This window comes from Nocardiopsis sp. EMB25, assembly GCF_026797795.1.
In the GTDB taxonomy this organism is placed as follows: Bacteria; Actinomycetota; Actinomycetes; order Streptosporangiales; family Streptosporangiaceae; genus Nocardiopsis; species Nocardiopsis lucentensis.
Window position 1 is genome coordinate 4,936,495 of record NZ_JAMTDN010000001.1, and the last position, 57,671, is coordinate 4,994,165.

Annotated in this window: 50 protein-coding genes, 2 tRNA genes, 3 rRNA genes and 1 pseudogene (2 of these 56 only partly in view); 26 read left to right on the top strand and 30 right to left on the bottom strand. The window is 69.7% G+C overall.

Annotated elements, in window-relative coordinates:
- The 3 genes from KIK06_RS21750 to KIK06_RS21760 form a co-directional block, all read right to left on the bottom strand.
- Positions 1-501, bottom strand: the 5' portion of a protein-coding gene (locus KIK06_RS21750; RefSeq protein WP_026128109.1) for an ATP-binding protein. The gene continues 99 nt to the left of window position 1, outside the view; only the first 501 of its 600 coding nucleotides appear in the window; it begins with the start codon at positions 499-501; its stop codon lies off the left edge, out of view.
- Positions 502-626: 125 nt separating this feature from the next.
- Positions 627-2,675: a PAS domain-containing sensor histidine kinase gene (locus KIK06_RS21755; protein ID WP_268644895.1), complete on the bottom strand. Its 2,049-nt coding sequence runs from the start codon at positions 2,673-2,675 to the stop codon at positions 627-629.
- A gap of 76 nt (positions 2,676-2,751) precedes the next feature.
- Positions 2,752-3,084 carry a rhodanese-like domain-containing protein gene (locus tag KIK06_RS21760; protein ID WP_268644896.1) on the bottom strand — a complete coding sequence of 111 codons (333 nt, stop codon included), beginning with the start codon at positions 3,082-3,084 and terminating at the stop codon, positions 2,752-2,754.
- Positions 3,085-3,173: 89 nt separating this feature from the next.
- Here KIK06_RS21760 and KIK06_RS21765 point away from each other — a divergent pair, with 89 nt between their 5' ends.
- Positions 3,174-3,767 carry an SSI family serine proteinase inhibitor gene (locus KIK06_RS21765; protein WP_268644897.1) on the top strand — a complete coding sequence of 198 codons (594 nt, stop codon included), beginning with the start codon at positions 3,174-3,176 and terminating at the stop codon, positions 3,765-3,767.
- 77 nt (positions 3,768-3,844) lie between these two features.
- Here the strand turns inward: KIK06_RS21765 and KIK06_RS21770 are convergent, their stop codons facing one another.
- Positions 3,845-4,459 (bottom strand): TenA family protein, encoded by a 615-nt coding sequence (locus KIK06_RS21770; protein ID WP_268644898.1) that lies wholly within the window; start codon positions 4,457-4,459, stop codon positions 3,845-3,847.
- A 100-nt stretch (positions 4,460-4,559) separates the two neighbouring features.
- Positions 4,560-4,642 (bottom strand) — tRNA-Leu (locus KIK06_RS21775).
- 229 nt (positions 4,643-4,871) lie between these two features.
- On the opposite strand from KIK06_RS21775, the gene KIK06_RS21780 reads away from it, so the two are divergent.
- The 8 genes from KIK06_RS21780 to KIK06_RS21815 all read left to right on the top strand — a co-directional run bounded on the left by KIK06_RS21780 (position 4,872) and on the right by KIK06_RS21815 (position 14,595).
- Positions 4,872-5,639, top strand: a complete 768-nt coding sequence (locus KIK06_RS21780) for an FhaA domain-containing protein (RefSeq protein WP_442789787.1) — start codon at positions 4,872-4,874, stop codon at positions 5,637-5,639.
- Positions 5,640-5,936: 297 nt separating this feature from the next.
- Positions 5,937-6,449, top strand: a complete 513-nt coding sequence (locus KIK06_RS21785; RefSeq protein ID WP_169548904.1) for an FHA domain-containing protein FhaB/FipA — start codon at positions 5,937-5,939, stop codon at positions 6,447-6,449.
- A complete protein-coding gene (locus KIK06_RS21790) occupies positions 6,446-7,924 on the top strand; it encodes a Stp1/IreP family PP2C-type Ser/Thr phosphatase (protein WP_268644899.1) in 1,479 nt (492 codons plus the stop codon). The genes KIK06_RS21785 and KIK06_RS21790 overlap by 4 nt, the downstream gene beginning before the upstream one ends.
- Before the next feature lie 4 nt (positions 7,925-7,928).
- On the top strand, positions 7,929-9,335 hold the full coding sequence (locus KIK06_RS21795; protein WP_017601466.1) for an FtsW/RodA/SpoVE family cell cycle protein: 1,407 nt from the start codon (positions 7,929-7,931) through the stop codon (positions 9,333-9,335).
- Positions 9,332-10,798 carry a peptidoglycan D,D-transpeptidase FtsI family protein gene (locus tag KIK06_RS21800; RefSeq protein ID WP_268644900.1) on the top strand — a complete coding sequence of 489 codons (1,467 nt, stop codon included), beginning with the start codon at positions 9,332-9,334 and terminating at the stop codon, positions 10,796-10,798. Before KIK06_RS21795 ends, KIK06_RS21800 begins: the two co-directional genes overlap by 4 nt.
- Positions 10,795-12,261, top strand: a complete 1,467-nt coding sequence (locus tag KIK06_RS21805) for a serine/threonine-protein kinase (protein WP_268644901.1) — start codon at positions 10,795-10,797, stop codon at positions 12,259-12,261. The genes KIK06_RS21800 and KIK06_RS21805 overlap by 4 nt, the downstream gene beginning before the upstream one ends.
- Before the next feature lie 80 nt (positions 12,262-12,341).
- The gene (gene pknB, locus KIK06_RS21810) at positions 12,342-14,180 is read left to right on the top strand and encodes a Stk1 family PASTA domain-containing Ser/Thr kinase (RefSeq protein WP_268644902.1); all 1,839 of its coding nucleotides are present in this window, start codon (positions 12,342-12,344) and stop codon (positions 14,178-14,180) included.
- A gap of 160 nt (positions 14,181-14,340) precedes the next feature.
- A complete protein-coding gene (locus KIK06_RS21815) occupies positions 14,341-14,595 on the top strand; it encodes a cell division protein CrgA (RefSeq protein WP_017601462.1) in 255 nt (84 codons plus the stop codon).
- Between the two features lie 170 nt (positions 14,596-14,765).
- On the opposite strand, the gene KIK06_RS21820 is transcribed toward KIK06_RS21815, so the two are convergent.
- Together KIK06_RS21820 and KIK06_RS21825 are read right to left on the bottom strand one after the other, a co-directional pair.
- A complete protein-coding gene (locus KIK06_RS21820; RefSeq protein ID WP_193789794.1) occupies positions 14,766-15,650 on the bottom strand; it encodes a rhomboid family intramembrane serine protease in 885 nt (294 codons plus the stop codon).
- Positions 15,651-15,692: 42 nt separating this feature from the next.
- On the bottom strand, positions 15,693-16,217 hold the full coding sequence (locus KIK06_RS21825; protein ID WP_268644903.1) for a peptidylprolyl isomerase: 525 nt from the start codon (positions 16,215-16,217) through the stop codon (positions 15,693-15,695).
- A gap of 211 nt (positions 16,218-16,428) precedes the next feature.
- Here KIK06_RS21825 and KIK06_RS21830 point away from each other — a divergent pair, with 211 nt between their 5' ends.
- On the top strand, positions 16,429-16,971 hold the full coding sequence (locus KIK06_RS21830) for a hypothetical protein (protein ID WP_017601459.1): 543 nt from the start codon (positions 16,429-16,431) through the stop codon (positions 16,969-16,971).
- A gap of 38 nt (positions 16,972-17,009) precedes the next feature.
- Here the strand turns inward: KIK06_RS21830 and KIK06_RS21835 are convergent, their stop codons facing one another.
- The 5 genes from KIK06_RS21835 to KIK06_RS21855 all read right to left on the bottom strand — a co-directional run bounded on the left by KIK06_RS21835 (position 17,010) and on the right by KIK06_RS21855 (position 20,213).
- Entirely contained in the window at positions 17,010-17,621 is a 612-nt protein-coding gene (locus KIK06_RS21835; protein WP_327084659.1) for a DUF1707 and DUF4870 domain-containing protein, read from the bottom strand.
- Positions 17,622-17,789: 168 nt separating this feature from the next.
- Positions 17,790-18,104: a WhiB family transcriptional regulator gene (locus tag KIK06_RS21840; RefSeq protein WP_026128107.1), complete on the bottom strand. Its 315-nt coding sequence runs from the start codon at positions 18,102-18,104 to the stop codon at positions 17,790-17,792.
- Between the two features lie 819 nt (positions 18,105-18,923).
- Positions 18,924-18,996 (bottom strand) — tRNA-Ala (locus KIK06_RS21845).
- A gap of 149 nt (positions 18,997-19,145) precedes the next feature.
- Positions 19,146-19,268 carry a DLW-39 family protein gene (locus tag KIK06_RS21850; protein WP_014912962.1) on the bottom strand — a complete coding sequence of 41 codons (123 nt, stop codon included), beginning with the start codon at positions 19,266-19,268 and terminating at the stop codon, positions 19,146-19,148.
- A gap of 114 nt (positions 19,269-19,382) precedes the next feature.
- Complete coding sequence (locus KIK06_RS21855) at positions 19,383-20,213, bottom strand: helix-turn-helix domain-containing protein (protein WP_083924339.1); 831 nt, start codon at positions 20,211-20,213, stop codon at positions 19,383-19,385.
- A 163-nt stretch (positions 20,214-20,376) separates the two neighbouring features.
- Between KIK06_RS21855 and KIK06_RS21860 the strand changes: the two genes are divergently transcribed.
- A complete protein-coding gene (locus KIK06_RS21860) occupies positions 20,377-20,685 on the top strand; it encodes a hypothetical protein (protein WP_017601456.1) in 309 nt (102 codons plus the stop codon).
- A 470-nt stretch (positions 20,686-21,155) separates the two neighbouring features.
- On the opposite strand, the gene rrf is transcribed toward KIK06_RS21860, so the two are convergent.
- The 3 genes from rrf to KIK06_RS21875 all read right to left on the bottom strand — a co-directional run bounded on the left by rrf (position 21,156) and on the right by KIK06_RS21875 (position 26,318).
- Positions 21,156-21,271: ribosomal RNA gene (gene rrf, locus KIK06_RS21865) — 5S ribosomal RNA — on the bottom strand.
- Between the two features lie 100 nt (positions 21,272-21,371).
- Positions 21,372-24,460, bottom strand: a 23S ribosomal RNA gene (locus tag KIK06_RS21870).
- A gap of 325 nt (positions 24,461-24,785) precedes the next feature.
- Positions 24,786-26,318: ribosomal RNA gene (locus KIK06_RS21875) — 16S ribosomal RNA — on the bottom strand.
- The 16S, 23S and 5S rRNA genes sit together here, the layout of an rRNA operon.
- Before the next feature lie 911 nt (positions 26,319-27,229).
- Here KIK06_RS21875 and KIK06_RS21880 point away from each other — a divergent pair.
- From KIK06_RS21880 to KIK06_RS21890, 3 genes are all read left to right on the top strand, one after another.
- Positions 27,230-27,895 (top strand): DUF6230 family protein, encoded by a 666-nt coding sequence (locus KIK06_RS21880; RefSeq protein WP_017601580.1) that lies wholly within the window; start codon positions 27,230-27,232, stop codon positions 27,893-27,895.
- Positions 27,892-28,299 carry a DUF6114 domain-containing protein gene (locus tag KIK06_RS21885; RefSeq protein ID WP_268646116.1) on the top strand — a complete coding sequence of 136 codons (408 nt, stop codon included), beginning with the start codon at positions 27,892-27,894 and terminating at the stop codon, positions 28,297-28,299. Before KIK06_RS21880 ends, KIK06_RS21885 begins: the two co-directional genes overlap by 4 nt.
- Before the next feature lie 172 nt (positions 28,300-28,471).
- Entirely contained in the window at positions 28,472-29,155 is a 684-nt protein-coding gene (locus KIK06_RS21890) for a hypothetical protein (RefSeq protein WP_268644904.1), read from the top strand.
- A 90-nt stretch (positions 29,156-29,245) separates the two neighbouring features.
- On the opposite strand, the gene KIK06_RS21895 is transcribed toward KIK06_RS21890, so the two are convergent.
- Both KIK06_RS21895 and KIK06_RS21900 read right to left on the bottom strand, forming a co-directional pair.
- Positions 29,246-29,572 (bottom strand): hypothetical protein, encoded by a 327-nt coding sequence (locus tag KIK06_RS21895; RefSeq protein WP_268644905.1) that lies wholly within the window; start codon positions 29,570-29,572, stop codon positions 29,246-29,248.
- Positions 29,573-29,671: 99 nt separating this feature from the next.
- Positions 29,672-31,279, bottom strand: a complete 1,608-nt coding sequence (locus tag KIK06_RS21900) for a molybdopterin-dependent oxidoreductase (protein WP_268644906.1) — start codon at positions 31,277-31,279, stop codon at positions 29,672-29,674.
- 160 nt (positions 31,280-31,439) lie between these two features.
- Here KIK06_RS21900 and sigK point away from each other — a divergent pair, with 160 nt between their 5' ends.
- From sigK to KIK06_RS21925, 5 genes are all read left to right on the top strand, one after another.
- Positions 31,440-32,030 carry an ECF RNA polymerase sigma factor SigK gene (gene sigK / locus KIK06_RS21905; protein WP_051059266.1) on the top strand — a complete coding sequence of 197 codons (591 nt, stop codon included), beginning with the start codon at positions 31,440-31,442 and terminating at the stop codon, positions 32,028-32,030.
- Positions 32,027-32,836 carry an anti-sigma factor gene (locus tag KIK06_RS21910; protein ID WP_268644907.1) on the top strand — a complete coding sequence of 270 codons (810 nt, stop codon included), beginning with the start codon at positions 32,027-32,029 and terminating at the stop codon, positions 32,834-32,836. The genes sigK and KIK06_RS21910 overlap by 4 nt, the downstream gene beginning before the upstream one ends.
- 215 nt (positions 32,837-33,051) lie before the next feature.
- A complete protein-coding gene (locus KIK06_RS21915) occupies positions 33,052-34,695 on the top strand; it encodes an AMP-binding protein (RefSeq protein ID WP_017601588.1) in 1,644 nt (547 codons plus the stop codon).
- A 181-nt stretch (positions 34,696-34,876) separates the two neighbouring features.
- Complete coding sequence (locus KIK06_RS21920) at positions 34,877-35,374, top strand: MarR family winged helix-turn-helix transcriptional regulator (RefSeq protein ID WP_051059265.1); 498 nt, start codon at positions 34,877-34,879, stop codon at positions 35,372-35,374.
- Positions 35,375-35,577: 203 nt separating this feature from the next.
- Positions 35,578-35,811: a hypothetical protein gene (locus KIK06_RS21925; RefSeq protein WP_017601590.1), complete on the top strand. Its 234-nt coding sequence runs from the start codon at positions 35,578-35,580 to the stop codon at positions 35,809-35,811.
- A gap of 8 nt (positions 35,812-35,819) precedes the next feature.
- Here KIK06_RS21925 and KIK06_RS21930 read toward each other — a convergent pair.
- A pseudogene (locus KIK06_RS21930) lies at positions 35,820-36,824 on the bottom strand (extracellular catalytic domain type 1 short-chain-length polyhydroxyalkanoate depolymerase); the annotation flags it as partial.
- Between the two features lie 229 nt (positions 36,825-37,053).
- Here KIK06_RS21930 and KIK06_RS21935 point away from each other — a divergent pair.
- Both KIK06_RS21935 and KIK06_RS21940 read left to right on the top strand, forming a co-directional pair.
- Positions 37,054-37,881 carry a 3-hydroxybutyrate dehydrogenase gene (locus KIK06_RS21935; RefSeq protein WP_017601592.1) on the top strand — a complete coding sequence of 276 codons (828 nt, stop codon included), beginning with the start codon at positions 37,054-37,056 and terminating at the stop codon, positions 37,879-37,881.
- Positions 37,866-39,935, top strand: a complete 2,070-nt coding sequence (locus KIK06_RS21940) for a helix-turn-helix domain-containing protein (RefSeq protein ID WP_268644909.1) — start codon at positions 37,866-37,868, stop codon at positions 39,933-39,935. The genes KIK06_RS21935 and KIK06_RS21940 overlap by 16 nt, the downstream gene beginning before the upstream one ends.
- Here KIK06_RS21940 and KIK06_RS21945 read toward each other — a convergent pair.
- From KIK06_RS21945 to KIK06_RS21975, 7 genes are all read right to left on the bottom strand, one after another.
- The gene (locus tag KIK06_RS21945) at positions 39,861-40,781 is read right to left on the bottom strand and encodes an alpha/beta fold hydrolase (protein WP_268644910.1); all 921 of its coding nucleotides are present in this window, start codon (positions 40,779-40,781) and stop codon (positions 39,861-39,863) included. The genes KIK06_RS21940 and KIK06_RS21945 overlap by 75 nt on opposite strands.
- Complete coding sequence (locus KIK06_RS21950; RefSeq protein WP_268644911.1) at positions 40,778-41,920, bottom strand: branched-chain amino acid ABC transporter permease; 1,143 nt, start codon at positions 41,918-41,920, stop codon at positions 40,778-40,780. Before KIK06_RS21950 ends, KIK06_RS21945 begins: the two co-directional genes overlap by 4 nt.
- A complete protein-coding gene (locus tag KIK06_RS21955) occupies positions 41,920-42,819 on the bottom strand; it encodes a branched-chain amino acid ABC transporter permease (protein WP_268644912.1) in 900 nt (299 codons plus the stop codon). The genes KIK06_RS21950 and KIK06_RS21955 overlap by 1 nt, the downstream gene beginning before the upstream one ends.
- Positions 42,816-43,559: an ABC transporter ATP-binding protein gene (locus KIK06_RS21960; protein ID WP_017601597.1), complete on the bottom strand. Its 744-nt coding sequence runs from the start codon at positions 43,557-43,559 to the stop codon at positions 42,816-42,818. Before KIK06_RS21960 ends, KIK06_RS21955 begins: the two co-directional genes overlap by 4 nt.
- A complete protein-coding gene (locus tag KIK06_RS21965) occupies positions 43,556-44,398 on the bottom strand; it encodes an ABC transporter ATP-binding protein (protein WP_268644913.1) in 843 nt (280 codons plus the stop codon). The genes KIK06_RS21960 and KIK06_RS21965 overlap by 4 nt, the downstream gene beginning before the upstream one ends.
- A gap of 239 nt (positions 44,399-44,637) precedes the next feature.
- Positions 44,638-45,810: a substrate-binding domain-containing protein gene (locus KIK06_RS21970; RefSeq protein WP_017601600.1), complete on the bottom strand. Its 1,173-nt coding sequence runs from the start codon at positions 45,808-45,810 to the stop codon at positions 44,638-44,640.
- Positions 45,811-45,977: 167 nt separating this feature from the next.
- Complete coding sequence (locus tag KIK06_RS21975; RefSeq protein WP_268644914.1) at positions 45,978-47,438, bottom strand: PASTA domain-containing protein; 1,461 nt, start codon at positions 47,436-47,438, stop codon at positions 45,978-45,980.
- 117 nt (positions 47,439-47,555) lie between these two features.
- Between KIK06_RS21975 and KIK06_RS21980 the strand changes: the two genes are divergently transcribed.
- The 3 genes from KIK06_RS21980 (at position 47,556) to paaZ (ending at position 51,360) form a co-directional block, all read left to right on the top strand.
- Complete coding sequence (locus KIK06_RS21980; RefSeq protein ID WP_268644915.1) at positions 47,556-48,521, top strand: ADP-ribosylglycohydrolase family protein; 966 nt, start codon at positions 47,556-47,558, stop codon at positions 48,519-48,521.
- A gap of 63 nt (positions 48,522-48,584) precedes the next feature.
- Entirely contained in the window at positions 48,585-49,106 is a 522-nt protein-coding gene (locus KIK06_RS21985) for a YbaK/EbsC family protein (protein WP_017601602.1), read from the top strand.
- 220 nt (positions 49,107-49,326) lie between these two features.
- Positions 49,327-51,360, top strand: a complete 2,034-nt coding sequence (gene paaZ / locus KIK06_RS21990) for a phenylacetic acid degradation bifunctional protein PaaZ (protein WP_268644916.1) — start codon at positions 49,327-49,329, stop codon at positions 51,358-51,360.
- Between the two features lie 88 nt (positions 51,361-51,448).
- Here paaZ and KIK06_RS21995 read toward each other — a convergent pair whose 3' ends face one another.
- Complete coding sequence (locus tag KIK06_RS21995) at positions 51,449-51,865, bottom strand: hypothetical protein (RefSeq protein ID WP_268644917.1); 417 nt, start codon at positions 51,863-51,865, stop codon at positions 51,449-51,451.
- A 91-nt stretch (positions 51,866-51,956) separates the two neighbouring features.
- On the opposite strand from KIK06_RS21995, the gene KIK06_RS22000 reads away from it, so the two are divergent.
- Entirely contained in the window at positions 51,957-52,307 is a 351-nt protein-coding gene (locus KIK06_RS22000) for a MerR family transcriptional regulator (protein ID WP_268644918.1), read from the top strand.
- 160 nt (positions 52,308-52,467) lie between these two features.
- Here KIK06_RS22000 and KIK06_RS22005 read toward each other — a convergent pair whose 3' ends face one another.
- From KIK06_RS22005 to pdhA, 3 genes are read right to left on the bottom strand one after another with little or no spacing between them, the layout of a single operon-like run.
- Positions 52,468-53,847, bottom strand: coding sequence for a dihydrolipoamide acetyltransferase family protein (locus KIK06_RS22005; protein WP_268644919.1), 1,380 nt, complete (start codon positions 53,845-53,847; stop codon positions 52,468-52,470).
- Complete coding sequence (locus KIK06_RS22010) at positions 53,844-54,836, bottom strand: alpha-ketoacid dehydrogenase subunit beta (protein WP_017601612.1); 993 nt, start codon at positions 54,834-54,836, stop codon at positions 53,844-53,846. Before KIK06_RS22010 ends, KIK06_RS22005 begins: the two co-directional genes overlap by 4 nt.
- Before the next feature lies 1 nt (position 54,837).
- Complete coding sequence (gene pdhA, locus KIK06_RS22015; RefSeq protein ID WP_017601613.1) at positions 54,838-55,923, bottom strand: pyruvate dehydrogenase (acetyl-transferring) E1 component subunit alpha; 1,086 nt, start codon at positions 55,921-55,923, stop codon at positions 54,838-54,840.
- Positions 55,924-56,211: 288 nt separating this feature from the next.
- Between pdhA and KIK06_RS22020 the strand changes: the two genes are divergently transcribed.
- The gene (locus tag KIK06_RS22020; protein WP_017601614.1) at positions 56,212-56,709 is read left to right on the top strand and encodes a phosphoribosyltransferase; all 498 of its coding nucleotides are present in this window, start codon (positions 56,212-56,214) and stop codon (positions 56,707-56,709) included.
- 75 nt (positions 56,710-56,784) lie between these two features.
- Here KIK06_RS22020 and KIK06_RS22025 read toward each other — a convergent pair whose 3' ends face one another.
- Positions 56,785-57,671, bottom strand: partial view of a hypothetical protein gene (locus tag KIK06_RS22025; RefSeq protein WP_268644920.1) — the 3' portion only. It continues 772 nt past the right edge of the window; only the last 887 of its 1,659 coding nucleotides appear in the window; its start codon lies beyond the right edge, outside the window; it ends in the stop codon at positions 56,785-56,787.

Genomic DNA, 57,671 nt, shown 5'->3' on the forward strand with positions numbered 1-57,671 from the left:
GCGGTCAAGGGCCGAGAGACGACCGGGGTGGAGGTCGTCGACACCGATGTCCAGCACCGCCCAGACCGTGGTCGTGGTCGCGTCCATCTCGGTGCCCCACTGCCCGGCGAGCGACTGGACGATACCCAGCCCCCGCCCACCCAGACCGGACACGGACGGGCGAGCCACACGCGGCATGGTGCTGGATCCGCCGTCACGGACCGCGATCTCCACCCAACCGCCGGACGGCGACCGGTGATCCACCCGCACACGCCACGACACACCGACCGTGTCCTCCGGTTCCGGCAGCGGGGACGCGTGCCGGAGGGCGTTGCTCACGAGTTCACTGATGATGAGGGAGGCGTCGTCGACGCGCTCGTCGCCGATCTCCATGGCGCGCAGGTCACTGCACAGCCGCTGGCGGGCACCGGTCACGCTCATGGGGGCGTAGGGAAGCATGACGCTCCGCTCGACCCGGTACGGGCATGACCCGTCGTCGAGTGGTGTGTTGTCTCCTGACACGACCTTCGTCCCTGCGCGTTGGTACTTCGTCGGGCGGTTCGGAACCCGCCCGATGTGTGTCAGCGAATTCCACCAGGGGTGGAAATGCCCCGATCACCACGCGCGGAAACCCTCGTCGGGGTGAATCAAGGGCGACGACTCGCGTCTTTGGACGTGGATCGCTGACGCGGTAGGGCTTCAGGGCTTTTCGAGGTTTTTGTAGTTTCTTGCGATTGATGATGCTCAGGTGAGTGGTTCGCGCCGGGTGCTCCGCCTCCCACCCCCATGCGTACGACCGCCGCATCGGAACGATCCCGGGACCCGGCGTCCTCCGTCCCCTCGTCCCCGTCCCGGCGCACGGGCACGGTGAACCGCATCCGCGTCCCCCGCTGCCGCCGGTGCGCGGTGACGTCCCCGCCCTGCTCCCTCGCCAGTTGGCGGACGATGTACAGCCCCAGGCCGAGGCCACCGAAACGGCTGCGGTCGCTCCGGGGCCCCGACCGCACGAACCGGTAGAAGACCCGTTCCTCGTCTCCCGGGACCAGCCCCAGCCCCTCGTCCTCCACGACGACCACGACCTCGCCGCCCTCCGCCCGGGCGCAGACGTGGATCGTGCCGCCCTCCGGGGAGAACTTGAGCGCGTTGTCCAAGAGCTGATCCATGATCATGCCCGTGGCCAGCGGATCCCCGACGGTCATCGGCAGGTCCTCGTCCGCGACCAGGACCACGTCGTGCCGGTCCGACAGAGGCCGGAACGCCCGAACCGCCCGCCCCAACAGCTCCCGCAGGTCGAACGGAACCCGGTCGACGTCCAACTCGCCGCGCGACACGTCCGACCCGAGGCGAAGCCGCTCCACGAGGGTGACCAGGTTGGCCGACCGGTCCGCGATCGTCCCGACCGCCTCACGCTGGGACCCGGGGCTCAGCCGGGACCACTTGCGCACGAGCGTGGTGGCGAGGCCGTGGATGACCGTGATCGGCGTGCGCAACTCGTGGCCGCTCGTGGCCAGGAAGAACTCCTGCTCCTCCTCCATCGCCCGCTGCGCGGTGATGTCGCGAAAGTCCACCACCCACTCGTGGGTACGCGGGATGCGCGCCATGAGGATCTCCAGCCAGCGGCCGTCCTTCAACTGGTGCTTGATCGGCTCACCGTGGGCGGTCGGCAGGGGGAACGGAGGATGTCGCCCCTCCACCTTCTCCGCCGGATACCCGGTGAGCTCCACCGCCGACCGGTTCCACTTGCGGACCCGACCGCCGAAGTCCAGCACGGCGATCCCGTCCGCGCTGGAGTCTGCGACCACCTGTTCGTGGACGCGTTGGAGGTTGAGCTCCTCGTAGGCCATGGCGTTGCCGATGGCCACTCCGGCGTGCGCGGCGAGCAGCTCCAACAACTCCAGCTCCACGTGCCCGACCTTGCGCTGGCTGTAGAGCGCGTACAGGGCGCCGTAGGGGCGGCCGTGGACGTTGGACACGCACAGGGCGATGGTGTGCAGGCCCGGCAGGTCGGCCCAGACCAGGTCCTGGAGGCCCCGCGTGTCCTCGTTGGCCAACAGCACCGACTTACCGCTGCGGAGCAGCTCGCCGAACAGGCTCGTCTCCAGGGGCGCGCTGAAGCCCTGGAGGCGGTCGGACAGGTCGGTGAGGCTGACCAGCTCCACGCGGTCCTCGTTGAGCAGGACGAAACCGCCCGCGTCGGCCCCCGTCAACTCCGTGATGCTCCGGGAGATCCGGTCGAGCACCGACTTCAGGCTGAGGTCGGCGTTGATGTCGACCACGACCTCGGTGAGCCTGCGCACCAGCCGCGCCCGCTCCACGGCCGCCGCCTGGACCTGTGCCTCGTTCTCGCACGGTTGGAAGGTCAGGACCCATCCGACGAGCTCACCACCGGCGTCGAGGACGCAGTTGGTGCTGACCCGCACGTCGATCACCGCGCCGTCCCTGCGCACCCGACGGGTGACGATGGACAGGGACGTACCCGAACGCACCTGTTCGAGCACCGCGCCGTGCTCGGATCGCAGCTCGGCGGGGACGAACGGCGCCTCGCCGCCGACGACCTCCTCCGCGCTCCACCCGAACATGCGCTCCGCCGCCGGGTTCCACACCGTGACACGAAGCTCACCATCGATACCGACCACCGCGTCCGCGGACGCGGCCAGCACGGTTTCGGCGCTGAGGGGCGCGCGCTCGGAACTCACCTCGTCATAGTGCCACCCGGGAGCACCCCAGCGGCAGGGCTTCGCGCAATCTGATGAAAATCGGCGACCGACCGCCTCAGATCACCGTGGGCTCCCCGTCGGTCTCCGCCGTCATGTCCCGACCGGCGTGCTCCCATGCCTGCATGCCACCGGCCACGTTGACCGCGTCCCACCCCGCCTGGTTCAGGGCCACGGCCGCCTGGGCGGAGCGGCCGCCCACCCGGCAGACGACGTACACCTTGCGGTCCTGGGGAACCTCGCCCGCACGCGCGCCGAGCTGGCCGAGCGGGATGTGCACCGCGCCCGGGGCGTGCCCCGAGCGCCACTCGTCGTCCTCCCGGACGTCGAGCAGGTAGGCGCCCTCCGGCACCTCCGTGACGACCGTCTCCGGAACACCGTGCTGAAACATGTCCGACCCCCTGGGTCCGTACCGAAAAAATCTTCGAGGAAATCGCGTCGACGCGGGAACCGCGCGTACACGCGCCGCGTCCAAGGCGTATGGCTCAGTACCCCTCGGTGACGGCCCCGTCGACCCGCCTCGCCGCACTCGCAGCCCTCGGCCTGCTTCTTATCACGGCCTGCGGCAACGAGCCCGACGAGGTGAGCGCGGGCGCGCCCGACACCTCAAGCCCGTCCGACCCCACCGTTCCCCCCGCCGACCCCTCCGAGAACGACACGTCCCCAGAGGAATCCCCCGACGGCACCGGGGACGCGAACGGCACCGACGACCCGATGCCCGTCGACACCGACCCGGACGCCGCGGTCTCCCTGGTGATCGAACGCACTCTGGAAGAAGAGCAGCACTCACCGCCCGAAGCCGGCTACTCGGAGGGCACGTGGACGCTCACGTGCTCCCCCGTGGGCGGGAACCACCCCGACCCCGAGGCCGCGTGCGCCGAGATCGAGGAGGTCGGCACCGAGCCGTTCCTTCTCGACACCACCAACATGATGTGCACCGAGCAGTACGGCGGCCCCGAGGTCGTCAACGTCACCGGGCACGTCGACGACGTCCTGATCGACACCGAGTTCAACAAGAACGGCGGCTGCGAGATCGACCGCTTCGAGGACGTGCGCACCGTCCTGAACCCCTAGGAACCATCCGGGAGGGATGCGGGAGGGGACCGGTCGCTGGCGCGCCGGTCCCCTCCTCCCTTTCCCCGCGTCGCGGTTCAGGGCGCGTAGGGCGTGTCCCAGAAGGCGACCTCGTGGCGCATGCCCTCCAGGAAGAGGCGTTCGGCGCGCTCGGGGTCGGGCCGGGCCTCCTCCAACCTGCGCCCGTAGTGCTCGGTCAGCCGGGTGAACCCGGGATCGGCGTAGGTGTCCACCCAACGCGCGTAGCGCGGGTCGTCGGGGCGCGACCTGGCCAGTTCGATCCCGAGCTGGTTGTAGCCCCACATGCACGGGTACACGGCGGCGAGCCCGTCCCGGTAGTCGGCGGCGGCCTCCAGCAACCACGAGGTGTAGGCCGCGCACGCGGGCCCCTTCTCCTTCGTGGTCAGGTCCGCGCCGAACTCGCCCGACAGCGAGCGGTGCAGTTCCAGCTCCTCGTTCAGCGTGCTGTGCGCGATCCCCACCAGATCGGCCAGGTGGTCGTCGGGCGCCTGCCAGGCCAGGCGGGAGAAGGCGCGCGCGTAGTCCAGCAGGTACAGGTGGTCCTGCTCCAGCCAGTAGCGGAACGCGCGCTCGTCGAGGTCGCCCCGGGCGATCCCGGCGACGGTGGGGTGGGCCAGCTGCTCGTCGACCAGCGGGCGTCCGATCGCGTGGAGTCGTTCGATGATGCTCACGTCCGCAGTGTGCCACCTGGCCCGCGGCCGCTCCGAGCCGGACCCCGCGCACAAAAGAGACCCGGTGGAGACCGCAGAGCGATCCCCACCGGGTATGTTGTGGGCGAGGAGGGATTTGAACCCTCACGTCCTTTCGGACACACGGACCTGAACCGTGCGCGTCTACCGTTCCGCCACCCGCCCGGGTGACCTTCATCCAGTTGTATTGCCAGGTGGTTGGGGCCTTTTCGGCCCGTTCCGCCTGGCGACATGGATAAGGCTAGCACGGTCTGAACGCGGTTCGCACACGCTTTCCGGTCCGCCCATGACCGGCTCCGAGCACGCCTGCCGGGGGGTGCGCCTGAATCCGGGGGCACCCCGACCCGGTTACGATCGTCTACACATACGGAGTGGAGTACAAGGGAGGTACCTCGTGGGAGTGCTCCAACGCTTCGAACGCAGGCTTGAGGGCATGATCGAAGGCACCTTCGCGATGGCCTTCAAGTCTGAGCTCCAACCCGTCGAGGTGGCGAGCGCAGTTCAGCGGGAGATGGACGAACGAGCCGCGATCGTCGCTCAGGGACGCACACTCGTCCCGAACGACTTCATCGTCGAGCTCTCAGCCAGCGACAGGGAGCGCTTGGAGGTCTACGCCGACAGTCTCGGACAGGAACTGGCCAAACTCGCCCGCGACTACGCGACGGAGCAGGGATACTCCTTCGTCGGCCCGGTCCGCGTCCACTTCCGGTCGGACGAGGGCCTCAAGACGGGGCGCTTTCGCATCCGGTCGGGTGTCGTCCGCGGTCCCGTGGTCAGCGGGGAGGGCGAGGTCCGGCAGCCGGTCGGCGATCCCGGAGCGACCGGGGGCGAACGCCAGGCCGGGCGTCCGCGCCTGCTCATCTCCCCCGGTGGCGCCACCGCCGAGGGAAGCATCGCCAGCCACGGCATGCAGCAGTCCTTCGAGCTCACCACCCCCGTCACCCTGATGGGCCGCGGCACCGACTGCGACCTGCGGCTCGTGGACAACGGGGTGTCCCGCCACCACGTGGAGATCCACCTGGACGGCGACGAGGCGATCCTGGTCGACAAGGGTTCCACCAACGGGACCTTCGTCAACGGCCAGCAGGTCAGGCAGGCCCGTCTGGTGGACGGGAGCAGGATCAGTCTCGGCCGCACCACCATGACGTTCAGGCGCGACTGACCGGGCCCGACCGGGAGTTCGACCGATCAGACCCGGAGGGATCGAAACCAACCCCGTCCCACCGACGTCTGACTGGTCGAAATCCGGTGGTGGCCGATTGCGGTACCGCTGTCGGATATGTGTCCGGGACGGTAGTCTCCCGCGAAGACCTGACCGATCGGGCAGACTGGCCGCGGCCTCGGGGGCCGTGGACCAGCGACCATGACAACTCACCGACCCGAAGGTGAGGCAGACTCGGTGGCGGCGCCGACGACCGTCACCCCGGCCGGAGCACGACAGGGGCTGAAGAGCGGTTCGATGTCCAACTTGACCCTCATATTGATCAAGATCGCGTACCTTGCGGTGCTCTGGCTGTTCGTCCTCATGGCGGTCGGGGTCATCAGCACCGATCTCTTCGGCCCGTCGAAGAAGAAGGGCCGGAAGAAACGGCCCCGTCCCCAGGCACGGCCCGCGTCCGGCGGCGCTCCGTCCCGGCCCGCCCCGGCCCGCCAGCAGCGCCCCCAGCGGCAGCGCCGCAACGACCCCGTGGTCCTGGCGGTCACACAGGGGCCCCTCGCCGGCACCACCGTGGACCTGGCGTCCCAACCGATCCTCATCGGCCGCGCACCCGACTCGACACTGGTCATCACCGATGACTACGCCTCGGGTCGCCACGCCCGTGTCTACTCCGAGGGCGGCCGCTGGTTCGTGGAGGACCTCAACTCCACCAACGGCACCTATCTCGGCCAGCAGAAGCTGAACCGCCCCCAGCCCATCACGGTGGGTCAGCCCATCCGTATCGGCAAGACCGTCCTGGAACTGCGCAAATGACAATCGCTCTCCGATACGCGGCGTACTCCGACGTAGGATGCCTCCGCGAAGGCAACGAAGACTCCGGCTACGCCGGCCAGCACCTCCTCGCGGTGGCCGACGGCATGGGCGGCTACGCGGGCGGTGAGGTGGCCAGCTCGATCGCGATCTCCACGATCCGCCGACTCGACACCGAGCCCCACGGCACCGAGGAGATGGCCGAGTCCCTCCAGCGGGCCGTCGAGCAGGCCAACGCCTCCCTGTCACGGCGGATCCTGGCCGAGCCCCAGCTCGAGAACATGGGCACCACCCTGACCGCGATGCTGTGGTCGGGTCCCCGGGTGGCACTGATCCACATCGGCGACTCACGCGCCTACCTGCTGCGCGGACCGCGCTTCGAGCAGATCACCCACGACCACACCCTGGTGCAGACCCTCGTCGACGAGGGCAAGATCACCGAGGAGGAGGTCGCCACCCACCCGCAGCGCTCCCTGATCCTGCGGGCCCTGGACGGCAAGAGCCCGGTCGACCCGGACATCTCCATCAGCGAGGCCAAGCCCGGCGACCGGTACCTGCTGTGCTCGGACGGACTGTCCGGGGTGGTCACCAAGAAGACCATCCACGAGACGCTCGCGACCGAAGCCGACCCGCGCGTGGCCGCGAAGAAGCTCATCGAACTCGCCATCCGCGGCGGCGGCCCGGACAACATCACCGCCGTCATCGCCGACGTCATCGAGACCGAGACCGACCGCGAGGGCCCGACCGCCGAACCACAGGTGGTCGGGGCGGCCGACCAGCGGTCCGAGGTCGACGAGCAGGCGGGCGACACCCCCGCCAGACGGGCGCAGGAGCTGCGTGGCTCCGGGGGCGACACCGCGGAGATGGACCGGGTGGAGGATGTCGCCGCGCCCGGCTACTCCGGCCCCTACGAGGAGCCCCACGACGACTTCGACGACCGGCCCGCCCGGGGGCGCGGGCGCGGACGCGGCCCGGAGGAGCCGGAACCGGAGTACCGTACGCGCCGGTGGTGGCCGGTGGTCGTGGCCTTCCTCGTCATCGTCGCGCTCGTGGCGGGCGTCGCCTACTACTTCGGCCGACAGTACGTCGACAGCCAGTTCTACGTGGGTCCCTCCGCCTCGGGCGACACCGTGAGCATCTACCAGGGCATCGACACCGACATCGCGGGCTTCAGCCTGTCGGAGGAGATCGAGGCCTCCGACATCCGCATGGACGAGCTCAGCGAGGGCGACCGCTCGACCGTCCAGAACACCATCCCGGTCGAGAGTCTGGAGGAGGCCCGGGGCCGGATCGAGGACCTCAACCAGAACCTGGCCGAGGCCGCGGAGAACGACACCGACCGGGAGGACCCGCGGGACACCGGATCAGAGGACACCGGGACGGCCGACGAGAGCGCGGAGCCCACCGAGGGCGCCGAAACCGAGGCAGGGTCCACGGACTCCGGCTCCGCGACCACCGAGACCCAGGAATCGGGGTGACCCCTTGAGCACCGCCACCGCGGAGGCGCCCACGGCACTCCCCCCGATCAAGCGGCGCAACGCCGAGCTCGTCCTCGTCGCGGTCGCCATCGCCATCACCATGGCCGGGATCGCCATCGCCGGGCTCAACCTGAACGGCCGCATTCCCTCCGCGATGTGGACCGTCGGCCTGACCTTCGGCGTCCTGGCCATCGCCGCCCACGTCGCGATGCGGTTCTTCGCCCCCTACGCCGACCCGCTGATCCTGCCCTGCACCCTGTTCCTCAACGGGATCGGGGTCGCGATGATCTGGCGGCTGGCCGCCGTCGAGGCCGAGGACATCGAGCGCGCCGGCGCGGGCATGCAGCTCGTCTGGTCCGGGATCGGGCTCGTCTGCTGCTTCCTGATCATCATCTTCCTCAAGGACCCCCGGGTCCTCCAGCGCTACACCTACATCAGCGGCCTGGTCGCGATCGTCCTGCTCCTCCTGCCCGCCATCCCGGGCCTGGGCTATGCGGTCTACGGCGCCCGGCTGTGGATCAAACTCGGGCCGTTCACCATGCAGCCCTCGGAGTTCGCCAAGATCGCGCTGGTGATCTTCCTGGCCTCCTACCTGATGAACAAGCGGCAGGTCCTGGCGATCGTCGGCAAGCCGATCAAGGTCGGCCGGTTCAAGATCATCGACCTGCCCCGCGGGCGCGACCTCGCCCCGATCGCCGTCGGCTGGGTGATGGCCATCGGCATGCTGGTGCTCCTGCGCGACCTGGGCACCTCCCTGCTGCTCTTCGGCACCTTCCTGGCCATGCTCTACGTGGCCACCCAGCGCTCCTCGTGGGTGACCATCGGACTGGTCCTGTTCATGGGCGGCGCCACCCTCGCCTACCTCCTCTTCTGGCACGTACAGGCCCGGGTGAACATCTGGCTGAACGCCTTCGACCAGGAGGTCTACGACGCGATCGGCGGTAGCCAGCAGCTGGTCCAGGGCATCGTCGGACTCGGCTACGGCGGACTGTTCGGCACCGGCCTCGGCGGCGGTGAGGCGGACCAGATCTTCGCCGCGGAGAGCGACTTCATCCTCGCCTCCCTCGGCGAGGAGCTCGGTCTGACCGGCCTGCTCAGCGTGCTGATCGTGCTGTTCCTCCTGGTGGAGCGCGGCATGCGGATCGCCCTGGCGTCCACCATCCCGTTCAACAAGCTTCTGACCAGCGGCATCGCCTTCGTCCTCGCCTACCAGGTCTTCATCGTCCTGGGCGGGCTGACCAGGGTCATCCCGCTGACCGGTTCGACCACCCCCTTCATGGCGGCCGGCGGTTCGGCTCTCATGGCGAGCTGGATCATGATGGGCATCCTGCTGCGCATCAGCGACATCGCCCGCAGGCCGGCACCGCAAGCGATTCAGGACGAGGGCGCGACCCAGGTGATCAGACGATGAACACTCCGATCCGCCGACTCAGCATCTTCACGATGGCGCTGTTCGCCATCCTGATGCTGAACCTGAGCTGGATCCAGGGGTTCCGCGCGAACGCCCTGATCGAGGATCCGCTCAACAAACGCCAGTACAGCGAGTACCTCAGCCAGCCGCGCGGCCCCATCGAGATCGCGGGGGAGAGCGTCGCCTTCTCGGAGGACGTCGCCGAGGACGGCACCAGCCCCCTCTACCAGCGCGAGTACACCGGCGGCGGCATGTACACGCCGATCACCGGCGTCCTGAGCGTGTACAGCACCACCGGCATCGAGCGGGCGCAGAACTCGCTGCTCGACGGCACCGACGACCGGCTCGCCGTGCGCAACTTCCGCGACATCATCACCGGCCGCGACCCCGAGGGCGCCCGGGTTCAGCTGACGCTCGACCCGGCGGTCCAGGAGGCCGGTTACAACGGCTTCCAGAACGGCGGCTTCCAGGGCGCGGCGGTGGCGCTCGACCCGAGCACCGGCGCGGTACTCGGCGCGGTCTCCTACCCGACCTTCGACGCCAACGACGTCGCCAGCGTCACCGACCGGAACACGGCGGTCGCCAACTTCCAGGAGCTGGAGAACGACCCGAGCCAGCCCCTGCTCAACCGCGCCCTCAACGAGCGCTACCCCCCGGGGTCGACGTTCAAGGTGGTGACCGCGGCCGCGGCGATCGAGAACCTGGACGCCACCCCCGACAGCACGCAGGAAGCTCCGGACAACCTGCAGTTCCCCACCGGCCCCCCGCTGCCCAACGCCACACCGGGCGGCACGTGCAACGGCGGCGAGCCGGACACCCTGGCGCACTCGATCCAGATCTCCTGCAACACCTCCATGGCGAACTGGGCGATCGAGATGGGCGGCCAGACCCTGTCCGACCAGGCGACCGCGTTCGGATTCAACCCGGACGAGGGCGAGGAGCTGCGGATCCCCCTTCCGGTCACCGGAAGTCTGGCGCCTCCGGAGTCCGAGGACAGCATCCTCGGCCGCGCGGGCATCGGCCAGTCCAACGTCGAGGCCACGCCGCTGCAGATGGCGATGGTGGCCGCCGGCGTGGCCAACGGCGGCGAGGTGATGCGCCCCTACGTGGTCGACTCGGTGCTGGACTCCGACATGTCCGTGGTCACCGAGACCCAGCCGGAGACGTTCTCCCAGGCGGTCAGCGCGAGCACCGCGCAGGACCTCAAGGACATGATGGTCCTGGTCACGGGCCCGGGCGGTTCCGGAACCAACGGAGCGATCCCCGGCATGGAGGTCGCGGGCAAGACCGGTACCGCCGAGACCGGCGGCGACCAGGGCACGCACAACTGGTTCATCGGGTTCGCTCCGGCCGACGACCCGGAGGTCGCGGTCGCGGTCGTGATCGAGCACGGCGGCGGCAGCGGCGGCACCCTGGCGGCGCCGATCGCGCGCGCCATGATGGAGGCAGTGGTAACGGAGTGAGCGCCTACGAGCCCTCGGAAGGTCCCGGTGGACTCACCGGGACCGTTCTGAGTTCCCGCTACCGCCTGGAGGAACAGGTGGGTTCGGGCGGCATGGGCACCGTCTGGAAGGCGACGGACACGCTGCTCAACCGACCGGTGGCCGTCAAGCTGCTGCACCCCTCCCAGATGGCGGAGCCGACGGCGCGGCAGCGGTTCCGCACCGAGGGGCGGATCACCGCGGGCCTGTCCCACCCGGGGATCGCCCAGGTCTACGACTACGGTGAGGAGGACGGGCGCGCCTTCCTCATCATGGAACTCGTGGTCGGGGAGCCGCTCTCCCAACTGCTGCGCGAGCAGGGCCGCCTGAGCCCGGACCGGACCCTCGACTTCGTCTGCCAGTCCGCCCAGGCCCTGGCCGCCGCGCACGCGCGCGGTGTGGTGCACCGCGACATCAAGCCGGGCAACCTGCTGGTCACCGGCGAGGGCCAGATCAAACTCACCGACTTCGGTATCGCCCGGGGCGACATGTCGGTCACGCTCACTCAGACCGGCATGGTCATGGGGACCGCCCAGTACATCTCGCCGGAACAGGCCTCCGGGCGTCCCGCGAGCGCGGCCTCGGACCTGTACGCGCTCGGTGTGGTGGCCTACGAGTGCCTGGCGGGCCAACCGCCGTTCACGGGCGACAACCCGGTGGCGCTCGCCCTGGCCCACACCCGCGACGAGCCCCCGGAACTGCCCGACGACATCCCCGCCGACATCGACGACCTCGTGTCGGCCCTGCTGCTGAAGGACCCCGACGAGCGCCCGGCCTCGGCGAGCGAGGTGGCGCACATGGCGGCCGTCATCCGCTCGAACTCCGGGACCGGTCCGCCGACGCCCTCCGCCGGGTTCGGATCCGTCGCCCGGACGGCCGTGGTCGGCGCGGTCCCCGACACCGGTCCCGTGCGCGGGCGAACCGCCGACCAAGAGATCGTAACCCCTGGTGATCAAGGGGACTCGGCTAGGCTGTCGGGAGCGTCCCGACGGCGTGTCAGTCTCCCGGTCGTCCTCGCCGCGGTCGTGGCGATGTTCGTCGTCGCGGCCGCCGTGGTGGCCGGGTTCCTGTACAACGGGACGTCGACCGCCGACCCCGTACGCGACTCCGTCGAGCCTCCGGCGACGTCGGAGCCGTCCCCTCCCGCGCCCTCGGAGGCGACGGAGGAGCGGGACGGCGCACCCGAGCGTCCCGTGGACGACGGACCCGGCACGGAGTGGACCACCGGCCCGGAGGCGACCACTCAGGAGGAGGACCCCAGCCCGGAGGAGGATGAACCGACCGACGAGGTTCCCGACGAACCGTCCACACCCGTGGAGGACGGTGACACGACTCCCCCCGCGGACGACGGCGGCGACACCGGCGGTGACGACGGTGGCGGTGAGGACCCCACAGACGACCCGGGCGGCGACGGTGGCGACACCACGCCCCCGACGGAACCATGACGAGGAAATGAGCGAACGACGCTCTGGGTAGGCGGCGGCCCGCGGGCGGCCACCGGAAGACACGAGGATTAGTACACGACATGTCCCAGCCCCGGCTCCTTGGTGGACGCTACGAACTCGACACCGTCGTCGGGCGCGGCGGCATGGCCGAGGTCCACCGCGCACGCGACCTCCGGCTCGACCGGCTCGTCGCGATCAAGACCCTCCGACACGACCTCGCCCGCGACCACGTGTTCCAGGCCAGGTTCCGCCGCGAGGCGCAGTCCGCGGCCTCACTGAACCACCCGGCGATCATCGCGGTCTACGACACCGGCGAGGACGTGGTCGACGGGGTGTCGATCCCGTACATCGTCATGGAGTACGTGGACGGACGCACGCTGAAGGAACTCCTCGACGACGACCGGCGCCTGTTGCCGGAGCGATCGGCCGAGCTCGTCGACGGCATCCTCAACGCGCTGGAGTACAGCCACGACAACGGGATCGTCCACCGCGACATCAAGCCCGCCAACGTGATGCTGACCCGCAACGCCGAGGTCAAGGTGATGGACTTCGGCATCGCCCGTTCGATGGGCGACGACCAGGCGACCATGACGCAGGCCTCCCAGGTCATCGGCACCGCGCAGTACCTGTCACCGGAACAGGCGCGCGGCGAGCGGGTGGACCCGCGCAGCGACATCTACTCCACCGGGTGCGTGCTCTACGAGCTGCTCACCGGCCGGCCGCCGTTCACCGGGGACTCCCCCGTGTCGATCGCCTACCAGCACGTGCGTGAGGAGCCCGTCCCCCCGACCGAGGTCGACCCGCAGGTCCCGGACTGGCTGGAGGACGTCACCCTCCGCGCCATGACCAAGGACCGCGAGGAGCGCTACCAGAACGCCGCGGAGATGCGCGCGGACATCCAGCGCGGCCTGGCGGGTATGCCCACGCAGGCGGGCACGATGGCCATGGCGGCCGCGGGCGCGACCACCGCCCTGCCACCCGCGAACGGCGGCGGGTACGACGGCTACGACGACGGTTACGACCGTTACGACGACTACGACGACCGCTACCAGGAGGAGCCGCGCAAGGGCGGTGCGGGCAAGGCCGCGCTGTGGGCCCTCCTGGCCGTGGGCGTGATCGGCTCCCTGGTGCTGGCCTTCTGGTTGCTCACCCGGGAGAACCAGCCGACCATCGAGGAGGTCGCGATCCCCGACGTGGTCGGCGAGACGGAGGACGCCGCCAGGGCGACCCTGACCGGCGCGGGCTTCGAGGACATCACGACCGAACAGCGGGCCGATGAGGCCGAACCCGGCACGGTGCTGGAGACCGACCCGGAGGCCGACACCCCGCATCCGGTGAACCAGGAGGTCGTCCTGGTCCTGTCCTCCGGACCGGAGGCCGTGGAGATCCCGAACGTGGAGGGACAGCCCGAGGCGCAGGCCCGCGGCACCCTCAACGACCAGGGATTCGCGACCGTCAACGTGGAGCAGCGGGCCAGCGGGGACATCGCCGAGGGCAGCGCGGTGGGCACCGACCCGCCCGCGGGCGACGAGGTGGCCCCGGACACGGAGATCACGCTCTACATCTCCTCCGGACCGGAACAGGTGCAGGTGCCCGAACTGGTCGGCATGACCCGTGATCAGGCCGAATCCGCGCTGCAGCAGCTGGGGCTGACCGCCCAGATCACCGAGCAGGAGACCGCGGACTCCACGGCGGGCCTGGTGCTCTCCCAGTCCATCCCGGCCGAACGGCAGGTTCCCCCGGGAACCGTGGTGACGCTGACCGTCGCGGTGGCGCCCACCCAACCCGAGCCGCCGACGGACGGCGAGACGGATCCGGAGGAGCCCGGACAGCCGGGTGACCCGGAGGACCCGGAGCAGCCGGGTGGCCCGGGCGACCCCGGTGACGGTGACGACGGACTCTTCTTCCGGACCCCCTGAGGAGTCTGAGAGTGGGGGCCGTGCTCTTCGGAGCACGGCCCCTCGTCGTTCCCGGACGGGCGGGGGAGAGGATCGTGTCCGCGCGGCGGTGACGCGGGAGCGCCCCGGGGCGTAGACTGTGGAGCGTTTCGAACCGCCCACCTCATCTGGAGCAGCGCCCGTGCCGAAGTCCCGCAGCGACCGCAAGAAGAAGGCCGTCTACACGCCGCCTCCTTCCAAGGAGAAGCCCAAGGTCACTCCACGGTGGCTGGTTCCGACCATGCTCGGCTTCTTCATCGCGGGCATCCTCTGGATCGGCGTCTACTACATCGCGGGCCAGTACGTGCCGTACATGCAGGACTGGCACAACTGGAACCTGCTCATCGGCTTCAGCGGCATCATCGCGGCGGTCGTCCTGTCCACTCGCTGGCACTGACGGACGTACCCCCCAGGGTTTCCACAGGGTTATCCACAGGCTGTGGGTAGCCGATCTCGGCATGTCCGCGCCCGTGGCGGTTCGCGCGGGACACACGACGGGCCCCGGACCTGTGCACAGGTCCGGGGCCCGTCACCGTACGGGGAGCCCTCCGCGGTGCTCGGCGTCGGTCAGAGGAGTCCTGGGACGACGAGCAGCAGGACCACGAGAAGGGCGGCGAAGGCCGCCGTCACCAGCGTGTGGACGGTCGTGCGCGTCGTCGCCCCCGCGTCCCGCCCCGGGAGATAGGCGAAGACCGCCCCCAGGACCAGACCGGCCACCAGACCGCCGATGTGGGCGGTCCAGGAGATGTTCGGGACGACGAAGGTCAACACCAGGTTGACCGCGAGGAGCGCCCCGACCATCCGCAGGTCCAGCCGGAGCCTGCGGCCGATCACGAACACCGCCCCGAAGAGCGCGAAGATCGCCCCGGACGCTCCGACGGCGAACCCCTGCGGCTCGACGAGCGTGGTGAGCACCGACCCGGCGACGGCGCCCAGGACCCACAGGGCGACGAACCTCCCATGGCCCAGCCAGCGTTCCAGCTGGGTGCCGAGGAGGTACATCGCGTAGCCGTTGAACAACAGGTGGAAGATCCCGCCGTGCAGGAACGCGGCGGTGATCAGCCGGTACCACTCGCCGTTCAGGACCCCGAGCCTCTCCCCCCACTCGGTGACCCCGAAGCCCAGCATGCCGAACTCCCAGACCAGGGGCGAGGATCCGGCCGCCCCCATCGCGGTCGCCAGTTGGGCCAGGTAGCCCCCCGCCATCAGGACCAGGATCGTCCAGGTGACGTAGGGCTTGCTCACGGCCCGGCCGCCGAAGGCGGTGCGGGCCGGACGCGTCGCGCGCCTGCCCGCCGCCACGCAGTTCGGGCACTGGAACCCCACCGACGCCTCGACCATGCAGTCCGGGCAGATGGGCCGCGCGCACCGGGTGCAGCTGACCCCGGTCTCCCGACCGGAGTGCCGGTAGCAGGTGCGCGGTGCGCCGGGGGGCGGTGGCGACGCGGTCATGGGCGGGTTCTCACTCCTCGGGCTCTGGGCACGTCGGATCCGCTATCGGGTGATCTCGACGGACTCGATGACGACGTCCTTGTGGGGGCGGTCGTCCGGGTCGGTCGCGACGTGGGAGATCTTCGTGACCACGTCGGAGCCCTCGACCACCTCACCGAAGATGGTGTGGCGGCCGTTGAGCCAGTCCGGCTCGCCGACGGTGATGAAGAACTGCGAGCCGTTCGTGCCCGGGCCGGCGTTGGCCATGGCGAGCAGGAACGGGCGGTCGAAACGGAGCTTCGGGCTGATCTCGTCGCCGAAGGTGTAACCGGGGCCGCCGCGGCCGGTACCGAGCGGGCATCCCCCCTGGATCATGAAGTTCTCGATGACCCGGTGGAAGATCGTGCCCGAGTACAGGCTGTCGTTGGACATCTTTCCGGTCGCGGGGTCCATCCACTGCTTGGAACCCTCGGCGAGGCCGATGAAGTTGGCGACCGTCTCGGGAGCCTCCTCCTCGAACAGCCTGACGACGATGGTTCCTTCGGAGGTCTTCAGCCGCGCGGTGGGCTGGCCCTTGGAGTCCGACACCTATGTGCCTTTCGGTCGAGCGTACTTGTGTGATTACGTTACCCGTCCGGCCAGATCCCTTCACCGGAACCCCGTTGACCTGTGGACGACCGTCCCGGTGTCGAAACGCCAAACCCCGAAGGAGAGGACGTAAGTTGAGATAACACCCGGATAACACGGCGCGCATCCGCCTACCGGGTGGGGACCGAGAACGATCGAAGGAGCTGACGACGTGCCCATCACTTCGAAGCGTCGCAAGGCACGCAAGGAGGCGGAGGCGACCCTCGTCCGCCTCCAGGAGCTGGCCCGCGACCAGGCCGACCGATTCGGCCCGTACGCCGACCAGGCACGGGACCAGGCCGCCCTGAGGCTCCTCCAGGCGCGCGGGTGGACCGCTCCCAAACTGGAGACGGCCGCACAGCGGGTCGAGGACACGGTGGCGCCCCGGGTGGCCGGGATGCTCGCCGCGGCCGCGCACCGGGTCGACCCGCACCCGGCGCCGCGTGGGAGGAAGCTCCTGTGCGGGGGCGTGCGCGTCCCCCGCGCGGTACTGATCGGTGGCGCCGCCGTGGTCGGCGGTGTGATCGTGTACTCGCTGATCCGACTGCGCCAGGCGTCCCAGGACGCCGAGTGGCAGGAGCACCTCGACCAGGCCCGCGAACAGGTCCGTGAGACCCGCGAGAACCTGGAGGAGAAGGCCGGGTCGGTCAAGGAGAAGGTCCGTGCCGCGACGAGCCACGAGCGGGCCGGGAAGAACGGGCACCCCGACCGCTGACGCGCGGGGGCGCGGCGGCGTCTCCCCGCGCCCTCCACTCAGTCGTCCTTGAGCAGGCGGAAGAACATGGGGTACCGCCAGTTCTTCCCCATGAGGGCCGCCAGCGAGGCGACGGCCGGGAGGATCATCACGCCCAGGAGCACGTAGACGGTGACCAGGAGCGGGATGACCAGCCAGAAGACCAGCAGGCTGCCGATCCCGGCGATGAGGCAGAAGAGCTGGAAGTTCAGCGACTCCATGGCCTGACGGCGGACGTACGGCGAGAGTCTGTCGCTCGCCAGGAAGATCAGCAACGGAGCCACGATCGGGAAGAAGTAGTTCCCCGCGTGGGCGCAGGCCGCGACCACGCGTTCCACCGGTGTGCTGGGCAGCGGCGTCCTGGGGTCGACGGTCTCCTTGGCGCCCGTGGGCGCGTTCGGCGCACCGCCCGGAGCCGGCGCCAGGTCCCGGGTGAGCGGCTCCAGATCGGCCCGCACCTTGGCCCGCATCGCGAGATCCAGGCGCTGGTCGAACTCCTCCTCGTCCAGCTGCCCCAGGCTGTAGGCCTCGCGGAGCGTCTCGGCCACGGTGTCCCGGTCGGCGTGCGTCAGACGGAGCTGCGGCTGCTCCTGCGGGCGCCGCATCGGGTACTGACGGTCCTGCACTGCCACTCCCACTCCCAACGCCGAAGGGGGCACGGCCGTCCTCCCACGTGCCGTGCTCCCCCCCATCATGCGTCATACGCGTGGCGCCGGACATCGGGGCACACCCTGATCCTCCCCTGATCCCCTCCTGGGGGTGCCCCGACCTCGTCCGTTGACCGTTCCGGGAAACCGGCGCTAGTTCCGTACGGCGACAGGCGTGTCCCTGCGGGCTTGCTCCGCCTCGTAGCGACGCTCGGCGGAGGTCAGCAGTTCGTACCAGTCAGTCACGTCCTTGCGCCGGCGCAGCAGGGCACGGCGCTCGCGTTCGGTCATGCCTCCCCAGACACCGAACTCGATGCGACTGTCCAACGCCTCAGCCAGACACATCGTGCGCACGGGGCAGCCCCGGCAGATGAGTTTGGCGCGGTTCTGCGCGGCACCCTGCACGAAGAGGGCGTCGGGGTCGATCTCCCGACATTTGGCTCGGGCCGCCATCTTCTCATTCCACATGTTGCCCCACTCCCAAGATCAGCATGTGTGGTGATCGGAAATCCCACCGGCTGGCGCGACCGCCGGCGGGGGAGGAGGAGCGGCCGATCCGAGGACTGCCAGACGGGGGGCCGCGGCTCGTCTTCGGGGGTTGGTCGTTTCGGCGCGCTGTCTTCCTCGTTGTCGCTGGTGTCGAAACTACGGATCGTCCCTGTTCACCAACAGTCCCCAAGTGGCCTATTTCTCATATGGCCCACTAGGACCATTGCACTTCGGGGAGGTGTCATCATACACACACGGAGAGTGACTACATGTGGTAGAGCCGAAGTCATTCCACAGCAACCGTGATGACCTGCGAGTTCACCGCAACACCCCAGTGTCACGCGGGACGGGACGAAGCGGTCACCCCACCCGATCGGACTAGAACCCGTGTACACAAAGCGACGGCTGCCTAGGCCCGTGCCCGGACGACCGCCCCGACCCCTCTCACCTGCGGAGATGGCGAGTAGGGCCAATAGCTCCACGTGGCGGCTTCGCCCCGCGCGGGGTCACGCCCCGGTGGCCGGGGTGGGCCGCGTCCGGATGGAGGGCTCCCCGGCTCCGGTGCGGGCGGCGCACGTGTCCGACGACGGCGTCACCGCCATGACCGACGCCCGCGGATCGGGCTCTTCGACCGGGGAGGCGGAGTGGCGAGCCCCGTTCCTCGACCCACGGTGGGGCACCCGGCCGGTCGCGGTGTGGAGCACGTGTGCACCGAATGCGTACCGGGCCCCTGGCACACGAAAACGGGGACCCCCGTAGGGAGTCCCCGTCACATACTCTGACCTGCTGTTTTTCGAGTGGAGCCAAGGGGAGTCGAACCCCTGACCTCCGGTATGCAAAACCGGCGCTCTGCCAGCTGAGCTATGGCCCCTGAACCCAAGGAGAGCATACCTTCATTCGAAGGCGGTCCCGGTCACAGGGACCGCGAAGCCGTGGGTCGCACCACGGGTACACCGGCCCACCCACGTCTTCGTGTCACTGACGGACGAGCGCGGGACACCCCGCTCGTCCGCCGCGCGATCAGCTCTCGCTGGCCGCCGTGGCCTCGGTCCACAGGTCGAGCTCGGCGCGGTCCGCCTGGATCTTGCGGTAGACGGCGAAAGCCCCGAGGGCCACCAGCGCCAGAACGATGATCTTCTTCACTGTCTGGACCCTTTCATCCGGTTCCTACACACGAGCACCCGCCGACTGCGGGGGCTCCACAGAGAACTTTATGAGGTTGTCACCAAGAGACTAGCAAGGGATCGGACCGAGGACTCAGGTGAGCAGCGCCATACGACGCAGGATGCCGACGGTGGTCTCGGGGGATGCCGCGACCCTGGTGAGTTCGGACCACACCCGCTCACACGAGCCAACCGCCTCCTCAGCCTCCACGATCGTTCCACCCTGGGTGGCCTCCACGTACGCCAGTGCGTCCTCCCCCTCGTCGAACTCAAGGACGGAGAAGGGCCCCGCGACACCTCGGTGAGGACCCGCGGACGTGGGGATGAGTCGGAGCGTCACCCGCTCCGAGGCGGCGAGTTCGACCATGCGTGTGGCCTGCGCCCGAAACAGCGAGAGATCGGACACGACACGCTGGAGCGCGTCCTCCTCGACCACGGCGTGGTAACGGAGCAGACCTCCCCCTTCGAGCACCTCCTGGCGCTTGAGGTAGGCCGCGACCATCCGCTCCACCCCCTCCTCACCGTGCCCCATGGCTCGCGCGACGAGAGCGGTGTAGTCGGGGACCTGGAGGAGGTCGGGAACGAGGATGCCCGAGTACACACGAACCCCGACGGCACCCGCCTCATTACCCACGTAGGCCGACGGGAGCACGTCCTCGTACTCGGTCCACCACGGCCTCAGCCGTGACTCCCGTACCAGGGTCAGGATGGCCTCACGCTGCCCCCCGGTGACGCCGTAGAGGCGGAGGAGGGCGGAGATCTCCATCACCGAGGGCCACTTGCGGATGCCCGTCTCGATGTGGCCCAGTTTGGCCGGGGACCACTCCAGCTCCTCCGCCACGTCGCTGAGGGTCATTCCCGCCTCCACGCGGCGGCGGCGGAGTTCGGCGGAGAGTCGACGACGACGAACCGTGGGGCTGCTCATAACACGGCTCCAATGACACAGAGTGAAGGTGTGTTCCCAGCGAAACACGGCATCTAGCATCTAGCAATGCGTTTCTAGAAATAGGACACCTCACGCGCCTCATATGTCGCAGGAGGAAACCGCGTACGATGGAGACGCGTTCCCGCACACGTAGAGGACATCCATGAGCTACCCCATTGACGACGCCGAGCAGCTGATCGCGAACGCTGAGGCCGAGATGCCGCCGAGCACGCGCTCCCGCCTGATCGCGAAACTCCGGATGGGGAAGCACATCGACGATGCCGCTTCCGAGCTCGGAATCACGCCCAGGGCGATCTTCTCCACCGCGCGCATCCTCCAGTCGTTCGGTGACCAGTTGGACGCCACCCTCACGGAGCAGCGCGACCCCGCCCTCCCGCACGGCTCCGTCACGGGCTACAACAAGCGCTGCCGCTGCCCCGAGTGCCGGAGCGCACTCCAGCAGCACGTGTAGTGTCCACGTCCGGCCAGGGCCGCTACCTGCGCTAACGTGCCGTTAACCCAGACTTCTCGAACGAATCCCGCCTACGCAGGCTTATCGGCTCGGAGTTTGGGGAGATCGCTCAACATGAACGAGCACGTGGACTGGTCGGCGATGAGCGAAGAGGACTTCGTGGCGCTGCTGCGGCAGCTGATCGAGAGCCCCGAGGCCGACGAGGACCAGTAGCCCCCAGCGAACCCTCCCTGGGGCCGGACGCCCCGGGGCTGCGCGTGATGCACCGGACCGGTCTTCCGGATCCTTCGCGGGGTCACCGGCCGCGGGGTAGCGGTCGTGTGCCTCCGAACCGGCGGAGCCGGCCGGAACCGAGGCCGCCCCGAGAACATGCGTGCGACATTCATGGAAACCCTACTGGTTTCACATGTTCACAATGGTCGGCGCAAAAAGAAGGGGGCCGCCCACCAAGGACGACCCCCCAAGAAAAACCGTGGCAGCGACCTACTCTCCCACCCCACCACAGGGCAGTACCATCAGCGCACAAGGACTTAACGACCGGGTTCGGAAAGTTACCGGGTGTAACCCCTCTGCCATAACCACCACGGAAACCCAACACCACCACAACCCCCACCCCCACAAAGGGAACCAAGGAGCCACAGCGGAAAACCGTGTGAAACAGTATGCGCGAACACCCAATTATCTGCAGCGGACAAGCCCTCGACCTATTAGTACCGGTCAGCTCCACCCCTCACAAGGCTTCCACACCCGGCCTATCAACCCTATCGTCTCTAGGGAGTCTTACCCTCTCAAAGGAGGCAGGAGACCTCATCTCGAAGCAAGCTTCCCGCTTAGATGCTTTCAGCGGTTATCCCTCCCGAACGTAGCCAACCAGCCATGCCCTTGGCAGGACAACTGGCACACCAGAGGTTCGTCCGTCCCGGTCCTCTCGTACTAGGGACAGCCCTTCTCAAGTCTCCAACGCGCACAGCGGATAGGGACCGAACTGTCTCACGACGTTCTAAACCCAGCTCGCGTGCCGCTTTAATGGGCGAACAGCCCAACCCTTGGGACCAACTCCAGCCCCAGGATGCGACGAGCCGACATCGAGGTGCCAAACCATCCCGTCGATACGGACTCTTGGGGAAGATCAGCCTGTTATCCCCGGGGTACCTTTTAGCCGTTGAGCGACACCGCTTCCACACGCCGGTGCCGGATCACTAGTCCCAGCTTTCGCTCCTGCTCGACACGTCCGTCTCACAGTCAAGCTCCCTTGTGCACTTACACTCAACACCTGATTACCAACCAGGCTGAGGGAACCTTTGGGCGCCTCCGTTACTCTTTAGGAGGCAACCGCCCCAGTTAAACTACCCACCAGACACTGTCCCCGAACCGGATCACGGTCCAAAGTTAGATGCCCGAAACAGTCAGAGTGGTATTTCACCAACGCCTCCACCGCCACTAGCGTGACAGCTTCACCGGCTCCCACCTATCCTACACAAACCATCCCAAACACCAATGTCAAGCTATAGTGAAGGTCCCGGGGTCTTTCCGTCCTGCTGCGCGAAACGAGCATCTTTACTCGTAGTGCAATTTCACCGGGCCCATGGTTGAGACAGTGGGGAAGTCGTTACGCCATTCGTGCAGGTCGGAACTTACCCGACAAGGAATTTCGCTACCTTAGGATGGTTATAGTTACCACCGCCGTTTACTGGCGCTTAGATTCCCAGCTTCGCGGGCCGAAACCCACTAACCAGTCCTCTTAACGTTCCAGCACCGGGCAGGCGTCAGTCCGTATACAGCGTCTTACGACTTCGCACGGACCTGTGTTTTTAATAAACAGTCGCTTCCCCCCGCTATCTGCGACCCCACCCAGCTCCGACCGAAAAGATCTTCACCAGACAGGGCTCCCCTTCTCCCAAAGTTACGGGGACAATTTGCCGAGTTCCTTAACCATGGTTCACCCGAACGCCTCGGTATTCTCTACCTGACCACCTGCGTCGGTTTAGGGTACTGGCCACACACGAACTCGCTAGAGGCTTTTCTCGACAGCATGGGATCACTCACTTCACCAAAAACGGCTCGGCATCACGTCTCAGCCACACGGTGCGCGGATTTACCAACACACCAGCCTACACGCTTACCCCCGGACAACCACCGCCGGGTAGAGCTACCCTCCTGCGTCACCCCATCACTTACCTACTACAACATCGGTTCCCAGACCAGAAAACCCAAGCTCCCCGAAGGGACCCTAGGCATCCAGCGTGGTTAGCATCCGTCGCCTCGATACTGGACGCTCGTGCACGGGTACGGGAATATCAACCCGTTATCCATCGACTACGCCTGTCGGCCTCGCCTTAGGTCCAGACTCACCCTGGGCGGATTAACCTGCCCCAGGAACCCTTAGTCAATCGGCGGCAACGTTTCTCACGTTGCTTTCGCTACTCATGCCTGCATTCTCACTCGCACACCCTCCACCACACGATCACTCGGCAGCTTCACCGGATGCACGACGCTCCCCTACCAACCCAGCCAAACGACTGGGCTCCACAGCTTCGGCGGTGTGCTTTAGCCCCGCTACATTATCGGCGCAGAACCACTTGACCAGTGAGCTATTACGCACTCTTTAAAGGATGGCTGCTTCTAAGCCAACCTCCTGGTTGTCTCAGCAACTCCACAACCTTTCCCACTTAGCACACGCTTAGGGGCCTTAGCTGATGATCTGGGCTGTTTCCCTCTCGACTACGAAGCTTATCCCCCGCAGTCTCACTGCCGCGCTTCACTTCACCGGCATTCGGAGTTTGTCTGACGTCAGTAACCTTGTCGGGCCCATCAGCCAAACAGTAGCTCTACCTCCAGCAAGAAACACGCGACGCTGCACCTAAATGCATTTCGGGGAGAACCAGCTATCACGGAGTTTGATTGGCCTTTCACCCCTACCCACACCTCATCCCCCAGGTTTTCAACCCTGGTGGGTTCGGGCCTCCACGAGGTCTTACCCCCGCTTCACCCTGGACATGGGTAGATCACTCCGCTTCGGGTCCACAGCATGCGACTCAACGCCCTCTTCAGACTCGGTTTCCCTACGGCTACCCCACCCGGGTTAACCTCGCCACACACCATGACTCGCAGGCTCATTCTTCAAAAGGCACGCCATCACCAACCCGAAAGTCAGCTCTGACGGCTTGACAGCACACGGTTTCAGGTACTATTTCACGACCCCTCACCGGGGCACTTTTCACCTTTCCCTCACGGTACTAGTGCACTATCGGTCACCAGGACGTATTTTGGCTTAGCAGGTGGTCCTGCCAGATTCACACGGAATTCCTCGGGCTCCGCGCTACTCGGGAGAACATCAACACCTAACCAACGACTTCATCTACGGGACTCTCACCCACTACGGTGCTGCTTCCCAACAGCTTCAACTATCGTCGATATCAGCGCTCCAGGCCGGCAGACCTGAAAAGATGCACCCCACAACCCCGCACACGCAACGACTGCCGTCTATCACACGCGCACGGTTTAGCCTCTTCCCCGTTCGCTCACCACTACTCAGGGAATCACTGTTGTTTACTCTTCCTACGGGTACTGAGATGTTTCACTTCCCCGCGTCACCACCAACTGCCCTATACATTCAGACAGCGGCAACCCGACACAACTCGGGCTAGGTTTCCCCATTCGGACACCCACGGATCAAAGCTCGGTTGACAACTCCCCGTGGACTATCGCGGCCTCCCACGTCCTTCATCGGCGCCTGGTGCCAAGGCATCCACCGTATGCCACTATCACTTGGCCACTACAGATAACAAGATGCTCGCGCACACTATTCACAAATCAAAACACCAACCGCATACCCAAACACCACTCACACCAGAAGCAAGAAGACTCATCGTCTCCCACCACCAGAACAAGAGTTCTCCGGGGCGGTCCGCGGGAACCAACCCAAGGGTTGCTTCCTCAGACACCCAACAGCGCGCCCCCGGGCGCTTCTAGTCGCCCGGGGCAAAGTTCGATTCTCATCTAAGCCACTCCCAACCGGTTCCACCAAGGGAACCCGGCGGGTCCACTTTCGAGTCCGACCAGCACATAGGAAAAACGCTGGTCTGTGAAAGACTCCTTAGAAAGGAGGTGATCCAGCCGCACCTTCCGGTACGGCTACCTTGTTACGACTTCGTCCCAATCGCCAGCCCCACCTTCACTCATTCCCTCCCACAAGGGGTTGGGCCACAAGTTTCGGGTGTTGCCGACTTTCATGACGTGACGGGCGGTGTGTACAAGGCCCGGGAACGTATTCACCGCGGCGTTGCTGATCCGCGATTACTAGCGACTCCACCTTCATGGGGTCGAGTTGCAGACCCCAATCCGAACTGAGACCGGCTTTTAGGGATTCGCTCCACCTCACGGTATCGCACGCCCATTGTACCGGCCATTGTAGCATGTTTGCAGCCCAAGACATAAGGGGCATGATGACTTGACGTCGTCCCCACCTTCCTCCGAGTTGACCCCGGCAGTCTCCCATGAGTCCCCACCATTACGTGCTGGCAACATGGAACAAGGGTTGCGCTCGTTGCGGGACTTAACCCAACATCTCACGACACGAGCTGACGACAGCCATGCACCACCTGTCACCCACCAACTAAATGACCCCACATCTCTGCAGGTCCACGGGTGATGTCAAACCTTGGTAAGGTTCTTCGCGTTGCGTCGAATTAAGCAACATGCTCCGCCGCTTGTGCGGGCCCCCGTCAATTCCTTTGAGTTTTAGCCTTGCGGCCGTACTCCCCAGGCGGGGCGCTTAATGCGTTAGCTACGGCGCGGAAACCGTGGAAAGTCCCCACACCTAGCGCCCAACGTTTACGGCATGGACTACCAGGGTATCTAATCCTGTTCGCTCCCCATGCTTTCGCTCCTCAGCGTCAGGTAAGGCCCAGAGACCCGCCTTCGCCACCGGTGTTCCTCCTGATATCTGCGCATTTCACCGCTACACCAGGAATTCCAGTCTCCCCTACCTACCTCTAGCATGCCCGTATCCACTGCAGAACCGGAGTTAAGCTCCGGTCTTTCACAGCAGACGCGACACGCCGCCTACGAGCTCTTTACGCCCAATAATTCCGGACAACGCTCGGACCCTACGTATTACCGCGGCTGCTGGCACGTAGTTAGCCGGTCCTTATTCCCCACCTACCGTCAACCCCGGGAGAACCCGGAGCCTGCGTTGGTGGTAAAAGAGGTTTACAACCCGAAGGCCGTCATCCCCCACGCGGCGTCGCTGCGTCAGGCTTTCGCCCATTGCGCAATATTCCCCACTGCTGCCTCCCGCAGGAGTCTGGGCCGTGTCTCAGTCCCAGTGTGGCCGGTCGCCCTCTCAGGCCGGCTACCCGTAATCGCCTTGGTAGGCCGTTACCCCACCAACAAGCTGATAGGCCGCGAGCCCATCCCTGACCGAAAAACTTTCCACCCTCCACCATGAGGTGGTGGGTCGTATCCGGTATTAGACGGCGTTTCCACCGCTTATCCCGGAGTCAGGGGCAGGTTGCTCACGTGTTACTCACCCGTTCGCCGCTCGTGTACCCCGAAGGGCCTTACCGCTCGACTTGCATGTGTTAAGCACGCCGCCAGCGTTCGTCCTGAGCCAGGATCAAACTCTCCATAAAGGTCACTCAACCCTGCCCGACCACCTGAAAGGGGTCTGGGCGGGTAAACCTAGAAGTAATCCTGACCAACCACTCTCGTGGTTAATCAAAGGAACCCTTCACACCGAACACGTGGTTCGTGTGTGACGGGGCCAAAACAAACATGGCTTAAAGAAAATCAAACACGCGCTGTTGAGTTCTCAAGAAACAACCGCTCTTCCCGTACAAGCCCCGGTTTGTGTGTCCGGTCGCTCTTCCGTGGAAGGCGTCTGCGTTTCCGCTTTGTTGTGTCTTTACTTTATCAGGTGTTCCGTGTCCCGCCAAATCGGCGGTTTCGGATCAACCGAACGGGGTAAAGCGCCCGCTTGTGTCACTTTATCCTACCTCGCGCGCCATTCCCGTTCGCAATTGATCGGCCCTGGAGCGCTCACTGAGCTTACCCGTTCCGAGCGCATGCTCGAACCAGTCGGTTCAGCGAGAGGAGTTCAGATCGCGGCCCGGTTCCGAGTCGGCCCTGAGGGCCGCTCACCGTCCCGCGGCGACTCGGAGAACATTACCCCCCGACCAGACCCCAGGCAAACCGAACGCGCTGTGTCGGCGGTCACCCTTCCCTGGATCGCTTGATTCCCCTGGTGCCTCACCAGACCCCACACCGCACACAGCACCCCTCGAAGCCCCTTCAGTCTCGCTACCACCAACTGAAACCTGTTCTCGTAAGCCTTCTGTGGAGATGCCGAGCGAGACTCGGAAACTTGCTGAAACACCCTTGAAATAAGGGGAAGAGCATCACATGATGTGCAGCACTGCTGGATGCAACAGATTCCAGTAGAGGCACCACCCCGCTCCACGGGGAGGATCCAGACCAGACCGCGTGCCGGATGTTCGGGGGGACGGCAGGCGCAGCGCGGTCCCGTACCCAAGGAACTACGCGCATGGACATCACATCCTCCGAACCCGTCGACGAGCCCCTGACGCCGCCCGCCGACCCCATCGGCACCGGCCCTGAGAGCCACACCAGTTGGAAGCGCTTCGCCCTGTTCGCCCTACCCGCGACCGCCGCGGTCGGCGGCATCGTCGTGGCCATGGCCGAGGGCGCGCTCGCCGCGTCGTTCACCGTCTCCGGGCAGGACTTCAAGATCTCCGCCGACGAACTGCACGGCGAGGGCTTCGTGCAGTACGGCTGGCTGAACGAGACCGCGCGCGGTGAGGCCGTGCCCGCCGCGGTGGCCGGAATCCGTGAGGCGGAGATCCACAACCTCTGCCAGTCGGTGCTCACCGAGTTCCCCATCATCGGCACCATCTCCCTCACCCTCACCGCTGGAGACCAGGGGACACCGGTTGAGGCCAGCAACCTGATGATCGACATGTCCCAGATGGACGGCAACGCCGAATTCGAGAACATCGAGATCGGCCGTGACGCCTCCACCCTCGACAAAGGGCCGGAGGGAGCACGGGGCTTCCAGGACACCTTCGGCATGCAGTCGGACACCATCCACGTCGAGGGCCTGGAGCAGACCGCCCGTGCGGCCAGCGCCGGAACCTTCCGGCTCTCTGGGCTGAGCCTCAGCCTGCGGCTCGGGGACGACGAGTGCTTCTGAGGGGAACGCGTCGGGGGTCCCGCCGCCCCGGGGAGGGGACGCGCGGCCCGCGTGCCTGGCGTGCCTGGCGCAAACGCCGCCCCTTCGCGGGCGGGCTCCTGATCATCGCCTCCGGCGTCGTACTGGCCTCATTCGTGATCATGCCGCTGGAACTGATGGTTCAGACGGGCGTCGGCGGGGTCTCGTCGCTGCTGTTCGGCGGGATGCTCGTCCTGCTCGGTCTGGTCACCTGGTTCACCCCGAACCAGCACGTCATCACCGGATCGCTGGCCGGATTCCTCGGCCTGGGCGCGCTCATCCTGTCGAACCTCGGCGGCCTACTGGTCGGCACCCTGCTGGCCCTGCTCGGCGGCGGCCTCGCCTTCGCCTGGCGGCCCGTCGCACGTCCGCCCCATCGGCGCTGACCCCTGGTCCCTCGTCCCTCCGACGACCCCACGAGCTCCCGGGGCGCGCGGGCTCCGGCCCACGCGTTCCCGGTCCCGTCCGGCAAGTCCCGTCTACCTACATCGGCGCGATTCCCCAGTACCGCTGGGCGTCGCTCGTGTGTGGCGCCCGGCCACCACACAAGGAGTCATCATGTCGGTTCCCCGACCGAGATCCCGCACCCGCTCCTGCCTCGCCGTGTCCGCCGCGGCCTCCGCCGGCGTCCTCAGTCTCACCCTGGGCGGCACCGCCCTGGCCGCGCAGGCCGCCTCCACCACCGTCGAGCCCGCCGGGGCCGCCTTCGAGGCGTCGATCTCCGGCAGCGCCGTCTTCACCGCCGGGAACGTCGTGATCACCTGCGACACCTCGTCGACCTCCCCCGGAGGCGGCAACAACCTGGTTCCCGACGCCCCCGGCAACCACAACCCCGCGGGTCCGGTCTCCGGCCCGATCAACTCCCCGGACTTCACGGACTGCTCCACCAACATCACGTTCGTGTCCGCCACCGTCGACGTGGTCGACCCGGTGTGGCAGATGTCGATGCAGCACGGTTCGCCGTCCGTGGGCACCATGGTGGTCCCGGCCGGGGGCATCGTGGTGACCACGAGCGGCCTGGCGTCGTGCACCGCCACGGTGAGCCCGAACGCCGACATCGGCATCGCGGGCACGTGGACCAACGGCGCTTCGGTCTCAACGCTGGAGTTCGACACCACCGCGCCGACCGTCGTCGAGGGCGGCTTCGGCTGCCCGACGGAGGTGACCGAGTCCGGCTTCACCGCCACCTACGCGGTCACCAACGCCGACGACCCGACGGCGCCGATCACCGTGACCGGCTGACCCCGACCAGCTGACGGGGGCACGGGGCCGACCCGTGTCCCCGGGGAGCCCGGCCCGCGCGGGCCGGGCTCCCGGAAGAGGGTCGAGGGGTCAGTTCTCGTCCTCCATGTCCTCCGTGTCCTCCATGGAGTCGGTGGAGTCCTCCATGCCGTCGTCCATGGCGTCCTCCTCCGTCATGTCGTCGTCCATGGAGTCGTCCATGGAGTCGTCCATGTCCTCCTCTTCCATGCCCTCATCCATGGAGTCCTCATTCATGGAGTCCTCCTCCATGCCGTCCTCGGTCCCCTCCTCCATCTCCTCGCTCTCCACGGCGGGCTCGTCGCCCGCCGTGTCGTTGCACGCGGCCAGGGAGAGGGCGGCGGTGGCGCTGATGGCTCCGGCCACGAGGAGGCGGCGCAGGGTGTTGCGTGCGGTCATGGTTGGCTCTTTCCTGTTCTGCCGTTGATCCGTCGTCCGTCCCGGAGCCCCGTCCACGGGCCCCCGGGGGGTCTTGTGTCCACGTCCGGGGGCCGACCGTCAGGTGACGGTCACCTCGATCGTGTGGTGGCCGGTCGCTCCGTCGGGGGCCACGGCGGCCCGCTCCGACGTCTGTGTCGCACCGCCCCTGTCGGTGGCACGCACGGAGATCCGGTGCTCCCCCGGTTCGGCGTCCCACTCGTGAACCCACTGGCGCCAGGTGTCGGCGGTGTCCTCCTCGGCCAACGTGGCCGCGCGCCACTCGCCGTCGTCCACTCGGACCTCCACCCGGTCGATCCCGGTGTGCTGTGCCCAGGCCACACCCGCGAGCATGGTCGTCCCGGCGGGCACCGTCGCGCGTTCGCGCGGCGTGTCGATCCGCGACTGTGTCTTGATCGGTCCCCGGGCCGACCACCCCCTCGGGACCCAGTAGGCGTCGAAGGCGTCGAAGGTGGTCAGCTCGATGTCGACGATCCATTTGCAGGCCGACACGTACCCATACAGGCCGGGCACCACCATGCGGGCGGGAAACCCGTGCTCGTGGGGGAGGGGCTGCCCGTTCATCCCGATCGCGATGAGGGCGTCGCGCCCGTCCATCACGTCGGCCACGGGCGTGCCGATGGTCATGCCGTCCTCGGAGCGTGACACGAGCTGGTCCGCCGGTCCGCCGTCCGCGGGTGGGCGCACACCCGCTTCCTCCAGGAGGGTGGCGAGCGGCACGCCGATCCAACGCGCGTTGCCCACGTACTCTCCACCGATCGGGTTGGAGACGCAGGCCAGGGTGATGTCGCGTTCGGTGAGGTCGTCCCGGGCGAGCAGGTCCGCGAAGGTGTACACCCGCTCGCGCGCGCCCAGTCCGTGGACCCGGAGCGACCAGGTGGAGGCGTCCACGCGCGGTATGGAGAGGGCGGTGTCGATCCGGTAGAACTCGTCGTTCGAGGTGAAGAAGGAGGCCAGCCCGTCGATCTCCAGGTCCGCGCCGTCAGGGACGGGGGCCGCCGGGAAGGCGGGCCGGGGGAGGGAGACGTCCTCTCGCGCGAGGCCGACGCCCGTGCTGGACGAGGCCAGCGTTCTGGCGACCGTCCCCGCGCCCGCCGAGGCGACAGCGGCGGCGCCCGCGAGCAGGGTGAACCTCCTGCGGTCGAATCCCCGGGGCTCCTCCGCGGCGGTTCGGGTCCCCTCCGGAGCGGGCTGGTGCTCGTCCGGGGCGGAGGGCACCGGTCGTGACGCCGCCCTGAGCAGCCAGACGAGGACTCCGCCGCAGGCGACCGCCCCGGCGAGTGTCGGAAGCGTGTCGAGCACCCCGCTCCCGGGACGGGTGAGGGCCGCGGCCAGACCGACCGCCCCGAACACCGCGATCCCCGCGAAGCCGATCCACCTCCGCCGGGCCGCGGCCGCGCCCAGCAGCGCCGCCGCGGCCGCCAGGATCATGCCCATACCGACGAACAGGGCGATCTTGTCGGCCGTCCCGAAGGTGTCGACCGCGAACTGCTTCACCGGCTGCGGGGTGAGATCGACGACGGCGTCGCCCACGGCCAGGAGCGGTGTCGACGCGGGCCTGGACAGCAGGGCGCCGACGACCTCGGCCGTCGCGAGCGCGGCACCGGTCGCGACCAGGCCGACGATCGCTCCCGGCAGGCGTCCGGTGGTGCGGGTGGTGTCGAACATGCCCTGGGTTCGGAACCGGTCCGGCCGGGGAGACGTGGAATAGGATCACGAAAAGGTAAACATGTCCCGATCGGGACGTCGCCCCGCCGCACTCCGCGCCGAATACCGGGAAACGGCAGGCGGGAGGACGGTGACCGTGGAACGGGTGAGAGACATCGGGATGGATGGCGCCGGCAGGCCCGGCGGGGGATCGGTGCCCTCGAACGACGAGCTGGCCGAGCTGGTCCGCAAGACGGCGGTGGGCGACCTCGCCGCGTTCGAGCGTGTCTACCGGGAACTGTGCGGACCGGTGTTCGGTGTGGTGCGCCGGGTCCTCCTGGACGAGGCCCAGTCCGAGGAGGTGGCCCAGGAGGTGTTCCTGGAGGTGTGGCGGCACTGTTCCCGTTTCGACCCCGCGCGCGGGAGCGCCCGTTCCTGGGTGCTGGTGATCGCGCACCGCAGGGCGGTCGACCGGGTGCGGTCGGAGGAGGCCGCGACGGAGCGCACAGCCGCGGCGGGCCGCCTGGAACCGGGGGCGACCCCGGCCGACGGCGTGGAGCAGCACGTCGAGACCAGTCTCGAACGGGAGAAGGTACGGCGCTGTCTGCGCCGGCTCACCGAACTGCAGCGCGACGCCGTCCGGCTCACCTACTACACGGGCTACACGCAACGGGAGGCGGCCGACCTGCTCAAGGTCCCGTTGACCACGTTGAAGGGACGCCTGCGCGACGGTCTGATCCGACTCCGTGACTGCTTGGGGGTGGCCGCATGAGCGACGTGGACATCCACGGCCTGATCGCCGGATACGCGGTGGACGGTCTGGATCCGCAGGAGCGTGCCGCTGTGGAGCGGCACCTGCCCGAGTGTGACGACTGCCGACGCGACCTGGCGGAGTTCCGGGAGACGCTGGTCAGACTGGCTTACGCGGAGGCCGCCCAGCCGTCGGAGGAGTTGTGGACGCGGATCAGCGCCCAGGCGCGTCGGACGCGTCAAGCACCGCTCCCGCCCCTCCCGAAGGCGGACGGGGAGCGGGCGGCGGGGCACGGGGGTCCGGCCGACGGGGACGAGGGCGGGAACCACGGCGGGGACGGGAGCGCCGCCGAGGTGGTGCGCGGCCCGGCGCACTGGTGGCGCAGGCAGTTGCCGTGGCTCGTGGCGGCGGCGTGCGCACTGGTCGCGGTGTCACTGGGGGTCACACTGCTGTCCGTGGGCCGCACCATGGAGGAGAGCCAGCGGCACCACGCCGAGGTCGAGGCCCTGCTCGCCGCGCCGGACACGCACATGCACGAGGGACCGCTGGGGGACGACGCCCGGGCCACGGCCTTCACCTCCTATGAGATGGACGCGCTCATGCTCGTCGTGGAGGGGCTGCCGGACGCGCCTCAGGGGATGGCCTACCAGATGTGGTACGTCGACGAGGACGGAATGCGGTCAGCCGGGATGCTCTCGCTGTCGTCGGACGGGCGCTACGCCGGGATGGCGCACGACATGGGCTCCCCCGTCCAGGTGGGGGTCTCCCTGGAACCGGAGGGAGGCATGCCCGAACCGAGCGAGCGGCCCATGAAGTTCGACCTCTGATCAGCTTCCGGGCGATCCGCGCCCGGAAGCCCCGCGAAGCACCCGCTGCTCTGTCCCGGAGTGACAAACCGGCCCGACCGGACACTCACTCCGGAACAAAGAAAAACCGGCGGCCCGTCGCCTACCGTCGCAGTACTCCGGGGAGTCGGGCGGCGAAGGCTCTCCGGTGAGGCGCGGACCGCTTCGCCCGTCCCTGATGACCCTTCGGAGACATCATGGCGTCCAACGCCGGAAGCCCGTCCGACACCTCACCCCTGCGACAGACCCTGAGCACGGTACGGGTCCTCGTCCGCTCCGGGGTGATCAGCCCCGGGCGGCCCGACCGGATCATCCGGCAGCTGCGCGCCCTGCGCACCTGGGGTGCGACGGTGGCCGGGGCCTACGCCGCCGCGAACGAACGTGTCCCCGACCGGGTGGCCGTGGTCGACGAACGGGGTGCGGCCACCTTCCGGGAGATGGACCTGCGTGGTCGCGCCCTCGCCCGCATGCTGCACCGCCGCCTGGGTGTGGGCGAGGGGTCGCGGGTGGGGGTGCTGTGCCGCAACCACAGCGCGTTCGTGCAGGCGATGATCGCCTGTGGTCGTCTGGGCGCCGACTCCGTCCTGCTGAACACGGGACTGTCCCCCGGGCAGTTGGCCGCCGCGTCGGTGACCAACGGGGTGTCGGTGCTCATCGTCGACGACGAGTTCGAGGACCGGTGCTCAAAGGTCCCCGGTGATGTTCCCCGTGTCCGGGCCTGGGGGGACGTCCCGGACGAGGGCCTCCAGGTTCCGTGGCGCGCCCAGGAGGGCGCGGAGGCCGATCCGGCGCCGCCGAGTCGCCCGGGGAGGCTGATCGTCCTGACCTCGGGGACGACGGGCACGCCGAAGGGCGCGCGCCGCCCGACGCCGCGGGGTCCGCGGGACGCGGCGTCCGTGCTGTCCCGGATCCCGCTGCACGCGTCGGACCGCGTCCTGGTCTCGGCGCCGTTCTTCCACACGTGGGGGTTGGCGGGTGTCCAGTTGGGGATGTCCCTGCGCACGACACTGGTCACGCGCCGCCGGTTCGACCCGGAGGACGCGTTGCGGGCCGTGGCCGAGGAACGCTGCACGGTGCTGGTCGCGGCCCCGGTGATGCTGCGGAGGATCATGGACCTGCCCGCGCGGGTACGGGCGAGGTACGACACCTCGTCGCTGCGCATCGTGGCGTGCAGCGGTTCCGCGCTGAGCCCCCGGCTGATCACGGAGTTCATGGACGAGTTCGGGGACGTCCTCTACAACCTGTACGGGTCGACCGAGGTGTCGTGGGCGACCATCGCGACCCCGGAGGACATGCGCAAGGCGCCGAGCACGGCGGGGCGGCCCCCGGTGGGCACACGGGTGGCGATCCTCGACGCGGAAGGTGAGGAGGTGCCCCCGGGGACGGAGGGGTCGATCTTCGTCGGCAACGCGATGCTGTTCGACGGGTACACCAACGGTGCGAACAAGCGCAGTGCGCACGGGCTCATGGAGACCGGCGACCGGGGGCACATCGACGCCGAGGGACTGCTGCACGTCGCCGGGCGCGACGACGACATGATCATCTCGGGTGGGGAGAACGTCTTCCCCCGCCCCGTGGAGGAGTCGATCCTGACGCTGCCCTCGGTGCGCGAGGTGGCGGTGACGGGTGTGCCGGACGACGAGTTCGGCCACCGCTTCGCGGCGTTCGTCGTGCCGCGTGAGGGTGCGCGGGTGGACCCGAACGAGGTCCGGCTGACCGTCCGCAGGGAGCTCGGCCGATTCTCCGTGCCGCGTGACGTGGTCCTGTTGGACGAGTTGCCGCGCAATCCCGCGGGCAAGGTGATGAAGCGGTACCTGCCGACGGACCTTCCCCAGCGGTGACGGCGTCCGCCGGTTCCGTCCGGTGCTCGGCTTCCGGCGGCCCGCGGGCCGCCGGAGGGCCTTCGGGCTCGTGAGCCGGCCGAGCGCGGGTCCGCCCGCCCGGGGCGATACCTTCGAGGCACCCTAAGACCTCGTGCGCGAGGACATCGAAAACTTTGACATCGCCCACGCGGTAACTACCATGTGTTCGGTGTCGGACCGAACCCCTGCCCCTGAGGGCGGTTCCCCCCTGCCCCCCGTCGACGAGCAGATGTGCTTCGCGCTGTACACCGCCGCGCGGGCCGTCACCAACCTCTACCGGCCCTTCCTGGATCCGCTGGGGCTGACCTACCCCCAGTACCTGGTGATGATGCTGCTGTGGGAGCGGGGAGACTGCTCCGTCAAGGAGATCGGTTCCGTCCTGCAACTCGACTACGGCACCCTCACCCCGATGCTCAAGCGTCTGGAGACACGGGGCCTCCTCCACCGCGGCCGCGATCCCGAGGACGAGCGGACCGTCCGCGTCACCGCCACCGACAAGGGGCGGGGGCTGCGCGACCGGGCCGAGGGCATCCCCGAGGCGATCGGCCGGGCCATCGCGCTCCCCGAGGGCGAGTTCGAGTCCACGCGCCTGTCCCTGGGGCGCCTGAGGAGCAACGTGCTCGACCACGGCGTGCCCCCCTCCGAGTCACACCCCTGAAATCCCCGTCACCGTGTCCACTATCGGGGGATGGCGACGGACACGGTCGACGGCGAGGGCGGGCACCACGGGGGTCGTGCCCGCCTGCTCCGTGTGTGGGCGGGCCGTCGTGCCCGCCCACACACGTGTCAGCGCCCTCCGCCGGAGCACGGTGTCCACCGGAACCCCGTAACGGGGCGGGGCGACTGCGTTACCTTGGTGACATGTCGATCTGGGCGTCGGACAACCGCAGCGGACAGGTCCGCGAGGCCCTCACCATGCTCCTGTCCCAGGGGGTGATCGACGACTTCCGTATCCGCCCCGAGGACGAGTTCCCCTTCCGGGTGCAGATCTCCGCCGGCGTCGTACCGATGACCGAGCACCAGGCGGCGCACTTCGCGCTGGGCGCCACGGTCGCCCACTTCGGCCGCCTGGCCAGGGGTGAGAGCCCGCTCTGAGGGGGTCAGCCGACCGGGTCGCCGATGCCCCAGAACGCGACCGTGTGACCGGTCGAGCAGACGGTGTCGAGGAAGTAGGCGCCCGCGCTCCCGCACCCGGTGGAGGGCTCGACGGGAACGCCGTGCCCCATACCCGACACCGTGTACCGGGCGACGGCCGCCGTCGTCGGTCCGCCTCCGTGGTAGGCCGCCGTGGTGGAACCGCCGATCGTCTCGGTGCTGTCGGGTTCACCGGACACGCCCGCGACGTTCGTCCACTGCGCGACGCTCGCGTCCGCGTTGGCGGGAACGACCGTGTAATCGGCGGTGCCGTGCCAGACGGCGACGCGCGGCCACGGTCCCGTCCAGTCGGGATACTTGGCGCGCACCTGGTCGCCCCACTGTCCGGGGGTCCGGGTCACACCCGGGTTCATGCAGGTGAACGCGTCGAGCATGCCGTCGGCGCACCCCACGGGCACACCGGCGACGACCGACCCCCCGGCGAAGACGTCGGGGTAGGCGGCGAGCAGCTCACCGGCCATCGCGCCGCCGGCGGAGAGACCGGACACGTACACCCGGTCGGCGTCGAGCCCGTACTCGGCCACGGCGTACCCGGCCATGGAGCGTACGGAGGCGGCCTCGCCGGACCCTCTGGCCACGTCGCCGGGAGAGAACCAGTTGAAGCAGCGGCTGAAGTTGTTCAGGTAGTTCTGCTGGGCGTAGACGAGGGCGAAGCCGGAAGCGTCGGCGTGCTCGGCCCAGCCGGAGTGGGCGTGGTAGGCGGCCGCGTCCTGGCCGCAGCCGTGCAGGAGGACGACCAGGGGTGCGTCGTCGGGGAGACCGTCGGGCACGTACGCGTACATGCCGAGGTTTCCGGGGTCGGCGCCGAAGGAGGGCACCGGGGTCAGTGTCGCGGCCTCGGCACGCGGTGCGGTGGCGAGGAGGACGGTCGCGGCGGCGGCGACCAGGGCCAGCAGCGCCGCGACGGACGTTCGGAGGGTCGGGGCCGTCCGAACGGCCCTGGGGGAGTTCATGGGAACCTCCGGGTTCGACGGTGGGGGTCGGGTTCGGCCGAACCGTCGCACGGAGCCTAACCCGGACTGTGACCCAGTCGACATGTCGATGAGACCCTGATCACAGAAGCTCGCGCCGTAGGAACTCCACAGTCCCCCTGAAGGCATGTCAATCCACCACACATCCTCGGTGGCGCGTGTGTACCCGAACTCCATCCCGTGTTCGGCCCGCCCGACCTACGTTGCTGGCATGACGATGCACGAGTCCCCGTCGGGCACGGTCGAGCAGGCGCCCGGCACCCCCGCCCCGACCACCGCCGCCCACACCGCCCGGGTCGACCTGACCGGCAGGACCGCGCTGGTGACCGGTGCCGCCAGCGGCATCGGCCGCGCCTGCGCGCTGCGGCTCTCCGCCTCGGGTGCCGCCGTCCGGATGGCGGACCTGGACGGTCGGGCCCTCGCGGAGCTGGCCGACCAGGGCGTCGGCGAACCCGTCGAGATCGACCTCACCGACCTGGACGCCGCCGAGGAGGCCGGGCGCGGCGCCGACATCGTCGTGAACAACGCGGGGGTCCAGACGGTCGCCCCCGTCCAGGACTTCCCACCGGAGCGTTTCTCGTTCATCCTTCGACTCATGGTCGAGTCGCCGTTCCGCGTCGTGCGCGGCGCCCTCCCGCACATGTACGAGCGGGGCTGGGGCCGCGTCGTGAACATCTCCTCGGTGCACGGGCTGCGCGCCTCGGCCTACAAGTCGGCCTACGTGACCGCCAAGCACGGGTTGGAGGGGTTCTCCAAGGTGGTGGCCCTGGAGGGCGCTGAGCACGGCGTGACCTCCAACTGTGTGAACCCCGGCTACGTGCGCACCCCCCTGGTGGAGCGGCAGATCGCCGAACAGGCGGCGGCGCACGGTATCCCGGAGGAGCGGGTGGCCGCGGAGGTCCTGTTGGCCCGGAGTCCGGTGAAGCGGCTGATCGAACCGGCCGAGGTCGCCGAACTCGTCGTCTACCTGTGCGGTGACGACGCGTCGTTCGTCAACGGCGCGTCGCTGGCCGTCGACGGAGCATGGAGCGCGAGCTGAACACCATCCCCACGTCCGAGGACGGCGCGTCCCCGGACGACCTCCCGGACGAGCACCCCGACCACGCGTCCGCCGACGGCCCGGCGGGCCCGGTGGACCAGGCGCCCTTCCTGGACCTCCTCCTGCGGGACGCGCCGACCGTCGAGTACGAGCGGCCGGTGCTGCGCGCCCGCGCGGAGGGCGCCGACCCGGCCGTCGTGGCCGCCCTGGAGAGCGCGAAGCTGACGGCGCTGCGCGTCCGTTCGGTCATGCGCGACCGGCAGCGCCGCGAGTCCGAGCTGAGCGCCCTGTTCGAGACGGCCAACGACCTGGCGGGGATGCGCAGCCTGGACCAGGTCCTCCAGGCGATCGTGGAGCGGGCCCGGCACCTGCTCGGCACGGATGTCGCGTACCTGACCCTGAGCGACCCGGAGGCCGGCGGCACGTACATGCGGGTGACGTCGGGGTCGGTGTCGGCGTCCTTCCAGCAGCTGCGGCTCGGCGCGGGCAAGGGTCTGGGCGGCCTGGTGGCCAAGACCGCGCTGCCCTACGTCACGGCGAACTACTTCACCGACCCGCGGTTCACCCACGCGGAGAACATCGACCACGCGGTGCGCGAGGAGGGCCTGGTGGCCATTCTGGGCGTACCGCTGAAGATGAACGGCCGCGACGTGGGGGTGCTGTTCGCGGCCAACCGGCGTGAACGGCCGTTCGCGCACTCGGAGGTGGCGCTGCTGGCATCGCTGGCCACGCACGCGGCGATCGCGATCGACAGCGCCAACCTCATCGACGACACCCGCCGCGCCCTGGACGAGCTGCACACGGTGAACGAGCGGCTCCAGCGGCACACCGCGTCCGTGGAGCGGTCGGCGGCGGCGCACGACCGGCTGACCGACCTCGTGCTGCGCGGCGGCGGGGTGCGCGAGGTGGCGGCGGCGATCGCGGAGGTGCTGGGGGGTTCGGTGCTCATCCACGACACGACCTCGGACGCGTCGGTGACCGCCACCCCCGAGGGCGTGGTCGGCGAGGCCGAACCGGGTGGTGACCCGTCACACGACGCCGACCTCGCCGAGGCGGTGCTCTCGTCGCTGGCCAGCGGGCGCGCCGTGCTCGCGGGCGAACCGGGTGAGGCCGGCGAGCCGGACGGCCGGACGTGGGTGGCCGCGGCGGCGGCCGGGAGCGAACCGCTGGGCACGCTCGTGCTGCACGGTGTCGTCCTGGACGACACCGACCAGCGAATCCTGGAGCGCGCGGCGATGGTGACCGCCCTGCTCCTGCTCATCCGCCGGTCGGTGAGCGAGACCGAGCACCGGGTCCGCGGCGACCTGCTCAACGAACTGCTGGAGGTCCGCGCGCGCGAACCGGGGTCGCTGCGCCAGCGCGCCGCGCTGCTCCGCGCCGACCTGGACGCGCCGCACGTGCTGGTGGTGGCGGAGGCGCCCGGCGCCGATCCGGGCCGGGTGCGGTCGGCGGCGACCCACGTCGCGGAGACCACCGGAGGGCTGACCGGTCAGAGGTCCGGTCGGATGGTGCTGGCGCTGCCCGGGACCGACCCCGCCGAGGCGGGCCGCCGGGTGGTCGCGGAGCTGTCGGCGGCGGCGAACGGCCCGGTGACGGCGGGACTGGCCGGGCCGACGGAGGGGCCGGAGACGTTCCGGGACGCGTTCACCGAGGCGACGCGCTGTCTGCAGACCCTGCGGGCACTGGGCCGCGAGGGGGACGCGGCCACCGCCGACGACCTGGGCTTCTCCGGTCTGCTGCTGAGCCAGGACCGGGACGTGCCGGGGTTCGTCACGGCGGCCCTCGGCCCTCTGCTCGAGTACGACGCCAGGCGAGGAACGCTGCTCGTGGAGACGCTGCGCGCCTACTTCGCGGCCGGGGGCAACCTGTCCCGCGCCAAGGACGACCTGCACATCCACGTCAACACCGTGGCGCAGCGCCTGGAGCGGGTCGGTCAGCTGATCGGGGCGGACTGGCAGCGCCCCGACCGCGCGCTCGAACTACAGCTCGCCCTGCACCTGCACGGTCTGCTCGACCAGGGAGTGGATCTCCTGGGCGAGCAGAACGGCGGTTGAGGAGAACATCGGGCTGTAGTGGTTGTCGTCGGGCAGCTCCAGGAGGGCGAGGTCGTCGGGGAGCCCGGCCAGACGTTCGGGCGTGTACAGGCCGGGACTCTCGTCGAGCAGACCGCGCGCCGCCCAGGCCAGGCGGGCGGGGCGGGACAGACGGTGGACCGCGCCCAGCGTCTCGGGGTCAGTGAGGACCTGGGAGCCGTCGACCCGGGCGGCCTCCTCCGAGCAGGCCGAGCGCAGCTCGGGCGGGGTACCGGTGAGGTCGCGCGTGACGTAGTGGTCCACCCAGGTGTTCCACCGTCCGGCCATGGCGGGGTGTCCCCGCCAGAAGTCCCGGTAGGCGTCGGCGCTGGTGAACGACATGCGGAGCCGGGTCATGGCGGGGCCGAGCACGTCCTCGATGTCGACCCCGGGCGGCACGGGGAGCCCGTGGCCGCCGTCGATGAGGAGCAGGCCGGTGACCCGGTCGGGGTGGCGGACGGCGGCCAAGCACGCCACGAAGGCGCCCATGGAGTGGCCGACGAGGACGGTGCGGTCCACACCGTGGGCGTCGAGGACCGCGATGACGTCGTCGACGTGGGCGCCCAGCCCGAAGGGCCCGGGCAGGTGACCGCTGCGACCGCGACCGCGCAGGTCGGGAGCGATCAAGGGCGGTCCGCCCAGCCGCTCCAGCTCGACGGCCAGGCGGGCCAGGGCGTACCCGTTGGCGGTGATGCCGTGGATGCCCAGGACCGGGGTCCCGGGTCCCGTGCCCCAGCGGGTGACGGCGAGGTCGCCGCCTGGCACGGGGACGGTGGACGCGTTCCCGTCGGTCCAGGTGGCTTCCGGGCCGCGTTCCGTCTCGGTCATGCTGCCTCCTTCGTGTGCGCGGGGCCCCGGCGGTCCCGCAGTGCCGACGTGATCCTTCCCGGGAGCGCGACGACGCCACCGGGGAAGAAGAAGACCATCAGGACGAACAGGGCGCCGAGGACGAACAGGGGCTGCGCGAGCGGGGCGGCGATCCACGCGGGGAGGGCGGCGAAGGCGTCGGATCCGCCGAGCTGGAGGAGCCGGTGGTCGGCGTAGGTGTACAGGGCCGCCCCCACCAGCGGCCCCCAGCGTGTGCCCGCGCCGCCCAGGGCCACCATCACCAGCAGGGTGAGGGTGAACTCGGCGGTGGTGACGACGGGGGTGACACCCCCGGCGACCAGCAGGTAGACGACGCCGCCCAGGGAGGCCAGCCCTCCGCTGACGGTGAACGCCGCCAGTTTGTAGGGGTAGGGGTTGACGCCCAGCACCGCGACGCGCTGCTCGTTGGCCCGGATCCCCCGCCAGACCCGGCCGACCGGGGAGGCGTCCAGCCACCACACCACCGCGAGGCTGACCGCGACGTAGGCGACGGCGACCCAGTACAGGTTGACCGTGTCGACCACGCCCACGAGCGCGTCGGGAACGTGGTCGGTGTCGAGGGAGAGGCCCTCCTCACCGCCGGTGACCCGTCCGGGGTCGCGGGCGACGAGGATCGATCCGGCCTGGGCGAAGGCGAGCGTCACCATGGCCAGGGCGATCCCGTTGACCCGCAGCGAGACCGCGCCGAGGGCGAGGGACATCAGGGTGCCGCCGAGCACCGAGAGGAGGGCCGCCCACACGAGGGGCAGATCCAGCACGGACATGAGCAGCGCGGCGGCGTAGGCGCCGCAGGCGAAGTAGAGGGCGTGCCCGAAGGAGAGCAGCCCCACGCGTCCGTAGAGCAGGTCGTAGCTGGTGGCCAGGCCGCCGAAGACCAGGCAGGTGGCGAGCAGGTGCAGGGCCGGGGGACCGTTCAGCGCGCCCTCGAACAGCCCGGGCAGGCTCAGCGTCGAGAACGGCAGTGTCAGCGCCACCGCGAGCACGGCGGCCGGGACCGCCCAGCCCGGCACGCGCCGACGCGCGCGGGCGGCGGAGTTCTGGGAGCCGGGTTCGGCGGGACCGGGCTTCGGGGCCTTCGCCGTCACGTCGGTCTCGGTCATCACGCCACCCTCTCCGCGGACTTCCTGGCGGCCAGTCCGCCCTGCCGGGTGAGCAGCACCAGGGCGAGGAGGACGACCACGGCGATGTCGCCCAGACCGGCGACGGTGTAGTAGTTGGCGAACTGTTGGACGAGGCCGACGGCCAGTGAGGCCACCGCGCACCCGGTGAGCGAGGTGGTCCCGCCGATCACGACGACGATGAACGCGAAGATCAGCAGGGACAGACCCTGGGTCGGGGTGACCACGCCGAAGTAGAGGCCGCCGAGCGCCCCCGCCAGCGCGGCGGCGGCGCCGCCGATCGCGAACACCAGGGTGAACGCCTTGCGGACGTCGATGCCCAGGGCGGTGACCATCGCCCGGTCCTGGACGCCCGCGCGGACGATGAGGCCGTAGCGGGTGCGGGCGTTGAACAGCCAGAGCGCGGTGAACACGGCGACGGCGGCGAGGATCAGCAGGAAGCGGTCCCGGGGGACGTTCACACCGAGCACGCCGACGGTGCCGGACACCAGGTCGGGGCGCGGGAAGGGGAGCGGGTCGGCGCCCCAGACGGCTTGGAGCAGCGCGGGCACGGCCAGGCTGAGGCCGACCGTGGCGAGGATCTGCTCGCGGTGCCGCCCGTACAGCGGGCGGATGACGCAGAGTTCGACGAGGGTGGCGGCGAGCGTGCCCGCGGCGACCCCGAAGGCCACGGCGAGCAGGAAGCCGAACCCGTCCGGCCCCGCGCCCGGCAGGTACTCGCTCGCCCACCAGGTGCCGTAGGCGCCGATGGCGAGGAACGCGCCGTGCGCGAAGTTGAGCACGTCCATCAGGCCGAAGATCAGCGACAGGCCCGAGGCGATGAGGAAGTACAGGGCGCCCAGGCCCAGGCCCGTGAGGGTGAGGAGGACGATGGTGCTCACGTGTGCCTCCCTGTGGTGTTCCCGGCCGGGGCGGAGCGCCCCACACCGAGCAGTGAGCGGACGCGGTCGGGGTCGTCGAGGAGGTCGGTGGCCGGTCCGGTGTGGATGACGCGGCCCGCGTCCAGGACGACCGCCCGATCGGCGACGCGGCGGACGAGCGGCAGGTTCTGCTCGACGAGCAGGACCGGCACCCGTTCGGCCGCGCGGGCGACCGCGTCGGCGACCTCCGCGACGATCCTGGGCGCGAGGCCCTTGGTGGGCTCGTCCACGACGAGCAGGGCGTTGTCGTTGAGCAGGGCGCGGCCGATGGCGAGCATCTGCTGCTGGCCTCCGGACAGGGTGCCCGCCGGTTGGGCGGCGCGCTCGCGCAGTTCGGGGAAGAGTTCGTGGACGAGGCCGTAGCGGGGCCGTCCGGTCCGGCGCTCGGCCAGTCGCAGGTTCTCCGCGACGGTGAGCGCGGAGAAGACGCCGCGGTCCTCGGGGACGTAGCCGATCCCGCGCGCGACGATCGCGTGCGTGGGCAGCGCGGTGGTGTCGGCGCCGTCGAACCGTACCCGGCCGGTGCGCGGCACCAGGCCGAGCAGGGCCTTGACCGTCGTGGTCTTGCCGACGCCGTTGCGGCCGAGGAGGGCGGTGACGCCCCGGCGCGGCATCGTGAAGGACACCCCCTGGAGGATGTGCGATCCCTCGATCCACACGTGCAGGTCGGCCGCCTCCAGGAGCGGCTCGGCGCCGGTCACGCCGCGTCCCCGAGGTAGGCGGCCTGGACGCGGGGGTCGGACATGGCCGAGTCGGGGTCGGTGTGGGCGAGCAGGGCGCCGTGGTGCAGGACGGCCAGTCGGTCGGCCATGTCGAGAAGGACCTCCATGTGGTGTTCGACCATGAGGACCGAGCGGCCCCGTTCGCGGTGCACGTCACGGATGACGGCGGTGAGCTCGCCGACCTCGCCGGCGCTGACCCCGGCCATGGGCTCGTCCAGGAGGATGAGCCGGGGGCCGCGCGCGAGCAGGAGGGCGAGTTCGAGCTTGCGTTTGTCCCCGTGGGAGAGCTCTCCGGCCAGGGCGTCCACGCGGTGGGAGAGGCGGACCAGGTCCAGGACGTCGACGGTCTCGGGGCCGCCGTCGGGGGCGGCCCGCCGCCAGAAGCGGTGGGAGCCCCCGTCGCGGGCCTGGACGGCGAGGCCGACGTTGGCCCCGACGGTGAGGTCGGCGAAGACGCTGGAGGTCTGGAAGGTGCGGCCCATGCCCAGGCGGGCGCGACGGTGCGGTGCGTGTCGGGTCACGTCGGCGCCGGAGAGGCGGATGGTGCCGCCAGTGGGTTTGGTGAGCCCGGAGACCAGGTTGAACAGTGAGGTCTTCCCGGCGCCGTTGGGGCCGATCAGCGCGACGAACTCGCCCTCGCGGACGTCCATGGTGACGTGGTCGACGATGACGGCGCCGCCGACCGACCAGCTGACGTCCTCCAGGGCGAGGACGGGGGAGGGGACGGCGGGTGCGTCCGGCGCCGTCCCCGGCTCGGTGGGGTGGTCGGTCCCGGCGGTCGCGCCGGGGCCTGTGGGTTCAGCGGGTTCGGCAGTCATGGGTGAGGCACCGTTTCTCGGAGCGGTTGTCCGGGGGGTTCGCCGTTCGGGCGCCGCCGGGGTTCTTCACGTGGGTACGGCGCCGCAGGCGTCCGTCGAGGGTGGTGGTGGGCGACGGGCGGGCGAGTCGAGCCGCGTGGCGAGGAACGAGCGACAGGCGAGGACGAGGATGAAGAATCCCTGCCTTCGGGGTGCCCGAACACGGTCCGAAGCGAAGCGGAGGACCCAAAAAACACCGCCTAGCCCGCCATCCCGGGCTCGACATCGGCGGCGGGGATCTCCGCGATGAGCTCGGGCCGCGCGTCCTCGCCCTCGCCGACCATCCGAACCTGGTACATGGGCTGGATGAGGGCGTGGTCGTCGGCACGCACGTGGAGCTCGCCCTTGACGCCGTCGAAGGTCCACCCCTCCAGGGCGTCGATCCGCTCCTGGGTGTCAGTGCCGGAGGAGGCGGCGTGCACGACCATCTGCGCGGCGGTGAAGCCGTCCGGGGTGAAGAGGTCGACCTCGCCGCCCGCCGCCTCGACGGTGCCGTGCATGATCTCGGCGACCTCGGTCTCCGCGGCCCCGTCGAAGTAGTGGGCGAGGAAGGAGATGCGGTCGCCCGCCTCGCCGAAGACGGGGTAGGACGGCTTGATGTCGAGTCCGGTGACGACCTCGGTGGAGTCGAGGACGCCCTGCTGGTCGAGGGCCTGCCACATGGCGGAGGCGGTCTCGCCCGCCCAGGCGACGAAGACCAGGTCCGGTTCGGCCTGGTTGACCTGCTCTGCGAAGGGGGTCAGATCGGTGCTGTCCGGCGGCGCGAGGACGCTGTCGACGGTGGCGCCCTCGGCTTCCAGGACCTCGGTGACGGTGGAGACGTTGGCCTGACCGAAGGCGTTCTGCTGGGCCAGCACGACCACGTTCGCACCGTCGGGGTCGTCGATGAAGGTGCTCGCGGTGAGGATGTCCTGGTAGGTCTGGCGGCCGGAGCGGAAAGTGTGGTCGTTGATTCCGGTGATGGCGTCGGTCGCGGCCGGCCCGGAGACGAAGAGCACGTCGTTCTGTTCGGCGAGCGGGGCGATCTGGACGGCGATACCGGAGGAGACGGACCCGGCGATGATGTCGTGCCCGGTGCCGATGAGCTCCCGCGCGGCGGAGACACCCGTGGCGGGGTCTCCGGCGTCGTCCATGAACTCGACCTCGACGGTGCGCCCGCCGATCTCCATGGTGCCGTTGGTGGCGTGGTCGATCCCGGCCTCGAAGCCCTGGCGGTACTGCTCCCCGTAACTGGCGAGGGGGCCGGTGGACGAGTAGACGATCCCGACGCGGAGGGGACCGTCCTCCCCGCCTCCGGCGGTCTCGCCCGGGGTGCCGCAGGCGGTCGCGGCCAGGAGCACGGCGGTCGCGGCGATCACGGGGGTCTTGCGCATGGAACTCCTCCAGTCGGCACCCGCCTGCCCGACGTACCCGCCCGACCTGGGGGGATGGGGTGCCAACCCGAAGGTAGAGCCACGGTGATCCGATTCACATGTGGCGATGGGACACATTCGGCCGGGAACCGGTGTCGTGGGACGCCAGGGGGAGACCGGCGCTGGCGCTAGGAGTTGCCGTTCCCGTTGCCGTTCCCGTTGCCGCGCCCGGGGTTGTCCCTGCCGGGGCCGGGGCCGCCCCCGGAACCGTCACCCGAGTCGGTGTCGGGGACGGACTCGGAGTCGGCCGTGTCGTCCTCCTCGGACCCGGTGCCTGAGGACTCCTCCTCGGCGGGGCCGGTGGACACGGTGAGCGTCACGACGCCGTCCTCGGGGGCGGGTTCCCCGGTCGAGGTGTCCTGCTCGACGACCGTTCCGGCGGGCTCCGTGTCGCTGGGCTCCTCGACGATCCGTGCCTCCAGTCCGAGCTCCTCCAGTGCGGCGACCGCCTCAGCCCGGTCCATGCCGATCAGGTAGGGGACGACCGCGGGTGCGTCGGCCGACGGGGACGGGGACGGCTCCGGGTCCTCCTCCGACGTGGACTGGGCGGGGGAGGGCGGCGCGGAGGCCCCCGTTCCCGGCTCGTCGTCGGTATCCGGCACAAGTGCCCAGACCACAGCCGCGGCCAGGAGCGTCACGAGTGCCCCCGCGGCGATCAGGACCGGGAGGCGGCGCCACGGCGGCACGCCCTCCTCCGCCGGCCCGGTTCCCGGGTCCGCCGGGACGTGACCCGGGACGTGATCCGGGGCGGGCGCGGGGGCGGCGAAGGGGACGGTCTCCGGGTCCTCCTCGCGCACGGCGGGCGCCGCGGTCTCCGGAACGGCGGCCGGGGCGGCTCCGGGCGTGGCGCCCAGCACCTGCTCGACCAGGGCGAGGAACTGGCCCGCGTCCCTGGGGCGGTAGCGGGGGTTGGGATCGGTGGCGCCCGCGACCAGCATGTCCAGGTCGGGCGGCGCACCGGGGACGACCGAGGACGGACGCAGCGGACGATCGTCCTGTGCCGTGCTCACGTTGGTCATCAGGGCGTACAGCAGGACCCCGGCGGCGTACACGTCCGACCGGGTGTCGGCGACGGCCTTGCCCGGGACCCCCGGCAACCCCGGGAGGCACGTGACACGAACGTCGCCGGCGTCGTCCAGGATCACCCGGTCCGTGTTCAGGGAGCCGTGGACGAGGCCCGCCCCGTGGAGCGCGCGGAGCGCGGAGAGCGCGTCCGCGACGACGGACAGCGCGTTTTGGGGGTCGTATCCGGCGCGGGGCCCGTATCCGGCGAGCACCTCGGCGACGGACACCCCCTCGACGCGCTCGGTGACGGCGTAGACGTGTTCTCCGTCGCGCCCCTGGCCGAGGACCCTGGCCAGGCCGGGGTGGGACACCGCGGCGAGCGCTTCGGCCCTGGCCAGGAACGCCTGCTCGGCGGCCGGGTCGGCGGCGAGTCGCGGGTGCAGGAGGCTGACGGTCACGGCCCGGTCCTCGGCCAGATCCCGCGCCTCGTGGGTGCTTCCCGCCGCGTCGGCGTCCAGGATCGGACCGAGTGCGAAACGTTCGTGCAGCACGGTGCCGGTGAGGAAGTCGGGGGATGGGGTCACGAGGGGATTCTATGCGGACGAAGATCCATCAAGCATGTTTCACCAGGCCGAATGTGGACACAGCCAACGCACTAGGCTCAGGATCGAACACCCCCTGTCACCCCCTGCGAGGCCACCGTGTCCCTTCCCCTCCCCGGAACCGCCGACGACCGTGCCGTCGGTGTCCTGCTGGGCGCCGCCTGTGGTGACGCCCTGGGCGTTCCCTACGAGTTCGGGCCGCCGCTGCCCGCCGACCGCGTCCCGGAGATGGTCGGCGGCGGGCTCGGCCCCTACGCACCGGGTGAGTACTCCGACGACACCCAGATGGCGGTCTGCGTCGCGGAGAGCCTGCGCGACCACGACGACCCCCTCGCTCCGGAGGCGCTGGCCGCGACCGCGCGGGCGTTCCTGAGGTGGCGGGCCGAGGGCGCCACCGACATCGGCAACCAGACCGCTCGGGTCCTGGGCGGGGCCGAACACGCCTGGCGGTCCGACGACGTCGCCCGGGTGATGACGGAGGGCGCGGCGGAGCTGTACGCGTCGGGCGTCCGCAGCGCCGGGAACGGCTCCCTCATGCGCACGGGCCCGCTCGCCCTGGCCTACCTCGACGATCCCTGGGGCCTGGCCGCGGCGGCGCGCCGGTACAGCGACCTCACCCACGGCGACCCACTGGCGGGGGAGGCCTGCGTCCTGTGGTGCGAGGGGGTGCGCCACGCGGTGGTCGACGGCGATCTGGCGGGCGTCCGTGCGGGCCTGAACCTGCTTCCGGAGGACCGGCGCGACGCGTGGTCGGGGTGGTTGGGCGAGGCCGAGGAGCGGCCGCCGCACGCGTTCGGCGACAACGGGTTCGTCGTCCGCGCCCTCCAGGCCGCGTGGTCGGCGATCACCCACGAACCGGACGGGTTCACGGGCGCTCTGCGAGCGGCGGTCCGGGCCGGGAACGACACCGACACCGTGGCGGCGATCGCCGGTGCGCTGCTCGGCGCCCGGTGGGGCGCCGGGGAGATCCCCGGGGAATACGTGTCCGCCGTGCACGGGTGGCCTGGATACCGGGCCGAGGGGTTGGCCGGACTGGCGTTGGCGGTCACCCGTCGGCACGGCTGATCCTCGCGGACCGGGATGCGAAATCATGGCTGCGAACCCGACACACACCCCCGAGGAGTGACCATGCTCGGCCGCATCGACTGGACGACGCCCGACGACCACCCGGACCTGCTGGCCGCACCGGTGCGTGCGGTGACGAAGGGTCTGGCGGAGGAGGTCCGGGTGGCCGCCATCGACCCCGACCTGGCGGACACCGCGGCGTTCTGTGAGCGTTACGGGGTGCCGCTGGAGGCGAGCGCCAACTGCGTCGTGCTGGCGGCCAAGCGCGGCGGTGAGGTGACGTACGCGGCGTGCGTGGTGCTCGCGACCCAGCGCGCCGACGTCAACGGAGCGATCCGCCGCCACCTGGGCGCCCGCAAGATCTCCTTCGCCCCGATGGACGAGGCCACCGGGCTGACCGGCATGGAGTACGGCGGCATCACTCCGTTCGGCCTGCCGGACGGGTGGCCGCTGCTCGTGGACGAGGCCGTCGCCGACACACCGCACGTGGTGGTGGGGAGTGGGCTTCGCCGGTCCAAACTGCTGGTGCCGGGAGCGCTGCTGGGAGAGCTGCCGGGCGTGCGTGTCATGCCGCTGACCAGGTGACCTCCTCTCACCCGAACCCGGAACCCGGATCGGGAAGTCGATATGTCGACAAAATGACACATCGTTTGGGCGCTTCGCTCCCGGTTTGATGACACGGGCGAGATGTCCGAAACCCTGGAGCGAACCGGGTTCGGACATCATCCGACCAGGGACTATTTACTGAACGATCGGTCTGTAATACTGTGCCGAGAGACGCACAGCCCGAGGAGAGGACCGTCAGGTGTCCCACACACTGGAGAGCTACGCACTGGGATCGTGGTTCACCCCCGAGGACGAGGGCGCGCCGCTGGCCGACGCGAACACAGGGGAGACCGTCGCCCGGATCTCGGCCAACGGACCCGACGTCGCCGCGATGATCGACTACGCGCGCCGCGTGGGCGGGCCCGCCCTGCGCGCGCTCACGTTCCACCAGCGCGCGCTCATCCTCAAGGAACTCGCCACCTACCTCACCGGGCACAAGGACGAGTTCTACGCCCTGTCCCACCGCACCGGGGCCACGAGGCGCGACACGATGGTCGACGTCGACGGCGGTTTCGGCACGCTCTTCAGCTTCTCCAGCAAGGGGCGGCGCGAGCTGCCCAACTCGACGGTCGTCCTCGACGGGCCCCTGGAGCCGCTGGGCCGGAAGGGCACCTTCGTCGGTCAGCACGTCTACACCTCCCGCCCGGGCGTGGCCGTGCAGATCAACGCCTTCAACTTCCCCGTCTGGGGCATGTTGGAGAAGCTCGCGCCGGCCTTCCTCGCCGGAATGCCCAGCATCGTCAAACCGGCGGGCCAGACGTCCTACCTGACCGAGGCGGTCGTACGGCGCATGGTCGAGTCCGGGCTTCTGCCGGAGGGTTCCCTCCAGCTCCTCGTGGGCACGCACCGGGGGCTGCTCGACAACCTCGGCCCGCAGGACATCGTCGGCTTCACCGGTTCCGCCGCGACCGGCGCCCTGCTGCGCGAACATCCGAACGTCGTGCGCGGCGGAGTCCAGCTCAACGTCGAGGCCGACTCGCTGAACTGCTCGATCCTCGGCCCGGACGTCCGCGTGGAGGACCCCGAGTTCGACCTGTTCGTCAAGCAGGTCGTCACGGAGATGACGGTCAAGGCGGGGCAGAAGTGCACCGCCATCCGCCGGGTGATCGTCCCCGAACCGATGGCCGACGCCGTCACCGAGGCCATCTCCGACCGCCTGTCCGCGGTGGTGGTCGGCGCCGCTGACCGCGAGGACGTGCGCATGGGTCCGCTGGCCACGCTCGACCAGCGCGCCGAGGTGCGCAAGGCGGTCAAGGCACTCCTCGCCTCCGCCGACGTCGTCCACGGCGACCCGGACGAGGTGGAGGTCGTGGGCGCGGACGCCGAGGCGGGCGCGTTCATGTCGCCGATCCTGCTGCGTGCCCGGCCCGACGCCGGCGAGCCGCACGAGGTGGAGGCGTTCGGCCCCGTCAGCACCGTGATCACCTACGACGGGGTGGCCCAGGCGGTGGAGCTGGCCGCGCGCGGCACCGGAAGCCTGGTCGGTTCGGTCGTCACACACGACCCCGACGTGGCGCGGGAGATCGTGCTCGGGCTGGCCCCGTGGCACGGGCGGATCCTCGTCCTCGACCGCGACGACGCCAAGGAGTCCACCGGGCACGGCTCTCCGCTGCCGATGCTGGTGCACGGCGGCCCGGGCCGCGCGGGCGGCGGCGAGGAGATGGGCGGTGTGCGCGGCGTCAAGCACCACATGCAGCGCACGGCGATCCAGGCCTCGCCGGACATGGCGACCGCGATCACCGGGCACTGGACCACCGGCTCCAGGCGCGACGTGGGCGAGGTGCACCCGTTCCGCAAGAACCTCGCGCAGCTGCGGATCGGTGACACGATCTCCTCCGCCGAGCGGACGGTCACGCGGGAGGACATCGACCACTTCGCGGAGTTCACCGGGGACACCTTCTACGCGCACACCGACGAGGAGGCGGCCGCGGCCAACCCGCTGTTCGGCGGGATCGTGGCCCACGGGTACCTGGTGGTCTCACTGGCGGCGGGGCTGTTCGTCGACCCGGCCCCGGGCCCGGTGCTGGCCAACTTCGGCGTGGACAACCTGCGCTTCCTCACCCCGGTCAAGGAGGGGGAGACCATCCGCGTCCAGTTGACCGCCAAGCAGATCACCCCGCGCGCGAACGCCGACTACGGCGAGGTCCGCTGGGACGCGCTGGTCACCAACGAGCGTGACGAGCCGGTCGCCACCTACGACGTGCTCACCCTGGTCGCCAAGGGCGACGAGTAGACGTGTAGCCGGATCGGCATGTCGACAAAGCGCCCCGTCCCCGTGGAGACACGGGGACGGGGCGCGTCGCCGTTCGGGCGGGGCGAGGTCAGCTCCCCGCTCCGGCCCGCCGGGCGGGGAACCCGTGGACACGGGCGGCCAGCACCACGACCAGCACCGGAGCCAGGAGCACCGGCAGGCTCCACGGCAGGGCCAGCGGTCCGAGACGGGCGAGCAGCACGCCACCCACCACTCCGCCGCCCGCCATCACCACGTTCCACAGGGTGACGAGCACGGACTGCGCGGTGTCGGCGACCTCGCCGCCCGCGTCGGTCACCGCGGTCTGGAGGAGGGTGGGGACACCGCCCCAGCCCAGCCCCCACAGCACCACCGCGGCGTACACCGGTACGGCTCCACCGGACAGGACCGCGAGAACGGCCGCCACCCCGGCGACGAACCGGGCCGCCATGGTGAGGAGGCAGTCGGTGGAGGCCTCCGTGACGGTGTTGGCGAGCGCGAACGCCACGACGGCCGTCAGCAGCAGCCGTTTGCGCGGCCATCGCGCCGTGGCCGCGGTCAGCGGGATCGCCGTGAGCGCCGTGCCGAGCGCGTAGATCGTGACGGACTGCCCCCGGCGGCTGCTCAGGTACTACGAGGAACAGGACCTGATCCGGCCCCGGCGCCTGCCCAACGGCTACCGCGACTACGACCCCCGCCTCGTGGACCGGGTCCTCCAGATCAGGGGGCTCCCCGACGCCGGGCTCCCCACCCGGTTGATCCGGCAGATCCTCCCGTGCCTGGACCGGCCCAGGTCCATCCACTTCCCCGACGCCACCCCGGAGATGATCGCGCCGCTCGAACACGAGCGCGACCGTATGGACCAGCGCATCGCGTGCCTGTCCAGGAACAGGGACGCGATCTCCGAGTACCTGGAGGTCGTGCGCGACGGCGACCCGCCGCGGGGGTGAGGGGGCCGCCGCGGCGGTCGGGGCCGCGTGGACGACCCCCGGCCTCGGTGTCGACACGACGACAGAGCGCCTCGGCGACACGTGGACTCGGCGACGTGCGGACATACGAACGGCGCCCCGGGGTGCCGACTCCCCGGGACGCCGTTCGGGTCGGGTGACGTCACAGGGCGGCGATGGCCTTCGCGGGGTTCTCCATGGCGTCGGCGACCACGCGCATGAAGCCCGCCGCCGTGCCGCCGTCGCAGACGCGGTGGTCGAAGGCGAAGGACAGCTGCGTGATCTTGCGGGCGGTCAGCTCGCCGTCCACGATCCACGGGCGGTCCATGATCCGGCCCAGACCGAGGATGGCGACCTGCGGGTGGTTGATGATCGCGGCACTGCCGTCCACCCGCAGCGAACCGTAGTTGTTCAGGGTGAACGTGCCGCCGGTCATCTCCGCCGGGGTGGCCTTCCCCTCACGGGCGGCGGCGGTGAGACGCCGGATCTCCGCGTCGAGCTCGGTCGTGGTCATCCGGTGCGCGCCCAGGACGGCGGGAGCGACCAGGCCCCGGTCGGTCTGGACGGCCAGGCCCAGGTTCACGCCGTCGTACTGGACCAGTTCGCCGCGTTCGGTGTCGACCAGGCCGTTGAGCTCCGGGTGGGCGCGCAGCCCCGCGAGGACGAAGCGCGCCACGTAGGAGAGCAGGCCGGGCCCCTCGGGGTCGGACTGACGCAGACGGACCAGTTCGGTGGCGTCCACGTCCACCCAGACGGTGGCCTCGGGGATCTCCCGGCGGCTGCGGGACAGGGACTCGGCGACGGCCTTGCGGAACCCCGTCATCGGGACGCGCCGCGACTCGGCCAGCCCGGTGCGCGGATCGGTGCCGCCCGAATCGACCGGAACGGGCGCGGTGGCCGGGGTCGGCTCAGCCGGGACCTTCGCGGCCTCGATCGCGGCGCGCACGTCGGCCCGGGTGATCAGCCCGCCGGGGCCGCTGCCGGTGACCGAGGAGATCGCCAACCCGGCCTCGCGGGCCATCTGGCGGACCAGCGGTGAGGTCACCAGCGGCGGACGGGTGGTGGCCGCCGGGGCGGGTTCGGGAGCCGTGGCCCGGGACGGCGCCGCCGGAACGGCCGGCCGGTCGCGCGGCCTGCGGCGGCGCCCGCTCGCCTGGTGTTCGGGGGTGCCGTAGCCGATGAGCACGTTGCCCGAACCGGTTCCGGCGCGCTCCTCCTCCCGGTAGCGCTCACCCTCGGGGGAGGCCACGGCCGCCCCCTCCGGGGCGGCCCCCGGCTCCGGCGCGACGGCCTCGGCCGCCACCCCGTCGTCCACGCTGATCAGCGGCGTGCCCACGGCGAGGACGGCACCCTCCTCGCCGTGCAGCTCACTGACCGTTCCGGCGAACGGCGACGGGACCTCCACGATCGACTTCGCGGTCTCCACCTCGGCCACGGGCGCGTCCACGGCCACGGTGTCGCCGACGGCGACCAGCCAGCGCACCACCTCGGCCTCGGTGAGGCCCTCGCCGAGGTCGGGAAGGTCGAAGGTCCGGATACTCACTGGTCCTCCCACTGGAGGTCGTCGACGGCGTCCAGGATGCGGTCCACGCTGGGCAGCTGGAAGCGCTCCAGCTTCGGCGGCGGGTAGGGGATGTCGAAACCGGTGACGCGGCGGACCGGCGCGGCCAGCGAGTGGAAGCAGCGCTCGGTCACCCGGGCGGTGATCTCGGAGGCGACGCTGGCGTATCCGCTCGCCTCGGCGACCACGACCGCCCTGCCGGTGGAGCGCACCGCCTCGCACACGGTCGCGTCGTCGAACGGGACGAGCGAGCGCACGTCGACCACCTGGAGGCTGCGGCCCTCCTGCGCGGCGGCCTCCGCCGCCTCCAGCGCGGTGGGCACCGAGGGGCCGTAGGCGATGAGGGTGGCGTCGGTGCCGGGACGGCGGACGACGGCGGTGCCGATACCCGGTTCGGGCGCGGTGAGGTCGACCTCCTCCTTCCCCCAGTACAGCTTCTTCGGTTCGAGGAAGACCACCGGGTCCGGGGAGGCGATGGCCTCGCGGAGGAGGAAGTAGGCGTCGGCGACGGTGGACGGGGCGACCACGGTCAGGCCGGGCGTGTGCGCGTAGTAGGCCTCGGAGGAGTCGCAGTGGTGCTCGACGCCGCCGATCCCACCCGCGTAGGGGACCCGGATGACCATCGGCAGCCCGACCCGCCCCCGGGTGCGGTTGCGGGTCTTGGCGACGTGGCTGGCGATCTGTTCGAAGGCCGGGTAGGCGAAGGCGTCGAACTGCATCTCGACCACAGGGCGCATCCCGTTCATCGCCATGCCCACGGCCATGCCCACGATGCCGGACTCGGCGAGCGGGGTGTCGAAGCAGCGGTGTTCGCCGAACTCGGCGGTCAGACCGTCGGTGATCCGGAAGACGCCGCCGAGCGGACCGACGTCCTCACCGAAGACGTACACGGTCTCGTCCTCGGCCATGGCGTCGCGCAGCGCCTGGTTGAGCGCCTGGGCCATGGTGAGCTTGGTGGGGTCCGTCGCCATGTCAGTGGCCCTCTCTGCTCAGTTCGTCGGCCAGGAAGGCGGCCTGCTCGGCCAGCTGGGGGGTGGGGGAGGAGAACACGTGGGCGAACAGCTCGGAGGGCTCGGGGTCGGTGTCCTCGGCCAAGCCCTCGCGCATGGCCGCGGCCACGGCCTCGGCGCGCTCGGTGATCTCCGCCCGGCGGGCCTTGGTGAGCGCGCGCTTGCGCTTCAGGAAGGCCTCCATACGCAGCAGGGGGTCGCGGGCCACCCACGGATCGACCTCCTCGTCGCTGCGGTAGCGGGAGGCGTCGTCGGCGTTGGTGTGCGCCTGCATCCGGTAGGTGTGCGCCTCGACCAGCTGGGGCCCGTCCCCGGAACGGGCGGAGGCGACCGCGCGGTCGAGGACGGAGAGCACCGCCGCGGCGTCGTTGCCGTCCACACGGTGGCCCGGCACCCCGTAGCCGACGCCCTTGTGCGCGAGGGAGGGGGCGGCGGTCTGCCGGGCCAGGGGCACGGAGATCGCGTACTCGTTGTTCTGCACGAAGAAGACGACGGGGGCCCGGAAGACCGCGGCGAAGTTGAGCGCCTCGTGGAAGTCGCCCTCGCTGGTGGCGCCGTCGCCGCACAGGGCCATGACGACGGTGTCCTCACCGCGCAGGCGGGCCGCGTGGGCGACGCCGACGGCGTGCAGGAGCTGGGTGGCCAGCGGAGTGGCCTGGGGGGCGACCCGGTGGGCGTAGGGGTCGTAACCCGCGTGCCAGTCACCCTTGAGGAGGGTGAGCACCTCGACCGGGTCCACGCCGCGCGCGATGACCGCCGCCGTGTCTCGGTAGGTGGGGAAGAGCCAGTCGCCGTCGGCCAGGGCGAGGGCCGCACCGGTCTGGCAGGCCTCCTGCCCGTGCGAGGAGGGGTAGACGGCCAGACGCCCCTGACGGACGAGGGCCCCGGCCTGGTCGTTGACGCGGCGGCCGATCACCAGGGAGGCGTACGCGTCGAGGAGGCGGTCCGTGTCGGGGAACGGCAGGGCCGCGCCGGGCACGCGCCGCCCGGTCTCGTCGAGCAGCCGCAGTGGCCGCTCGGAGGGAAGAAGGTCCTGGCCACCAGCCATGCTCCAACCTCCAGGCTCGGGGTGAGGTGTACAGAAACATGGTGGTCTTTGTGGCCATATGTTCGCTAGTTCGCCGAAAAACTCAAGAAGATGTCGCATACTTGGCGACATCTGTACACATTTCGTCCAGACATGTGACCTGGAGCACCGATCCTGGCAGACGAGTGGCCAGGGTCACGTTCTGTGAGAGGAGGTGACCCGTGCGGCGTAGGGTGGATCGGTGCCGTGGCGGCCCCACCTGCGCGGACCCCGGCACCATCCACACGACCGGGACGCAGGGGGAGATCCGTGAGCGACGAGCGCGAGAACCTGACCTACGAACTCTTCGGCACCGCGATGCGCGAGCTGGCGCGCACCATCGCCGACGACGGATTCGAGCCGGACATCATCCTGTCCATCGCGCGCGGAGGGCTGTTCGTCGCGGGCGGTCTCGGGTACGCGCTCGACGTCAAGAATCTCCACGTGATGAACGTCGAGTTCTACACGGGTGTGGGCACGACGCTCGACATGCCCGTCATGCTGCCGCCGGTGCCCAACGTCGTGGACCTGAGCAGCAAGAAGGTACTGGTCGCCGATGACGTCGCCGACACCGGCAAGACGCTCAAGCTCGTGCACGACTTCTGCGCCGAGCACGTCGCCGACGTACGCAGCGCGGTGATCTACGAAAAGCCCCAGTCCCTGGTCAAGTGCGAGTACGTATGGAAGTACACCGACCAGTGGATCAACTTCCCCTGGTCCGTGCGGCCCCCGGTCGTCACCCGTGAGGGCCAGGTCCGCGACGCCTGAGCACCCGGTCCGGCCGCACGAGCGCGCGGATCAGACGATCCGCTGACCCCCAACCGGTCGACGAGCGCGTCCGGATCAGCCGAGCGGGCCGCGGAGTCCGCTGTCCCGGGCGGCCCTCAGGCGTTCGCCCAACCAGGGCGGCGTGTGCACCGGATCCCGGGGGAAGTACCGCGCGTCCAGCGCGTAGCTGAGGGCCGATGGCGGAAGGGTGAAGTCCGGTTCGCCCTCGCGGTCGTAGGTGATCCGCCAGCCCGAGGAACGCTCCAGTACGAGTTCCACCCGGAACCAGGTGCCCCGCCCTGGCGCGTAGGAGGCCGAACGCAGAGCGGCCATCACCGGGCGGACCCCGGGCGGCGGACCGGTCCGGCGGTCCCCCTCCGGCCCGGTGACCGTCAGTGTCCCGCCCGCGTAGCCGACCAGGGCCCGGTAGGTGAGTGTGAGACGTGACCACTCCCCGGCCACGGCCCCACTCAGGAGGGAGGCGACGTCGTCGATGAGCGCCGCGCGTCCACCCGGCCCCAGCTGGAGGGGCGGGACACTGGGCCGCCCCTGCGGTCCGGGCCACGGGGGCGACAGGAGCGCTTGGTCGTCCAGCAGGTCCGCCCAGGCGGGACGCCAGTCGTGCGAACGCGCCGCCATCTCCGCGCGCAGACCGGCCAGGTCCGCCACCATGCCCGTGGGGTGGCCCGCGCCCCAGGAGGGCCAGTGGTCGTGGGCGCGCTCCAGATGCGCCCCGTCGCGGGTGACGGCCGCCCGGAGGAACAGCCACCGGCCGTGTTCCGGATCGGCCTCGTCCTCCCGAAGCCGCAGCATCAGCTCCGGGACCCCGGAGGACGCGGGCGGCTCTCCGCCGCCCTCCCGCACCAGAGTCCAGGGGCGGAGGGCGCCGAACACGAGCACACACGCGTCGTCCCCGTCCAGCACACGGCCGCGGATCCAGTCGACGAGGGCGGTGGCCGCGG

Coding starts and splice junctions, on each gene's coding strand:
- KIK06_RS21880 (WP_017601580.1), top strand. CDS start 27,230: ATGGACATCACATCCTCCGAACCCGTCGACGAGCCCCTGACGCCGCCC.
- KIK06_RS21765 (WP_268644897.1), top strand. CDS start 3,174: ATGGCTCAGTACCCCTCGGTGACGGCCCCGTCGACCCGCCTCGCCGCA.
- KIK06_RS21890 (WP_268644904.1), top strand. CDS start 28,472: ATGTCGGTTCCCCGACCGAGATCCCGCACCCGCTCCTGCCTCGCCGTG.
- KIK06_RS21945 (WP_268644910.1), bottom strand. CDS start 40,781: ATGACCGAGACGGAACGCGGCCCGGAAGCCACCTGGACCGACGGGAAC.
- KIK06_RS21970 (WP_017601600.1), bottom strand. CDS start 45,810: ATGCGCAAGACCCCCGTGATCGCCGCGACCGCCGTGCTCCTGGCCGCG.
- KIK06_RS21785 (WP_169548904.1), top strand. CDS start 5,937: ATGTCCAACTTGACCCTCATATTGATCAAGATCGCGTACCTTGCGGTG.
- KIK06_RS21855 (WP_083924339.1), bottom strand. CDS start 20,213: ATGAGCAGCCCCACGGTTCGTCGTCGTCGACTCTCCGCCGAACTCCGC.
- KIK06_RS21950 (WP_268644911.1), bottom strand. CDS start 41,920: ATGACCGAGACCGACGTGACGGCGAAGGCCCCGAAGCCCGGTCCCGCC.
- KIK06_RS21915 (WP_017601588.1), top strand. CDS start 33,052: ATGGCGTCCAACGCCGGAAGCCCGTCCGACACCTCACCCCTGCGACAG.
- KIK06_RS21760 (WP_268644896.1), bottom strand. CDS start 3,084: ATGTTTCAGCACGGTGTTCCGGAGACGGTCGTCACGGAGGTGCCGGAG.
- KIK06_RS22010 (WP_017601612.1), bottom strand. CDS start 54,836: ATGGCGACGGACCCCACCAAGCTCACCATGGCCCAGGCGCTCAACCAG.
- KIK06_RS21820 (WP_193789794.1), bottom strand. CDS start 15,650: ATGACCGCGTCGCCACCGCCCCCCGGCGCACCGCGCACCTGCTACCGG.
- KIK06_RS21860 (WP_017601456.1), top strand. CDS start 20,377: ATGAGCTACCCCATTGACGACGCCGAGCAGCTGATCGCGAACGCTGAG.
- KIK06_RS21940 (WP_268644909.1), top strand. CDS start 37,866: ATGGAGCGCGAGCTGAACACCATCCCCACGTCCGAGGACGGCGCGTCC.
- KIK06_RS21965 (WP_268644913.1), bottom strand. CDS start 44,398: ATGACTGCCGAACCCGCTGAACCCACAGGCCCCGGCGCGACCGCCGGG.
- KIK06_RS21985 (WP_017601602.1), top strand. CDS start 48,585: ATGCTCGGCCGCATCGACTGGACGACGCCCGACGACCACCCGGACCTG.
- KIK06_RS21920 (WP_051059265.1), top strand. CDS start 34,877: ATGTGTTCGGTGTCGGACCGAACCCCTGCCCCTGAGGGCGGTTCCCCC.
- KIK06_RS21910 (WP_268644907.1), top strand. CDS start 32,027: ATGAGCGACGTGGACATCCACGGCCTGATCGCCGGATACGCGGTGGAC.
- KIK06_RS21935 (WP_017601592.1), top strand. CDS start 37,054: ATGACGATGCACGAGTCCCCGTCGGGCACGGTCGAGCAGGCGCCCGGC.
- KIK06_RS21895 (WP_268644905.1), bottom strand. CDS start 29,572: ATGACCGCACGCAACACCCTGCGCCGCCTCCTCGTGGCCGGAGCCATC.
- KIK06_RS21840 (WP_026128107.1), bottom strand. CDS start 18,104: ATGTGGAATGAGAAGATGGCGGCCCGAGCCAAATGTCGGGAGATCGAC.
- KIK06_RS21925 (WP_017601590.1), top strand. CDS start 35,578: ATGTCGATCTGGGCGTCGGACAACCGCAGCGGACAGGTCCGCGAGGCC.
- KIK06_RS21800 (WP_268644900.1), top strand. CDS start 9,332: ATGAACACTCCGATCCGCCGACTCAGCATCTTCACGATGGCGCTGTTC.
- KIK06_RS21900 (WP_268644906.1), bottom strand. CDS start 31,279: ATGTTCGACACCACCCGCACCACCGGACGCCTGCCGGGAGCGATCGTC.
- sigK (WP_051059266.1), top strand. CDS start 31,440: ATGGATGGCGCCGGCAGGCCCGGCGGGGGATCGGTGCCCTCGAACGAC.
- KIK06_RS21790 (WP_268644899.1), top strand. CDS start 6,446: ATGACAATCGCTCTCCGATACGCGGCGTACTCCGACGTAGGATGCCTC.
- pknB (WP_268644902.1), top strand. CDS start 12,342: ATGTCCCAGCCCCGGCTCCTTGGTGGACGCTACGAACTCGACACCGTC.
- pdhA (WP_017601613.1), bottom strand. CDS start 55,923: ATGGCTGGTGGCCAGGACCTTCTTCCCTCCGAGCGGCCACTGCGGCTG.